Here is a 57,222-nt window from a genome sequence, read left to right on the forward strand (position 1 = left end):
TCCAGTGAACCTGCTCCGCCCGACCATCGACTTCGGCCGAGGCGCCCTCATCGGGACCGTCGAGATCATCCCGGGAGTGAGCGGCGGCACCGTCGCGCTCATCGTGGGGATCTACGACGACCTCATCGAGTCGGCAGGGAGCCTCGTGCGTGGGGTGGTCCGTGGAGCGATCGATGTCACCCAGGGCCGCGGCACAGACCGGGCACGTGCCCACCTGCGGGACGTCCGCTGGAGCATCGTGGTGCCGGCCGGCATCGGGATGCTCCTGGCCATCGTCGTGGCGTCCGCCCTCCTCGGCCCCCTCATCGAGTCCCACCCGGTCGAGACGCGTGCGGTGTTCGCCGGCCTCATCGCTGCGTCGATCATCGTGCCCGCCCGGATGATCGGTGGGCGGTGGGCCGCACGGGACTATGCGGTCGCCGCGCTCGCGGCGCTCGCGGCGTTCCTCCTCACGAGCATCCCCGCGATCAGCCCCATCGAGCCGTCACGCTGGCTCGTCGCCCTCGCCGCGGCCGTCGCCGTGTGCGCGCTCGTGCTGCCCGGCGTGTCCGGGTCGTTCATCCTGCTCACGGTCGGCATGTACGAGCCGACGCTCGCCGCCGTGAACGACCGCGACCTCGCCTACCTCGGCGTGTTCGTGCTCGGCGCCATCGTCGGCCTGAGCATCTTCGTCTCCGGGCTGCAGTGGCTGCTCGAGCACCGGCGGCGCCTCACCCTGACGATCATGACGGGTCTCATGGTCGGTTCCTTGCGCGCGCTGTGGCCGTGGCAGACCGAGGACGGCGGGGTGCAGGCCCCCGACGGTGACGTGCTGCCCGTCGTCCTGCTCTTCCTCGCGGGCGTCGCGGGCGTTGCCGCGCTCATCGTCGTCGAGTCACAGCTCGTGCGGCGGCGCCTCGCGACGGGGGACGACGTCCTTGACCCGGAGGTCGCGCAGGACGACGCGTGACCAGGCGTTCCACGTGGCGGGTCCCCCCGGTACGCTGACCCCCTAACCACATATCGCGCTGCTCGAACCGCGGCGGGAGAGCCCTGACCCCGCTTCCCGCACACGTCAGGCGCCGAAGGAGCAAACCCTCCCCGGGAAACTCTCAGGCCCACGTACCGCCACGGCGAGGCAACTCTGAACAGCAGGCGCGCAGCCCCTCGTGGTCGCTGCGCACCTCACCGAAGGGGCAAGCCCGTGCGCACGAGGCGCGGGCCAAACTCTCAGGTCGACACTGACGAGCGTCACGACCCCTGCCCGGGGTCGCGTCTGAGGACAGAGCGGGGAGGGTCCCACCGCCCGTGGGACGGCTCCGCCGTCCCCGATCCCAGGAGCCCTCGTGACCCAGCCCGCTCAGACCCACCCGGGCGACGTGTTCGTCCACCGGCACATCGGCCCCGGCGACGGTGAGGTCGGCCGCCCGGACGAGGTCGCGACGATGCTCGCGCACCTCGGGTACGACTCGGTCGACGCGCTCATCGACGCGGCGGTCCCCGCGTCCATCCGGCTCGACGGTGCGCTCGACCTCCCGGCCGCGCGCACCGAGGCGGAGGTCCTCGCTGACCTGCGTGGCCTCGCAGCGAAGAACCAGCCCCGCACGCAGATGATCGGACTCGGCTACTACGACACGATCACGCCGGCCGTCATCCGCCGCGGTGTCCTCGAGAACCCCGCCTGGTACACCGCCTACACGCCGTACCAGCCGGAGATCTCGCAGGGTCGCCTCGAGGCGCTCCTCAACTTCCAGACGATGGTGAGCGACCTCACCGGCCTCGAGGTCGCCAACGCCTCCCTGCTCGACGAGGCGACGGCCGTCGCCGAGGCCGTGGCGCTCATGTGGCGCGCGGCCAAGCGCCCGGCCACGGCGGGTCCCGGCGTCGTCGTGCTCGACGCCGACCTCTTTCCCCAGTCCCTCTCGGTGACGAAGGGCCGCGCGGAGGCGATCGGCCTCCCCGTCGTCGTCGCCGACCTCACGGACGGGTTCGAGGCCGGCACGCGCGCCGCGCTCGACGCCGCCGGTCTGGCAGGGGCCGACGTCGTCGGGCTCGTCGTGCAGCAGCTCGGCGCGAGCGGCCGCGCCCGTGACCTCATGACGCTCGTCGCGGACGCGAAGGCGGCGGGCGCTCTCGTCACGGTCGCGACCGACCTGCTCGCCCTCACCCTTCTCACCGCGCCCGGCGACGCGGGTGCGGACATCGCCGTCGGGTCCGCCCAGCGCTTCGGCGTCCCGCTCTTCTACGGTGGCCCGCACGCCGCGTTCATGTCCGTGCGCAAGGGGATCGAGCGCATGCTCCCCGGCCGCCTCGTGGGCGTGAGCGTCGACGCCGACGGCGCCCCCGCCTACCGCCTGGCGCTGCAGACCCGCGAGCAGCACATCCGCCGCGAGAAGGCGACGAGCAACATCTGCACGGCCCAGGCCCTCCTTGCCATCGTCGCCTCGATGTACGCCGTCTACCACGGTCCGGACGGGCTCAAGGCGATCGCCACCCGGGTCCACGCCCACGCCACGGCGGTCGCGCAGGCAGCCGCGGACGCCGGCTACGAGGTGGAGCACGAGGTCTTCTTCGACACCGTCCGCATCCACGCTCCCGGCTCGGCAACGGCCCTGACGGTCGCAGCCGACGACGCCGGCATCAACATCTACGCCCCGGACGACGACCACATCCAGATCGCCTGCGACGAGACGACCACGACGTTCCACGTGGAACAGCTCCGTCAGGTCCTGGTCGCAGCAGCGCGGAGTGCGGGGAGCCCGGCAGGGCTCGGCTCGGGCATCGGCGACGAAGGAGCCGCGGGCGGGCCGGGGTCCCCGCATTCCGCGCCCCGCGCAGACATCCCACCGGCGTTCCTCCGCAGCTCCTCATACATGGAGCACACGGTGTTCCACGTGCACCGCAGCGAGACGCAGATGATGCGGTACCTCCGCGCGCTCAGCGACAAGGACCTCGCGCTCGACCGCACGATGATCCCGCTGGGCTCGTGCACCATGAAGCTCAACGCTGCCGTCCAGATGGAACCCATCTCGTGGCCGGAGTTCGCGGGCCTGCACCCCTTCGTCCCGCGCGAGCAGGCGGCCGGGTACACCGAGCTCATCAGCACCCTCGAGGCGCAGCTCGCGGAGATCACCGGCTACGCCGCGGTGTCCGTGCAGCCCAACGCCGGGTCCCAGGGGGAGTTCGCGGGTCTGCTCGCGATCCGCAACTACCACCGGTCCCGCGGCGACGACGCGCGCACCGTCTGCCTCATCCCCGCCTCCGCGCACGGCACCAACGCCGCCTCGGCAGCGATGGCGGGCATGAGCGTCGTCGTCGTCAGGACGGCCGACGACGGCGAGATCCTGCTCGACGACCTCCGGGCGAAGCTCGAGCAGCACGGCCCGCAGGTCGCGGCGATCATGATCACCTACCCCTCGACGCACGGCGTGTACGAGGAGCACGTCCGCGAGGTGTGCGACCTCGTGCACGCCGCGGGCGGCCAGGTGTACATCGACGGTGCGAACCTCAACGCGCTCGTCGGGCTCGCCAAGCCCGGGCAGTTCGGCGGCGACGTGTCGCACCTCAACCTGCACAAGACGTTCTGCATCCCGCACGGCGGTGGCGGCCCCGGAGTCGGGCCGATCGGGGTCGCTGAGCACCTCGTCCCGTTCCTCCCCGGCGACCCGCGCGACCCCACGGCCGCGACACCCGTCTCGGCCGCGCCCTTCGGGTCCGCGGGCATCCTGCCCATCCCGTACGCCTACGTGTCCCTCATGGGGCCGGACGGTCTGCGCCGGGCCACGGAGATCGCCGTCGTCTCCGCGAACTACCTCGCGGCGCGCCTGCGCGACGCCTTCCCCGTCCTCTACACCGGACCGGGCGGGCTCGTCGCGCACGAGTGCATCCTCGACCTGCGCCCCCTCACGGCGCAGACCGGTGTCACCGCCGAGGACGTGGCCAAGCGCCTCATGGACTACGGGTTCCACGCGCCGACCCTGTCGTTCCCCGTCCCGGGGACGCTCATGGTCGAGCCGACGGAGTCCGAGGACCTCGGGGAGATCGACCGCTTCATCGACGCGATGCTCGCCATCCGGGCGGAGATCGACGCCGTCGCCGACGGCACGTGGTCGCTCGGTGAGTCCCCGCTCCGCAACGCACCCCACACCGCGGTGAGCGTGACGAGCGACTCCTGGGACAAGCCGTACGGGCGGGAGACCGCCGCCTACCCCGTGGCGTCCCTGCGAGCCGGGAAGTACTGGCCGCCCGTCCGCCGCATCGACGGCGCCCGCGGTGACCGCAACCTCGTCTGCTCGTGCCCCCCGATCGAGGCGTACGCGGACGACGTCCCCGCGCCATGGTCCGCACCCGTCGCCGCCGTCGCACCCCAGTCCACCGAGGAGTCCTGATGCAGCCCAACCAGACCCCGGAGCCCGCCGGCCAGGACGCCCCGGCGCCCGACCGCCGCAGCCCCCTGCACGACGAGCACGTCGCGCTCGGGGCGAGCCTCACCGGCTTCGGTGGCTGGCTCATGCCCCTGCGCTACGGCAGCGACATCGCGGAGCACACCGCGGTCCGCACGGCCGCCGGCCTGTTCGACCTCTCCCACATGGGCGAGATCACGGTGACCGGGCCCGAGGCCGGTGCCGCCCTCGACCACGCGCTCGTCGGGTGGCTGAGCGTGCTCGAGGTCGGCCGGGCGCGGTACACGATGCTCTGTGCCGAGGACGGGTCCGTGCTCGACGACCTCGTCGTCTACCGCCTGGCCGACACCGAGTACCTCGTCGTCGCCAACGCGGGGAACGCCGACATCGTCCTCGCGGAGCTCACCGCCCGCGCCGAGGGGTTCGACGCCGACGTCACCTCGACGTCCGACGCCACCGCGCTCGTCGCGGTCCAGGGGCCGCGGGCGCAGGAGATCCTCGTCCGCCTCGTCGGCGCGCAGGACGCGCAGTCCGTCCGATCGTTGAAGTACTACGCGATCACGCCCGCGGTCGTCGCGGGAGCGCCCACCCAGGTGGCCCGGACCGGGTACACGGGCGAGGACGGTTTCGAGATCTTCGTCGACGTCGCTGACGCACCCGGGCTGTGGCGCGCGCTGCTGGAGGCCGGGGCGCCGGACGGGCTCGTGCCCGCGGGCCTCGCCGCGCGCGACAGCCTGCGCCTCGAAGCCGGGATGCCGCTCTACGGCCACGAGCTCGACCGCACGACCACCCCCTACGAGGCCGGCCTCGGACGGGTCGTCCGGCTCGACAAGACGGGCCCGGACGGTGAGCCCGTCGACTTCGTCGGCCGCGCTGCGCTGCAGGCCCGCAAGGGCTCCCCGCCCGCCCGGGTGCTCGTCGGGCTGCGCGTCCTCGGGCGGCGCCCCGCGCGCGCCGGCCACCCGGTGCTCATGGACGCGACGAAGCCGGTCGTCGGGCACGTGACGTCCGGAGCGCCGTCGCCCACGCTCGGGTACCCCGTCGCGCTCGCGTACGTGACCCCCGAGGTCTCGGCCGTCGGGACGCGCCTCGCGGTCGACGTGCGCGGCCGTGCCGAGGAGGCCGAGGTCGTCGCCGTGCCGTTCTACCGCAAGCCCGCCACCGCCTAGTCTGAACGCACGACCCGAGGAGAACCTGCCATGACGAACTTCCCCGCCGACCTCACGTACACCGCCGAGCACGAGTGGCTCACGAGCACCGAGCCCGCGACGATCGGCATCACGTGGACCGCGCAGGACGCCCTGGGCGACATCGTCTACCTCGAGCTCCCAGCCGTGGGCACCGCCGTGGTCGCGGGCGCCGTCGTCGGCGAGATCGAGTCGACGAAGTCGGTCTCGGAGCTGTACTCACCGGTCACCGGCACGGTCGTCGAGGTCAACGAGGCCGCGGTCGCCAGCCCGGAGCTCGTCAACTCCGACCCCTACGGCGAGGGGTGGTTGCTCAAGGTCGCCGTCGAGAGCACGGGGCCCGTGCTCACAGCCGACGAGTATGCGGAACGGTTCGGATCGTAACGGTACGGTCACGACGCGGGTGAATTCCTCATGACCTGGGAGGAGTCTGACGATGAGTCGGGCGTCCCGTTCGAGAGACGCCGACCGCAATGTTCCCTATCCTGAAGTCCGGGACAGGAGGCCGGCAACGGGGCAGGACCTCATGTGCTTTCCACGCAGGACGGAAAAACTGAAAGTTCCGGGTGAACCGGCGTCATAGACGCAGGAGAACCGACTCTCTCCATATAGCAGATGAACCGGTTACGTGATCCAGAGCAACTGGGCCGCCGGGAGAACGTTGGAGGAACCATGACCACGATGGAGTTGTCTGGAGCGGCGAAGGCGTCGAACGGCTCGCTCACCCGACGGGAGCGCGTCGTCCTGTCGAACCTCAGCGAAGAGGTCACCCTGGAGCAGATCGCATCCAAGCTGTTCGTCACCCGCAACACCGTGAAGTCGCAGGTGCGCAGCGTCTACCGCAAGCTGGGCGTCTCCACCCGTGCCGAGGCCGTGGAGTGGGCCCGCGAGGCCGGACTGTACAAGGGCGACAGCTGAGCACAGCCCCGTAGCACGAGCACGATGCACGACCGGCACGTCCGGTCATCCGCAACGACGCGGATGCCGGGACCGTACGACACGTGCGCGACACCTTCACCTGAGACACTTCCGGTATGAAACAACCCGTCCTCGTCGTCGCAGCGGCGATCGTCGACGATCTCCGCACCCCCGGTCGTCTCCTCGCCGCGCGCCGCTCACGCCCGGAGCACCTCGTGGGGCGCTGGGAGTTCCCCGGGGGCAAGGTCGACGCATGCGAGACGCCAGAGGCCGGCCTCCACCGCGAGCTCCGCGAGGAGCTCGGCATCGACGTCGAGCTCGGTGACGAGATCGTCGGCCCCGACGCCGGCGGATGGATCATCACCGACCGCCACGTCATGCGGCTGTGGCTCGCCCGCGTCACCGACGGGGTCCCGCGGCCGCTCGTCGAGCACGACGCCCTGCAGTGGCTCGACCACAGCGAGCTGTTCGACGTGCCGTGGCTCGACGGCGACGTCCGGATCGTCGACCACCTTGCCGGGATCCTCACCCCGCAGCGCGCGACAGGCTGACCAGCCCGGGCGGACGCGCGCGGCGACCGCCTACCAGGCGGAGGGCTGGTAGTCCTTGAGGAAGCAGCCGAACACGTCCTCGCCCAGCTCCCCGCGGACGATCGGGTCGTAGACCCGCGCCGCTCCGTCGACGAGGTCGAGGGGCGCGTGGAACCCCTCCTGCGCGAGGCGCACCTTCGTCGTGTGGGGCCGCTCGTCCGTGATCCACCCCGTGTCGACACTCGTCATGAGGATGTTGTCCGTCTCGAACATCTCCCGTGCGCTCGTCCGCGTGAGCATGTTCACCGCGGCCTTCGCCATGTTCGTGTGCGGGTGGCCCGGACCCTTGTAGCCGCGGCTGAACTGCCCCTCCATCGCGGAGACGTTGACGATGTACCTGCGGGGCGAGGGCGAGGACGCCATCGACGCGCGCAGCCGGCTGATGAGGATGAACGGCGCGGTGCTGTTGCACAGCTGGACCTCGAGGAGCTCGAGAGGGTCGACGTCCTCGACGTTCTGCACCCAGGAGTTCGTGTGGACGAGGTCAGGCACGAGGCCCGCAGCGTCGATCGCGGTCGCGTTCTCGACGCGCTCGAGCGAGGCCGACCCGGCTGTGAGCGCCAGCTTCGTCAACAGGTCCGCCGTCGTCACCGAGGCGTGGGCGTGCGCCGTCGCCTCCGCCGGCACCGTGCCCTCGAGCGAGGCGGGGTGCGTGTCGTGGCTGCGGCCGAAGGTCGTGACCTCCGGCAGGTAACCGGCCGGGAGAGGAGCGTCCTCGGCTGCTGCGAGCGGCGCGTACGCGCCGGGGGAGCGGCGCACCGTCTGCGCGGCGTTGTTGATGAGGATGTCGAGCGGACCCTGCGCGGCCACGTCGTCAGCGAGAGCGACGACCTGGGCCGGGTCGCGCAGGTCGATGCCGATGATGCGCAGGCGGTGGATCCAGTCGGCGCTGTCCTCCATCGCGGTGAAGCGACGGATCGCGTCGTTGGGGAACCGCGTCGTGATGGTCGTGTGCGCGCCGTCGCGCAGGAGACGCAGCGCGATGTACATGCCGATCTTCGCGCGCCCGCCGGTGAGCAGGGCCCGCTTGCCCGTGAGGTCGGTCCGCGCGTCACGCCGGGCACGGTTGAGCGCCGCGCAGTCCGGGCAGAGCTGGTGGTAGAAGACGTCGACGTCGTTGTACTGCTGCTTGCACACGTAGCAGGCCTGCGACTTCAGGAGGCGTCCGGCGCTGGTGCCCTGCGCCGCGGGGACGAGCTCGAGGCCCTGCGTCTCGTCGTCGATCCGCGTCGGGGCGCCCGTCGCGGTCGCGGCGATGACCGCGTTGTCCGCGCTGCGGATCGCGTCCTTCGCGGCATCGCGCCGCTGCTTCTTCACGGTCTTGTAGAGCTTCGCGGTCGCCCGCTGCATCGCGACCTTGTCCGGGTGCTCGGGGTCGAGGTCGTTGACCTGGTCGAGGACGCGCAGGACGGTCGCGAGGTCGGACGGGTCGATCACGGAGGGGGCAGGCTCAGCAGGCACGGGTTCGATTATCCCCCGTCAGGGGGACTGCATCGTCATCATCGGCAACGGGCGCCCGACGAGGGACCCGGCCTCCGCCCCCGGCAGCGCCCGCGCGTACAGCCACCCCTGGGCGTTGTCGCAGCCCATCTCGCGCAGCCGGGTCGCCTGGTCGGGCGTCTCCACGCACTCGGCGACGACGTCGAGCCCGAGCACACGGCCGATCTCGACGATGATCCGCACGAGCTCCGTGGTCTCCTCCACGGACCCGAGCTCGCGGATGAACGACCCGTCGATCTTCAACGCGTCCACCGGGAAGCTCCGCAGCGCGTGCAAGGACGACTGACCGGTGCCGAAGTCGTCGATGTGCAGCAGCAGCCCCATGTCGTGGAGCTCGTCCATGACGGCGCGGGCACGGTCGAGGTCCGTCATGATCACCGACTCGGTGATCTCCAGGACGACGTCCGTGACCGGGACCTGGTGCCGGTCGAGCGCCCCCCGGACGGCGTCGGTGAGACCTTCGGCCCAGAACTCGTGGTGCGAGACGTTCACGGACACGATCGCCTGGTGCAGCAAGGAGGCACGCCACTCGGCGATCTGTCGGCACACCTCGTCGAGCACCCACCGTCCCAGGGCGACGATCGAGCCGTCCTCCTCCATCGCGGGCAGGAACTCCACCGGGCCCAGGAGACCGCGCGTGGGATGCTCCCAGCGGACGAGGGCCTCGAAGTGCACGAGCGGCGTCCCGTCGAGCGGCACGATCGGTTGGTAATGCACGACGAACTGGCGCTCCGCCAGCGCTGTCCGGACCTCCCCGCGGGCGCGCAGCCGTCGGCTCGCCCGGACGTGCATCTCGGCGTCGAACATCGACGCGGAGCCGCGCTCGGCGACCTTCGCCTCGTACATCGCGATGTCGGCGTCCCGCAGCACGTCCTCAGGGTCCGTGTACCCGGACTGCGACGTCGCGATGCCCGCGCTCGCGGTGACCGTGACGTCGTGCCCGGCGAGGAGCACGGGGTCGGCGATGCTCGCCTGGATGCGACGCGTGATGCTCAGGAGCTCGTCCGGCAGCGGGTCGGTGAGCAGCACGGCGAACTCGTCACCGCCGAACCGGGCGGCGGTGTCCACCGGCCGCAGCTGGGCGCGGAGCCGCTCGGCGACCACGACGAGCAGCTCGTCACCCACGAGGTGGCCGAGGGAGTCGTTGACGAGCTTGAACCCGTCGAGGTCGAGGAAGATCACCGCGTACTCGGCACCGGGCCGACGGCTCGGCTGCGCCACCGCGACCGACAGGCGGTCGAGGAACAGGCGCCGGTTGGGCAACCCCGTGACCGTGTCGAAGAGGGCGCCCCTGCGCAGCTGCTCCTCGAGCTCCTTGCGCGGGTGGATGTCCGCGAGCGACCCGACGAGGCGGGTGACGCGACCCAGGGCGTCCGTCGGGCCCAGCCCGCGGCTGAGGACCCAGCGCCACGTGCCGTCGGACCGGCGGACCCGGTACTCGCACTCGATGGGCTCGCCGTCCTGCAGCGCGGTGCCCATCGCGGCCGCGACGCGCTCCCGGTCGTCCGGGTGCACGGCGGCGGTCCAGCGGTCGAGCTCGATCTGCTCCTCGGCGCGGAGCCCGAGCAGCTCACGGCACCGCCCGGAGACGTACATCTCCCGGCTGGCGATGTCGAGCTCCCACAGGCCGTCCCTCGAGGCCTGCGCTGCCATCGCGTAGCGCTCCTCGCTGACCCGCACGCTGCGCTGGAGCTCACGCTCCTCGAACGCCGAGCTCAGCAGGCCCGCCCAGTGCAGGTAGGTCTCGTGGCTCGCGACGGTGTCGATGGGCACGATCACGGCGAGGACGCCCCAGTCCTTCTCCCCGCTGCGCACGGGGACGACGAGGGTGACCTCTCCGGCCCGTCCGGCGGTGGCGTCCACGAAGGCGCGCGGTGGGAAGTCGCGCACGTGCACGGTGCCCCCGGGGCGCATGTCGAGGATCCCGCGCGGGTCATGGACGCCGGTGATCCGCAGGATGCCAGCGGCGGGGCCACGTTCCCACATGCCGAGCGCGGCGCACCGCAGGTCGGAGCGCTCGAGCCAGCCGAGGCGCTCGGGGTGGGTCGCCTGGGAGGTGATGAGGTCGGTGGCGATCCGGTGCTGCTCGAGGACGGTGGCGGCGAGGTGCGCCGTCCGCTCGACGTACGCGCGCATCTGCAGCTGCCACAGGGCCGCGTCCACCCGGGACGCCGAGAGCGCCGAGACCCCGACGGACGCGTCCCCGGCATGCTCGACGAGGCGCTGCACATACTCGCCCAGGGCCGACGCGACCCGGTTCAGGGTGTCCTCGTCCCGCGCGACCCGGCGCAGCATCGCCACGAGGTCGCGGACGTCGGAGAGGGTGAGGTCCTCCGCGGACAGGACGAGCCGCTCGATCTCGACGACCGCCGCGCGGACGTCCGGGGGAGGGCCGCCCGCGCGCTCGTACCGGCTGATGAGCACGCGGAGGATCGACGCGAGCTCCGCGCGCAGGTCCACCCGGACCTCGGTCGCGTTCGTGGAGACCGCCCGGGTGTCCATGAGGTCCACCCGGCACCCGCACGAGCTCCGGACGTTGACGACGGCGGCGCGCGCGACGTGGTGCACGGGTGCGGGCGGGTAGCCCTTGAGCGCGGAGACGACGAGCCTGCCCGCGAGTGCCCCCACCTCGTCGAAGTGCTGCCCGACGCTCGACAGGCTCGGGCCGCCGACGGCACCCTCGATCGTGTTGTCGAACCCCATGACCGCGACGTCGTGCGGCACAGCGACGCCTGCGTCGGTGAGGACACGCATGAGGCCGATGGCGTTGCCGTCGGTGGCTGCCATGACGGCGCTGGGCAGGTCGCCGCGGGCGAGCATCTCCTCGCCCGCGAGGGCACCGGACCGTTCCGAGTAGCTCTCCGCGAGGTAGAACAGCGAGTCGTCGACGGGGAGACCGTGCGCGGTCAGCACCTCCTGGTACGCGGCGTAGCGCTCGCGGAAGTCGAGCTGGTCGAGGTTGCCGACGAACCCGATCCGGCGGTGCCCGTGCGCGACGAGGTGCTCGACCGCGGCGGTGACCCCACCGACGTTGTCCGGCATCGACGTCGCAGCGACGATCCCGTCGACCTCCTGGTCGGCGAGGACGAGGGGCTTGCCGAGGGCCTGGAGCGCGCGCAGGTACGAGGCGCCGACACCGAGAGCGACGACGACGACGCCGTCGATCTGGTCCCAGGCGACAGGGAGGTCGAAGTCGGGGGACGTGACGTTGTCCCAGGTGTCCGTCCCCGGGTCCGCGGTCTGCACGACGATGACCCGTCCACCGGCGTCGCTGATCTCGCGCGTCAGGCCGGCGAGGAGCTCACCGTGGTAGAACCCGCCCGTGTTCCGGCTGAGGGCGAGCACTGTCAGGGGGCGTGGCACTGCGTATGGTCCTTCCGACTCCTGTGACGCACGGTCTCTGCCTGCCTATCGGCACCTCGGGGTGCTACGTGAGTGGTGCGGCGCTGCGCGTCGCACCGAGCGGGGAACCGATGAGCTCGCCGGCCTCCGGGCCCGGCAGGGCCTTGGCGTACAGCCAGCCCTGCGCGTAGGCGCAGTTCATGGCCCGCAGTCCGTCCGCCTGCTCCTGGGTCTCGACGCACTCGGCGATGACGTCGAGGCCGAGGACGCGACCGATCTCGACGATGATCCGCACGAGCTCGGTGGTCTGCCCCACGATCCCGAGCTCCCGGACGAACGAACCGTCGATCTTCAGCGCGTCGACAGGGAACGTGCGCAGCGCGTGCAGGGAGGACTGCCCGGTGCCGAAGTCGTCGATGTGCAACCGCACGCCGAGGGCGTGCAACGCCGTCATGACCTCCGTGGCGGCCGCTGCGTCGAGCATGACGACGGTCTCGGTGATCTCGAGGACGAGCTGGTCGGGCGGGATGCCGTGCGTGGTGAGGGCGTCGCGGACGACGGCGACGAGGTCGGGCGCCCAGAACTCCTGGTGCGAGACGTTCACGGACACGGCCGCGCGGCGGCCCTGGGTGTTCCACTGCGCGATCTGGCGGCACGCCTGCTCGAGGATGCGGCGTCCGAGCGTGATGATGCTCGAGCTGTCCTCCATCGCCGGGAGGAACTCGCCGGGCCCGAGGAGCCCGCGGCGGGGATGCTGCCACCGGACGAGCGCTTCGAAGTGGGCGAGACCGGAACCATCGAGAGGCACGACCGGCTGGTAGTGGAGCACGAACTGCTCCTCGGCCAGGGCGGTCCGGAGCTCGGCCCGCAGCCGGAGGCGCTCCGTGGCGCGTGAGTGCATGCCCGGGTCGAAGACGAGGGCCGAGCCGCGCTCGGCCCGCTTCGCTTCGTACATCGCGATGTCGGCATCCCGGAGCACGTCCTCGGGCTGGGTGTAGCCCGTCGCCGACATCGCGATGCCGACGCTCGCGGTGACCGAGACCTCCTGGTCGCCGAGCACGACGGGCGTCGCGATGCGGTCCTGCAGCCGGCGCACGACCGTGAGCACCTCGGCCGGGGCGGGGTCGCAGAGGAGGACGGCGAACTCGTCACCCCCGAACCGGGCGGCCGTGTCCACCGGACGCAGCTCCGAGCGCAGGCGTTGTGCGACGACGCCGAGGAGCTCGTCCCCCGCGAGGTGCCCAAGGGAGTCGTTGACGAGCTTGAACCCGTCGAGGTCGAGGAAGATCACCGCGAAGCTCGACGAGCGGGCGCGGCCCGTGATGCTGAGCACGGCCCGCAGGTGCTCGAGGAACAGACGCCTGTTGCCCAGGCCGGTGACGGCGTCGTGCAGCGCCCCGCGTCGCAGCTGTTCCTCGAGCTCCTTGCGGGAGCTGATGTCCGAGGCGGACCCGACGAGACGCTCGACGGCACCCGAGGGTCCCGCGACGCCGAGCGCGCGGTTCGCCACCCATGCCCACCCGGCGCCGCGACGGATCCGGAACTCGCTCTCCGTCGGCACCTCCGGTGTGGCCTTGGCGCGGTCGAGCACGGCGCGGGCGGCGGGCAGGTCCGCGGGATGCACGCGCCCGAGCCATGCCTCGACGTCGAGCTCGGTGTCCGCGGGGATGCCGAGGATCTCGCACAGCCGCCCGGAGGCGAACATGTTGCCGGACGCGGTGTCGATCTCCCACAGGCCGTCGTTCGCAGCCCGCGCGGCGTGGGCGTAGCGCTCGTCGCTGATCTGCTTCTCACGTCGGAGCTCGGTCTCGGCGAGCGCGGAGGCGAGGAGGGTCGCCCAGTGCAGGTACATGTCCCGCGAGGACGTCGTGTCGATCTCGCCCACGACGGCCAGCAGGCCCCAGTGCCGGTCGACGTCCTGGACGGGCACGACGAAGCACGCCTCGCGCTGCTCGGGTCGCACGCGGTCGAGGAGCTCTGACGGCGGGAACTGCGTGACGGGGACCGTGCTGGCAGGGCCGGGGGCGTCGCCAGCCGTCGGGTCGTACGCCCCGGCGATGACGAGCTGACCATCGCTCGCCTCGCCCGTCCACAGAGCGAGCACGGCGGCGCGCACGCTGGTCCCCGTGAGCCAGGCGAGGCTGTAAGGGTCGACCGCAGAGGTGTGCAGCAGCCCGGTGGCGACCCGGAACTGCTCGTTCATCATCGTGTCCTGGTGGGTGCTGCGCTTGAGGTACGCGCCGGCGCGCAGCTGCCACAGGCCAGCGTTGAGCTCCGAGATGCGGGTGTCCGGCCCTGCACCGCGGATGTAGTCGAAGATCCTGTCGCCGATGCGGTGGAGGCGCTCGGGCCGGGAGCGGAGCCCGGTGAGGATGGTCAGCAGGGACCGCACCTCGCGCGGCGTCGACTCCGCCGAGCTCGTCAGCCGTGTGAGCACCGCGTCCGCCTCGAGGACCGCGGCCTCGTGGTCGGAGATCTTGCTGGAGTACAGGAGCGTGTCCGCGAGCATCGTTCGAAGCTCGCTCCGCAGCACGGCTGTCTCGGAGGTGTCAGGCACGTCGGCCGGAGCGGAGCGCTCGCCGCCGATCATCCCGTCTGCCGTGCACCCGCAGGAGCCACGCCAGGCCATGACGACGTCACCGTCCGGGCGGTGCACGCACGCCGGCGGGGGGTCGCCTGCGATCGACCGGAGGAGCAGACGGCCGGCCAGCGCTCCGACCTCGCTGAAGGACAGGTCGACGCTCGTCAGCGAGGGGACGGCGAAGGCGCCCGCTTCGGTGTTGTCGAAGCCGATGACCGCGACCTCGTCGGGGACCCCGACGCCCTCGTCGGCGAGCGCTGCCAGCAGCCCGATGGCGTTGCGGTCCGTCGCCGCGACGATCGCGGTGGGCCGCTCCACGGCGCGTGCGACCTCGAGGCCCGCGAGGTATCCGCCCGTCTCGATGGCGTCCTCGGTGGCGAGGAAGAACTCCGAGCGGGGCGCGATGCCGTGCTCGGCGAGCACCTCGACATACATGTCGTACCGTTCGCGACGGTCCGTCTGGCTGAGCTCGCCGACGAACCCGATCTGCCGGTGCCCATGCGCGATGAGGTGCTCCACCGCGGCGCGCGCGCTGGCGAGGTTCCCGGGCAGGACGACGGGTGCGTCGAACCCCTCGACCGCGTGGGTGAGGATCGTCGGCTTGCCGGCGTCGCGCAGCCGCTGCAGGACGGGAGCGTCCGCGGCGAGGACCATCGCGACCGCACCGTCGACGTGGTCGACGGCCAGCGGGAGGTCGAACTCGGGGAGACCGACCATGAAGTCGTCGGAGTCCTCGAGGTCGAGCGTCTGCAGGACGATGAGCCGACCGCCCGACGCCGCGACCTCACGATTGATGCCGGCGAGCATCTCGCCGAAGTAGTGGCCCGTCGTGCTGCGTGCGTAGGTGAGCACGGTGGGATGGACGCACCGCGCGGCGTCCTCGCCCTCGGGTGCGTCAGCGGGACGGGTGGACCCGCTGTCGGCCACTGGCCCCTCCCTGCTGCTGGCTGTCCCTGTCGCTGTCACCATCGGCACGACCGCGGTGTTCATGAGATGTGCGGGCTCCGGCTCACCAGGCGTCGTCGGGTCGGTGGTGCGACGGCGGCACGACGAAGTCGGGGTGCTCTCCGGGCGTGAGGTACGTGCGGGCGAACGCGAGCGACGTCTGGACGTCGGACCGGCGCTCGGCAGCCGTTCGGGCCTTGCGGGTGCCGATCTCGATCGCGACGTCGCCCGTCCACCCGGTCTCGACGAGGTGGCACAGCAGCTCGGCACACGGCTGGTTGCCCCGGCCGGGGACGAGGTGCTCGTCCTTGCCGGAGCCCGACCCGTCGGCCAGGTGCACGTGGCGCAGCCGGTCACCGAAGCCCTTGGCCATCTCGAGGCTGTCCTGGCGTGCGGTGGCGGCGTGCGACAGGTCGAGTGTCACGGCGTCGTACGCGTGCTCCGTGGGGTCCCAGCCCGGCAGGTACGCACCGTAGTCACGGCGCTTGCTGCGCCACGGGTACATGTTCTCGACCGCGATGGTGAGCCCGGACTCCTCGGTGAGGTCCTGCACCTGCTCGACGAACCGGCGCGAGTACTTGCGCTGCCACGAGAACGGGGGGTGCACGACGACGGTGCCCGCGCCGAGGGCGCCGGCCATGTCGACGGCCTTGGCGAGCTTGGGACCGGGCTTGCTGCCCCAGACCTTCTGACTGACGAGGAGCGTGGGGGCGTGGATGCTGCGGATCTCGACGCCGTGGTCGGCGGCGAGCTGCGCGAGCGCGTTGTCGTCCTGCGTCGTGGGGTCGGACCACACCATGACCTCGATGCCGTCGAAGCCGAGCTCGGCGGCGAGCTCGAACGCGTACCCGACCTTGCGCGGGTACACCGACGCGCTGGACAACGTGACCTTGATGTCCTGCCCTGGTCGTCCTCCGGGTGTGGCGTCTCTCGCTGCGTCGCGCATCTTTCCACCCTAGTCCCGCTGTGCCCGACGGTCCTGCAGAGCGTGAGGCGCGCTGTGGAAACGGCATGCGGTCAGCACAGACGCTCACGGACCCCTTCCCGCGGCGGATGTTAAGCGCTAACCTTCCGGCAGGAAAGTTGAGCGCCATATTTCACCCGGTTGAAATCTCGCGGCGCACCAGGACCGACGGAGGTCAGCATGAGCGGATCAGCAGGCGCTGCACACTGGAGCCCGGCATGTTGGCCACGATGAGCCGGTACGACGTCGGGACGGGCGTCGACCTCATCCGGATCGCCGAGCGACCTGAGCTCGTCGAGGTCTGCGCCGCCTGGGGGTTCGGCAACTGGGGCAGCCAGAGCGGCAGCACGCTGCAGCGGGCGCTCAACACCTACACCTTGCCGTTGCACGACGACGCCTACGAGACCGTCGTCGCGGTCAGGCACGGCAAGGCGGTGGGCATGGCGAGCCTGTGGCCGTCCGACTACCCCCGCCGCCCTGATCTCACGCCGTGGCTCTCCGCGTTGTTCGTCCACCCGGAGCACCGCGGTCTCGGCTTGTCCGTCCGGCTGAGTGAGGCCATCGAGGCTGCCGCCGTCGCGCGGGGCCACGAACGTCTGCACCTCATCACCGAGCACCATGAACGGCTCTACACGAAGAGCGGCTGGGTGAGCCTCGAGAACGTGCGCTCGGTGCACGGGCCGGCTGTGCTCATGGCGAAGACGCTCACGGGGGCGGGGCTCTGATGGCCGCCCACGTCCCGTCCCTCGCGCGTCGGGCACCCGTGCGGACGGCCCCCGGGGTGCGTCGTCCGACGGCCCTGGCGGGCCGGGTGCTGCAGCGACAGGGAGTGCTCACGAGCAGCGCGCGACTCGTCAAGGTCACCGCCGCGCAGCCAGTGGTCCGCACAGGGCTTCTCGGCGTGCTGGGGATCGCCTGGCTGCGACGCCGGGCCGGCCGGAGCCAGCCCGACGCCGCGGTGTGGCTCAGCCGAGGCGTGTCCGCACGGTCGCGGCAGCGGCGACGAGGTGCTCGAGGGACGGCGTGGTCTCGGCGTAGCCTCGCGTCTTGAGGCCGCAGTCGGGGTTGACCCACAGCAGGGCCGGGTCCACCGACTTCACGGCGAGCTCGAGCAGCTCGGTGACCTCCTCCAGCGACGGCACGCGCGGGGAATGGATGTCGTAGACGCCCGGCCCCACACCGCGTGCGAACCCGGACGCGGCAAGATCGGGCAGGATCTCCATCCGTGACCGCGCCGCCTCGATCGAGGTGACGTCGGCGTCGAGGGCGTCGATCGCCCCGATGACCTCGCCGAACTCCGAGTAGCACAGGTGCGTGTGGATCTGCGTGTCCGGGCGCACGCCCGCGGTCGCGAGCGTGAACGACCCGACGGACCAGCTGAGGTACTGCGCCTGGTCCACGGTCCGCAGGGGCAGCAGCTCGCGCAGTGCCGGTTCGTCGACCTGGATGATCGCGATGCCGGCGGCTTCGAGGTCCGCGACCTCGTCCCGGAGCGCCAGACCGATCTGGTGGGCCGTCTCCGCCAGCGGCACGTCGTCCCGCACGAACGACCACGCCATGATCGTCACCGGGCCCGTGAGCATGCCCTTGACGGGCTTGCTCGTGAGCGACTGCGCGTACTGCGCCCAGCCGACGGTCATGGGTGCCGGCCGGGAGACGTCGCCCCAGAGGATCGACGGGCGCGTGCAGCGTGACCCGTACGACTGCACCCAGCCGTTGCGGGTCACCGCGAACCCGTCGAGCAGCTCCGCGAAGTACTGGACCATGTCGTTGCGCTCGGCCTCGCCGTGCACGAGGACGTCGAGACCGATGCGCTCCTGGAGGTCGACGACCCGGCGGATCTCGCCGCGCATCTGCTCCTCGTACGCCTCGAGCGAGAGCTCTCCGCGGGCATGAGCGGCGCGGGCGCGGCGGATCTCGGCGGTCTGCGGGAACGACCCGATCGTCGTGGTGGGCAGCAGGGGCAGGGCGAGGCGTCCGGTCTGCGCGACGCGCCGTTCGTGCGCAGGCCCCCGGTGGAAGTCACCGTCCTGCAGGGCTGCGGTGCGTTCCCGCACGGCCGGGACGAGGACGCCGGTCGCCCGCGCCCGCGACGCGAGGGCGTCGGAGGCGGCGAGGAGCTCGGCGTGGATCGCCTCGCGTCCCTCGGCGAGGCCCTCGGCGAGGGTGACGACCTCGGCGACCTTCTGGTCGGCGAACGCGAGCCAGGACGCGAGCGTCGGGTCGAGCGCGGGCTCGTCCTCGACGTCGTGCGGGACGTGTTGGAGGGACGTCGAGGTGCCCACGCTCACGGCGCCCGCCCCGAGTCCTTCGAGGCGTTCGAGCACCTCGAGCCTCGCGGACAGGTCGGCCCGCCAGATGTTGTGACCGTCGACCACTCCGGCGACGAGGGTCTTGGTCTCGAGGCCCTGGACGGGCGCGGTGGGTGCTGCGCCCTTCACGAGGTCGACCGCGAGGGCGTCGATGTCGCTCGCGGCGAGGATCGGCAGCGCGTCCAGGAGGTCCCCGTACGGCGCGGCGACGAGGAGCGCGGGTCGCTCGGGGCGTGCCAGCCCGGTCCCCAGCACCCGGTAGGCCTCGGCGAGGGCACGCTGGGCGTCGACGAGCGGCACGTCGATGGTGTCCGTGACGAGGCCCGGCTCGTCGAGCTGCACCCACTGCGCACCGGCCGCGGCGAGCGCGCGGAGCAGCTCGGCGTAGACCGGGAGCAGGTCAGCGAGCCGCGACAGCGGCCGGAACCCGGCGGGTGCGTCGTCGGCCGCCTTGCTCAGGAGGAGGAACGTCACCGGTCCGACGATCACGGGACGGGTGCTCACGCCGTCGGCGAGAGCCTCGGTGAACTCGGCGACGATCCGGTCGCTGGCGTACCGGAACGTCGTGTCCGGGCCGATCTCGGGGACGAGGTAGTGGTAGTTCGTGTCGAACCACTTCGTCATCTCGAGGGGGGCGTCGTCCCCGGCGCCGCGCGCGACGGTGAAGTAGCCGGCGAGGTCGAGCCGGCCGTCGGCGTCGGCGAGCCCCGCGAACCGCGCGGGGACGGCGCCGACGGTCGTGGCGGCGTCGAGCACCTGGTCGTAGAAGGAGAACGAGCCCGGGACGGCGCCTCCTGCGGCGGGCAGGCCGAGCTCGACGAGGCGGTCCCGGGTCCGCTTGCGCAGGGCCGCGGCGGTCGCCTCGAGGGTGTCGACGTCGGTGCGTCCGGCCCAGAAGGCCTCGACGGCCTTCTTCAGCTCGCGGCGCGGGCCGATCCTCGGGTAGCCGAGGATGGTCGCCGCCGGGAACGGGACGGGAATGGTCGGTTGTGTCCGGCTTGTCGTCCGGTTCTGGGCATGGGTGTGCTCGTGGTGCGTCATGGGGTCATCCCTAGGAGTTCTGCGCGGCGACCGGGGTCGCAGGCGGGTGGAGTGCTGCTATGGATGCGCCGACCCACGGCCCGCTGGCCAGGTCCGAGCCGGCACCGGAGGCGTCTCCGGTGCTGTGCCCGCCGCCGAGGTGTACGCCCTCGAGCAGGTCTAGTGCGGCTTCGTGCTTGTTGAACGTGTAGATGTGCAGGCCCGGGGCTCCGGCTGCGAGGACGGCGTCCGCGAGGTCCACGGTGGCGCGGATGCCGAGAGTGTGGCGGCGTGCCGGGTCGCTGACCTTCTCGAGGTCGCGGACGACGGCTGCCGGGGCGGGGACGCCGGTGAGGGTCTCGACGCGGGCGAGCCGCGCCGGGTCGGTCATGGGCAGGATCCCCGCGAGGATCGGGAGCGTGACGCCCGCGCTGCGGGCGGCGTCCACGAAGTCGATGTACGTGCTCGGCTCGTAGAAGAGCTGGGTCATCGCGAAGTCGGCGCCTGCCCGCTGCTTCTCGAGCAGCCGCTGGACCTCCTGCTCGCGGCTCGTCCCTGCGGCGAGGTTCCCCCCGGGGAACGCCGCGACGGCGATGGTCAGCGGCTGCGCGGCGGACCGCAGCGCGGTGGAGGGGTCCGCAGCGCAGCGTGAGGCCTCGACCTCGCGCAGCAGCGCGACGAGCTCGTCCGAGGAGTTGACGCCGTCGGGGCTGGGGCGCCAGTCGGGCTGGTCGCGCGGGGGGTCTCCCCGCAGCGCGAGGAAGCTGCGCACGCCCTCGGCGAGGAACTCGTCGATGACCTCGGCCACGTTGTCCCGGGACGCCCCCACGCACGTGAGGTGTGCGATGGGCAGCACGGGAGTCTCGCGGATGAGTCGGCTCACCACGGCGCGCGCCGTGGCCCGGTCACCGCCGGCGGCGCCGTAGGTGACGGAGATGAAGTCGGGGCGCGCAGAGACGAGGCGCTCGGCCGTGGTCCAGAACTTCGGTGCCGCGTCGGGGTTGCGCGGGGGCATGAGCTCGAACGACACGGTGGGTCGCTCGACCCGGGGTCGTTCGTGCGGTGCACCGCGGTGCACCGGGGGTACTGCTGCGGAAGCCGTCATGGGTGATCTCCATCGGACCTGGCGTTAGCACCCGCACCCTCAGGAGGCTTCCATTGTGGGGGGTTGCTGCGGCGTCGACGAGCCAGGACTCTCGACCGCTCTGGATGGTTGTCGCCACTGTAGGTCGGCATCCACCAGCTGGTCCAGGACTGTCCATCGGCTGAGACGTCAGGTGGGTCGGTCCTGGGACGCGAGGCGGCGGGACCACCGGGTCCACGGCGGGGCGACCCGCCAGTTCACGGCAAGGGTGCGGAACGCCCAGCGGAAACGCCGTGCCAGGCTCCCGGGGGAGGCGAAGGTCCGCCCCGAGACCCCGACGACGAGGTCGCGGTCGTACCGCACGCGGACAGACGGGTGGAGCTGGAAGCTCAGGTCGGTGTCGTCGTGCACGAGCGGGTCGTCGCGGTGCACCTGGTCGCTCACCTGCGCCCACGTCTGCCGGCGCAGCGCCATGTTGGAGCCCCACAGCGGCACCCCGGCGAGGGCGGCGTGCATGCCCCAGTAGTACCCGCGCATGTAGAACGTCCGCGCTGCGACCCCGCGCAGGCCAGGGAGGTCGTAGAACGTCCCCGCCCCGGTGAGCGCACTGAGCCGCGGGTCGTCGACGAACGCCGCGTGCACCCGCTCCAACCAGTCGACCGGCGGCAGCGTGTCCGCGTCGCACCGGGCGATGACGTCACCGGTCGCGGCGTCGTACCCCGCGGACGCGGCGGCGGGGATCCCGGGGGCGGGCTCGACGACGACGCGAGCGCCTGCAGCCCGTGCCACGTCCGCGCTGTCGTCCGACGACGCGTTGTCGACGACGACGATCTCGTCCGCGAGGTGCGTCTGGCGCGCCAGGGCCTCGAGGCAGCGGGCGAGGAGCTCCGCATCGTCCTTGCACGGGATGACGACGGACAGCCGCAGGCTCACCGGCGGGGCGCCCGTGCGAGCAGGATGCCCGCGAGCAGGGAGCCCAGCCCGCCGGCTGCGAGGTCTCCGAGCGTGTCCTGGTACCCGACGCTGATCGTGTCCTCGACGAAGGTGTGGCCGGCCCACTCGCCGAACTCCCACAGGACGGCGAGCAGCATGCCGATCGCGGTCGTCGTCACGGCGATGCCGAGCCGCGGCCGCCGGAGGACAGTGCTGCCGGGCGGCTGGGCCGGACCCGGCGCCGCCCGGCCCGGCGCCGGCGGTACCGCACCGACCGCGGCGAGCAGCTCGTAGACGAGCACGGCGAGCACGCCGTTCGCGACGAGGTGCACGGCGAGGTCCAGCCAGCCGACCGACGTGTACAGGTCGAAGGCGCTGATCCACCCCGCGGCGAGCAGGACGACGCCGTTCGACAGGTCGAGCGGGCCGGGCAGCCCCACGGCCCGCGGCACGACGAGGCCGAGGAGGACGAGAGCGAAGAGTGCGACCCCGACGAACCCGAGCCACACGCCAGCGACGACGATGCTCACCGCCCCGGCCACCCGGAGCCCGTCCGCGACGAGGATGGTGCTGTTCCGCGGTCTGAGGGCCTCGGCGGTGATCACCGGGCAACACTAGCGACGACCGGGGCGGGCTGCCGCGCTCAGCGCCTCACGCGGCGCGGCTCACCGGGCGGGCGCTCGCCGTCGTCCGTGCCGTCGTCGGCGGCGAAGAGCAGGTCGGCGAGCTGGACGTGGACGCGCTCGATGTTCGGGATGTCGTGGAGCACGACGCCGGCCTTGTCGGTCGCGTCGGAGATGACGAGCGTGCCGCACCCGAGGATGCGGTCGAGCAGCCCCTTCTCGTACGTGACGTCGTTGATGCGGTAGAGCGGGATGTCCCGGCCGGTGCGCGTGAGGATGCCGCTGCGGGTGATGAGGCGACGGTTGGTGAGGGTGTAGCGGGAGGTCACCCACCGCAGGAACGGCACGAGCGCCCAGCCGAGGACGGCGACGAGCGCGAGGACGCCGACGGCGAGCTGGAGCCAGCCCTGCGCGCCGCTGTCCGGGATGAGGAGCAGCGCCGCGAGCACGGCCGCGACGGCGAGCACGAGCACGAGAGCCGGACGGAACAGGGCTTTGGCGTGCGTGCGCAGGTTGAGGACGACGTGCTCGCCCTCGCCGAGCGTCTGGCTGATGGTCATGGCGAGCATCCTGCCACTTGCGGGCTCAGGCCCCGGGGCACGTGCGGACGCGCGCGGCGCCCACGGCCGAGCAGGGCTGGCCGCAGGTCTCAGCTCAGCGCCGCGGCGTACCAGCGTCGGTGGTCCTCGGTGAGCCGGAACGCCTCGGTCGGGGGCGTGCCGACGAGGGACCACACGAGGTCCGCGTCGTACCAGTGGTCCTGCGTGAGCAGGGCGAGCTGGTGGTCGCTGACCTGCTCCGTGGGCAGGACGGCGCGCGCCTCGGCCGCGGTGAGGTTCCGCCCGGGGGCGGGGAGGCCGAGGTCGGCGACGAGGGAGTCGATGATCGACCGCACGGCGACGGGTTCCGGAGCGCTCGCGTGCAGGACCGTGCCCGACGACGAGAGGGCTGCGGCGGCCGCCGTGCTCGTGCTCAAGGTCGCCACGATGCGCGCGAGGTCCTCGACGGCGATCACGGAGATGCGGGCAGCGGCGTCCTCGAGCGTCGCGCCGAGCCGGGCGGTGACGGCAGCGAGGGCGGGCACGAACCACCTGTCCCCGGAGCCGTAGACGAGGTTGGGGCGCAGGACCGTCCCGCCGGCCTCGAGCACGAGCCGCTCCGCCGCGAGCCGGTGCGTGCTCGCGACCGACTCCGGGTGGGCCGCCACCTCGTCCTCGGCGATCCCGCGGTGCGGGCCGGTGCCGTACACGGAGGTCGTCGACACGTAGACGGTGCGCTGCACCCCGCCCTGCCGGGCGGCGGCGAGGAGGGCCGCGGTGCCCGCGACGTTCGTCATCTCGCTCACCGCGGCGTCACGCCCCACGTAGGACGCCGCATGCACGACCACGTCGGCGCCCTCGACCGCAGCGAGGAGGGTGGACGGGTCGGCGAGGTCAGCGAGCACCGTCCGCACCCCGGGCTGCACGGGCGCGCCCGCGCGTCGTGTCGTCGAGGTGACGGCCGCGACGCCGTCCGCAGCGAGCGCGCGGACGATGTGGGACCCGATGAAGCCGGTACCGCCGACGACGACGACGCGGGGTGCACCGCTCATGCGTGCGCGCCGAGCGGCTGCTGCTCCGAGGTCCGGACCCCGTCCCGGGCCCGACCGGTGGCCACGCTCGTCGCGATGGGCGTGCTGCCCTGCAGGAATGTCACGACGACGCGGTGCTCCAGCTCGTCGACAGCGACGCGGAGCTCGAGCGCCGGCTCGAACTCGGGGAACGCAGCGCACGTGAAGTCGACACCCATGATCTCGGAGCCGGGCAGTGCGACCCCGAACATGTGCGTCGTGGAGTGCAGCAGGAGCATGCCGGGCAGGTGGTCGACGGGGTGGTCGAAGAAGAAGGGGTTGGCGTGGCTGTAACCGATGGTGGCCTCGTAGCCGCCGGCCACCGGGCGCAGGTCGCGGACCGGTGCGTCGTCGTAGCGGCGGGGCACGTCCTCAGGCCGCGGTGCTCGGCGCCGGAACGCCTTGTAGTGGACAGGGCTGATGCAGCGGAGCTCGCCCGTGCCGTGCGCGACGGTCTCACCGTCGAGATAGAACTCGATCGTCGCGGACAGGCCGCTGACGACGCCCTTGCGCATGAGCTTGTCCGTCACCGTGACGAGGGCGGTGAGCTCGATCGGCGCGAACTCGGGGAACTGCACCGCTCCGTCCCCCGACCACGCGAATGTCGCTCCCTGGAGGGTGAAAGCCCAGTCCCGGGGGATGCCATACCCCGCGTGGCCCATATAGAGTCCCATCTGCCGGATCGCCTCGACGGAGAGTGTCAGGGGGAGCTCGGTGGCCCGCGGCGGGAGCATGACGTGCCCACGCGGGATCTGGACGTCGAACATCCAGGCATGCGGACCGCGCTGGTCCGCGCCTGTGAGAAAGACTTCCGCAGCGGCGCGTCGGTGCACCATCGCCCGGTCCACCGGGCGGGAAAAGGTAGGCTCGTGCATATTCCGCCCGTATGGATCTTCCTCAGTCATGGGGTGAATGGTACGACCGGCTCGTAATTCGACCAACCCCCGGGGAGCAGTGCGTGTCACGACGAAGCGACCAGCGGGCAGCCACGAGGGCTGCCATCCTCGAGGTGGCCGCGGAGGAGTTCGAGGCGCACGGCTACGTCGGTGCCTCCCTGTCCGTCATCGCGGAGCGCCTGGGACTGACCAAGGGAGCCCTGTACTTCCACTATCAGTCCAAGGGTGACATCGCGAAGTCGATCGTCGACAACTACCACGGCGCCTGGGAGCCGCTCGTCCGCGAGGCGGAGGCGCGCGGACGGGGTTCCCTCGAGGCCATCCGCTGGCTGACGGGCCAGGTGGCGATCGCCTACCGCGACGACATCCACATCCGCGCGGCCGTGCGTCTGGTCCGCGACCGGGCCGCGATCGACGTCGAGCTGCCGCGCCCCTTCATCGCCTGGATCCAGACGTCCCAGATGTTCCTCGAGCGCGCCGCCGAGGCCGGCGAGATCCGCAAGGACCTCGACATCCCGCGTGTGGCCCACCTGTCCGTCGCGGCATGGTTCGGGGTGCAGCAGGTGTCGGAGGACCTCGACGAGCGGCAGAGCCTCGAGAACCTCACCGACGGACTGTGGGACCTGCTCCTCAACGGGATGGCGTAGCAGGGGCCGTCCGTCCCGCGCTCACCTGCTCGCCCAACAGCACGACGGGGCAGGTGACGAGGTGGTCGTCGACGATCCCGCACGCCTGCATCGTCGCGTAGGCCGTCGTCGGGCCGACGAACGCGAAGCCGTGCGACTTGAGCGTCTTCGCCAGCGCCTTCGACCCGGGCGTGGAGGCAGGGACGTCGGAGGGCAGTCGCGGTCGTTCCCGCGCGGTCGCGTCGGGAGCGGCGGACCAGATGATCTCGTCGAGGGTCTGGCCCGCGTCGTGCAGGGCGACGACCGCCCGGGCGTTGCGGACCACGGCGAGGATCTTCGCGCGGTTGCGGATGATTGCGGTGTCCTCGAGGAGCCGTGCGACGTCGGCGTCGGTGAAGCGGGCGACGACCTCCGGGTCGAACCCGGCGAAGCGGTCGCGGAACGCGGGGCGCTTGCGCAGCACCGTGAGCCAGGAGAGCCCGGACTGGAAGCCCTCGAGGGCGAGGCGCTCGAAGAGTTCCGCCTCCCCGTGGACCGGCACGCCCCACTCGGTGTCGTGGTACTCCTCGTAGAGCGGGATGCCGTCGCCGAAGCACCTCCCGGTCGTGCCGGGCGGGAGCTGCGGGGCGGGCTCGTCCACGGAGGTCCGGATCGTTGCGGTGGCGGGAACGTTCATCCCCCTACTGTGCCCGGCGCCACCGATGATGGCTGGTTCGCACGCAGGCGCGGTGGACACGGGCGGTGGTCCACACGTGGGCGGACGGCTGCTCCTCCTGCTCCGCGAGCTCCCGTGGTTGGCTGGGGTCATGGTCCTCACGAGTCCACGGCCCTCCTCGTCCGACGCTCCGGCACACGTGCTGGACACGCTCCGTGCCCTCGAGCCGGCGACCGCGGAGCAGGAGCGGGCGCAGGCCCGGGCGATCGCGCACCTCGTCGAGCACGGGGTCGCCGCCCTCTCGCGGACCATCCCCGAGCACCTCACCGGCAGCACGATCGTCTTCGACGCAGGACTGACGAGCACCCTCCTGTGCTACCACCGCAAAGGACGCTTCTGGGTGCAGCCCGGCGGGCACACCGACCCGGAGGACGACAGCCTCCTCGCTGGTGCGCTCCGGGAGCTGCGGGAGGAGACGGGTCTCGAGCGGTTCGCCGTGCCGTCGCGGGCCCCCGCCGACATCGACCGGCACGCCCTCGGCGGCGGCTTCGGTGCGTGCGCCTGGCACATCGACGTCGGCTTCGTCGTCGTGGCAGACCCGGCTGACCCGGTGGCGGTGAGCCCGGAGAGCACCGACGTGGCGTGGTGGCCGGTGGACGCGTTGCCTGCCGGGTGCGCCGACGGGCTCGACGCGCGGGTCGAGCGTGCCCGCGCGTTCGCCCGCTCCCAGGTGCACGCGGCGGCACAGGACGGGTTGGCGCGATGACCGGGGGGCCGCTCGCGGCGCGCGGGGGCGACCTCGTCCTTCTCGGCGGTGAGGTCCACACGGGCAGCCACGTGCTCGCCGACGGGTGGCTCGCGCTCGTCGGTGGACGTGTCGCGGGCTCGGGCGGCGGCCAGCTGCCGGAGCGGTGGGCGGGGTTGCCGCGGCGGGACGCCCGCGGGCACCGTGTCGTCCCGGGGTTCGTCGACCTGCACTGCCACGGCGGCGCAGGGGGAAGCTTCGCGGACCTCGCCGCCGAGGAGGACGTCCTGCGTGCCGTCCGGCTGCACCGTGCTCACGGCACGACGACGCTCGTCGGCAGCCTCACGACGGCGCCGGTACCCGTGCTGCGCACCGCTGTCGCGGGCCTCGCCGACCTCGTCGCGGACGGCGAGCTGGCGGGGGTGCACCTCGAGGGCCCGTGGCTCAGCCCGCACCACCGTGGTGCGCACGACCCCCGGTTCCTCGTCGACCCGGACCCCACGGACATCGACACCGTGCTGTCCTCCGGCGTCGTGCGGGTGGTGACACTGGCGCCCGAGCTGCCGGGCGGCCTCGACGCGGTGCGTCGCGTCGTGGGGCACGGAGCCGTGGCGGCCGTCGGGCACACGGGTGCCGACGCCACGACGGCGACCGCTGCCGTCGACGCCGGGGCGCGGCTCGCGACGCACCTGTTCAACGCGATGCCGCCCGTCCACCACCGCGCGCCGGGGCCGGTCCTCGCGCTGCTCGAGGACCCGCGCGTCGTCGTCGAGGTCATCGCCGACGGCGTCCACCTGCACCCGCTGACGCTCGCGCACGCCGTGCGCTCGGCCGGTCCCGGGCGGGTCGCGCTCGTCACGGACGCGATCGCCGCGGCGGCGATGCCCGACGGCGAGTACACGCTCGGCGGGCTCGTCGTCGACGTCGTCGACCGGGTGGCGCGGCTGCGGGATGGCGGGGCGATCGCGGGCAGCACCCTGACGCTCGACGCCGCCCTCCGGTACGCGACGGACGTCGCGGGAGTGCCGTTCGGGGACGCGCTCGCTGCGGTGACGAGCACGCCCGCGGCGGTCCTGGGTCTGCCGGACGTCGGGCACCTCCGGGAGGGGGCGCGGGGCGACGTCGTCGTCCTGGGCCCTGACGGTGACGTCGCGGAGGTGTGGCGCGCAGGTGCGCGGGTCGGCACGGAGTGAGGGGTGTCGGCGGGCTCGCGCGCGCATCGGCGCCCGGTGTGCCCTCGGCCGTCGCCTGGACGGTGCCCACGAGGGTCCGGGACTTCGTGTCCCGGAGCATCCGGCTGCACCAGATCTCCCGCCCGTCCGCTCAGTCGGGCGACGTGGAGAGGAGCAGGAGGACCGCGCCGGTGAGGGAGAGCAGGGCGCGGGCGTGGTTCGCCGTCGTCCAGGGGCGGTCGTAGCCGCGCCAGAGGTCCTCCGCGCCTGCGGCGCGTGCCGGCGCGTCCGCACCCGGGGCTGCGGCCAGCCGGGTGTTGAGGGGGACGTTGACGGCCATGGTCAGGGCCCAGCCTGCGAGGTACCCCGCACCTCCCAGCGCCGCCCACGCCGAGAGGCCGCCCGTGAGGGCGAGGACGAGTGCGGTCGCCGAGGCTGCCGCGGTGCCGAAGAACAGGAGCATGAACACCGGTCCGACGGCTCGCTCGTTGATCACCACCATCGTCGCGATCGCGTCCTGCGCGGGCCGACGGCGCAGCGCCGGCATGACGACGGCCGAGAACGCGACGTAGAAGCCGCCGACGGCGGCGGACCCCACGCCGGCGACGAGCGGGAGCCAGGTATCCATCCGGACAGGGTGCCGCACCTCCCCGGTTCCGGGGAACCCCGCGCCCTCCTCAGCCGTGCTGCAGGTGGGCGCGCTCCGCGTCCTGCGTGAGGATCATGAGGAGCTCGACAGGTCCTGCGTGCCCACCGAAGCCGTGCGGGGTCATCGTCGAGAACTCGGCCGCCTGGCCCGCCTCGACGAGGATGAACCGGTCCCCGAGGCGCAGCTCCGCGGTGCCCGAGAGCACGGTGAACCAGTCACGGCCCGGGTGCACGTTGAGCTGGTCCGCCGGGGGTGCGGGGCTCGTGATGCGGACCTTCGCGACCGTCATGTCGTGGGGGTTGCGCTCGCGGGCGAGCGTCCAGACGGTCATGCCGTCACGCTCGCCGCGCTCAGGACGGATGACGACGTCGTCGTCGCCGGGCGACTCGACGAGCTGGTCGAGGGTCGTGTCGAGGGCGCGCGCGATGGGGACGAGCTGGTCGAGCGCGATGCGCCGGTTGCCCGTCTCGATCCGGCTGAGGTTCGAGGGACTGAGGAAGCTCCGCTCCGCGAGGGTGTCCAGGGACCAGCCCTTGGCCGTGCGGAGTGCGCGGATGCGCTGTCGGACGACGGCCTCGAGATCTGCGTCTTGCGTCATACGCAAGAGCCTATGCCACATGCGCACGACGGGTCTACGGTCGAGGCATGACCACGCACGAGCGACCCGTTGCCCCCGACGTCGACGCCCACCACCCGGCGCAGGGCCACGAGCCCGCGCACCACCGCCACCCCGCGCACGCGCAGCACGACGCGCCCGGCGGCAGCGACGCCCACGTCCACGCGCGCGGCCCCGGCCTCGCGCGCATCCTCGACCTCGACGCGATCGTGTACCGCCGCAGCCTCGACGCCACGACCGCCCTCGTCAGCGCAGCGGCTTCCGACCTCGACGTCGGCCGCATCCTCGACGTCGGCGCGGGGTCCGGCACGGGGACGGTGGCGCTCGCCCAGCGGTTCCCGGCCGCGGACCTCGTCGCGATCGACGTCTCCCCGGAGATGCTCGGCCGGGTCCGCGACGCCGCCGAGCGCGCGGGAATCGCGGCCCGGGTGACGACCGAGCAGGTCGACGTGGCCTCCGGGACCGGACCGCTCGGACTGTTCGACGTCGCCTGGGCGGCACTGTCGCTGCACGAGGTCCCCGACCCTGCCCGCGCTCTCGCGAACCTCCTCGCCGGGTTGCGACCGGGCGGTGTGCTCGCGGTCGTCGAGATGGACGAGCCGCCCCGCCTGCTGCCCGAGGCGCTCTCCGGGTTCGAGGAGCGGCTCCGCGCCGCGGTGGCCCGGGCGCAGCCGGGGCACGTCGACCACCCCGACTGGACGGACGCCATCACCGCCGCCGGGTTCACCGGGGTGAGCACCCGGACGGTCGTGTTTGACGAGTCCGCACCCGGCGACGGACCCGCCGGCGAGTACGCCGCCCTCTCCCTCGAGCGCTTCGCGGCATCCGGCCTTCCGTCCCTCGACGCCGCGGACGCGGCTGTCCTGGCGACGCTCCTCGGCGACGGACCCGACGGCGTCCGGAGCCGGACCGACCTCCGGGTGCGCGGCACCCGGAGCGTGTGGATCGCGCGTCGTCCATGAACGCGCCGCCCATGAACACGTCGCCCACCACAGCACCCACCACCACAGCACGAGCGAGCATGAAGGAGCCGGACATGGAGACAGCAGCACACGAGTCGTACGACGTCGTGATCGTCGGGGGAGGTGCCGCCGGCCTCAACGCCGCGGTCGTCCTCGGGCGGGCGCGCCGCTCGGTGGTCGTCATCGACGCCGGGGAGCAGCGCAACCTCCCCGCGGAGGGGGTCCACGGGTTCCTCACCCGCGAGGGCATGCCGCCCGCGGAGCTCGTCCGGGTGGGACGCGCGGAGGCGCAGTCCTACGGCGCGCACGTCCGGCAGGGGCGGGCGACGGGTGCGCGGCGCGACGACGGCGGGTTCGTCGTGACGCTCGACGACGGGTCGGCCGTCCGTGGCCGGCGGCTGCTCGTGACGACGGGCCTCGTCGACGAGCTGCCCGACGTCCCCGGCGTGCGGGAGCGGTGGGGGCGCGACGTGCTCCACTGCCCGTACTGCCACGGCTGGGAGGTGCGGGACCAGGCGCTCGGCGTCCTCGCCACGGGACCGATGGCTGTGCACCAGACGCTGCTGTTCTGCCAGTGGAGCGCGGACATCACGTTGTTCCTGCACACCTCCCCGCCCCCCACCGAGGAGCAGGCGGAGCAGCTCGCCGCCCGCGGCGTCCGGGTCGTCGAGGGACTCGTCGCGTCGCTGCAGGTGGAGGACGACGCGGTCACCGGGGTCGTGCTCGCCGACGGGACCGTCGTGCCGGTGCGGGCAGTCGTCGTCGGGCCGCGCATGGTCGCGCGCAGCGAGATCCTCACCTCCCTCGGCCTGCCCGTCGTCGAGCACCCCATGGGCGGGGAGCACGTCGCGTCCGGGGAGCGCGGCGTCACGGCCGTCGAGGGGGTGTGGGTCGCCGGGAACGTCACGGACCTGTCGAGCCAGGTCGTCACCTCTGCCGCCGGGGGGCTCGCTGCGGCTGCCGCGATCAACGCGGACCTCGTCGCCGAGGAGCTGGCCGCCGCCGTCACGGCGCACCGCGCGCGGGACGCCGCTACCGCCGCGCGCTGACGCCCTCGCTCTCCCGGTCGGGTGCGTGGCGCAGGACCGGGAGCACGGACAGCACCCCGAGGATGCTCGCGACGACGAAGGTGCCGGGCGTGGAGAGCGGTCCGAGGAGGACGCCCAGCACCACAGCCCCCACGGCCTGCCCGACGGCGAGGGCGACGAACAGCACGACGGTGCCGGTCGTCCCGTCGTCGGGCAGCACGCGCACGGCCCAGACGATGAGGACGCCGGACAGCGCGGTGTAGCCCGCCCCGAAGAGTGCCATCGCCGCGTACGCGGCGACGGGCGACCCGGGAGCGATCCCGACGACGACCGTCGCGACCGCGGCCGTCACGGTCGTGAGGATCCACGCGGTGCGCAGGCTGCGCGCCCGGACGATCCGGCCGGCGGTCGCCCCGAGGACGCCGAAGGTGCCGAGCACCATCCATGCGACGACGGAGTAGGCCTCGCCGCCGTCACGGGCTGCGGCCATGGTGGACCGGCCGAAGGTCCACACGGCGGCGCTCGATGCTCCGGCGAGCACGGCGGCGACGACCGGGTGGACGAGCACGAGGAGGTCGCGGCGACGCAGCCTCGGCGCTGGTTCGTCGACCTGCCCGTCGATCCGGACGTGCTCGTCGAGCGGGCCCTGCCGGCGGACCGGGCGGTCGGAGCGCAGGGTGGCGATCGTCGCTAGACCGGCGATCACCGCGACGGTGACCCAGCCGATCCTCCAGTGACCCGCGGTGACCGCCAGCAGCCCGCCCGCGGCGACGATCCCGACGCCGGTGCCGGCGTTGACGACGGTCTGCGCGCTCTCCTGGCGATCCGGCGTGACCGTGCGGCGCACGAGCGCCACGAGTCCCGGGGTGGCGAAGCCGGCGCCAGCTCCCGCGACGACGACGCCCAGCGCGAGGATGCTCGCGCTGGGTGCGACGGCGACGACGAGCGCGCCCACGGCGGCCGTCCCGCCCGCGGCGGCGACCACGGCTCGTGGGCGCCCGCTGCTGCGCGCCGCGAGGACGGCGGCCCCGCAGTAGGACAGGAAGCTGCCAGCCTGGATGGTGCCCGCGAGCCCGCTGCCGAGCCCGAACGTCTCGGTGAGCTGCGGGAGGAAGAGCCCGTAGCCGTAGCGCGCGAGGCCGTAGGTCGCGGCGATGAGCGCCATGCCGCTGAGCACAAGGGCGTGCAGGGGACACCTTCCCCGAGTCGACTGTAACGATCGTTACGCTACCGCTACCCGGTCCGATGCGCAGAACGGTCGTTACAGTGGATCTGTGGCAGCCTCCCGTCCTCCCGCGCGCGCCCGGCTGCTCCACGCGGCCGACGCGGTCCTGTTCGCCCGCGGGATCCGCGCGACCCCCGTCGACGAGGTCCTCCGGCACGCCGAGGTCTCCCCAGCGACGATGTACGCGCACTTCCCCAGCAAGGACGCGCTCGTCGCGGAGGCGCTGCGTCTGCGGCTCGCGGACTGGCGGGCGGCCTGGGACCGGTGCATCGCTGACGCGACCGACGACGCCGGGCGGCTGCTCGCCGTGTTCGATGCCCTCGACTCCTACCGCCACGACCGCCAGCCGACCGCGCGCTGGTGCGCCTTCCTCGCGACCGCGTCGGAGATGCCCGACGCCGGGGGCGAGATCAGCGACCTCCTCGCCGAGGACACGACGCTGCTCGACGAGCGCTTCTTCGCCCTCGCCCGGCCGATCGCCGGGGACAGGGCCCGGGAGCTCGCTGACGCGATGCTCCTTGCCTACTCCGGGACGCTCACGGCGTTCTTGCGCGGGCGTCCCGACGCGCCGATCGAGGTCGGCCGGCGCGTCGCCGCGGCGGCACTGCGGGCACACCGGGCCGACTGAGCCGATCGAGGGCGGGGCAGCCGGTCCGCGCCTGGTGAGCCGCGCGGTGTGCCGCACGGGAGCGTCAGGCTGCGGACGCTTCTGGGGGAGTGGGCGACCGACACCCTCGCCGCAGACCCGGAGCAACCACTTGGCAATCGGTAGCTCCGGGGTGAGACTCAGTATCTAGGCTTTGCCGACGCAAGGAGCAGATCGTCATGCGCCATCCCTCTGACCGCGTGCTCCACGACCTCACGGCCGAGCCCGCGCGCGTGGCCGACTCCGACCGGGATCACGTCTCCGGCTGCTCCCGCTGCCTCGGGCGTCTCGATGCACCGCTCGACGCCACGCGCCTCGACGTGCCGCTCGATGCCGCACGCGCGGCTCGGGCACCCCGCCGCGTGCTGCGCCACCCAGCGGTCGCGGCCGTGCTCGCGGTCGGCGTCGTCGCCGGTGCCGGCGCCGCGGCCGCCAACGACTGGCTGCCGGTCTTCCGCACCGAGCAGGTCGCGCCCGTGGCGCTCGACCCCGCGGACCTCGTGACGCTCCCTGACCTCAGCGCCTTCGGTGACGTCACGGTCGTCGGGGGTGACGAGCCGCGCACCGTGCCCGACGCCGCGACCGCCGCGGCGGAGACGGGCCTCGACGTGCCCACCGTCGCCGCCCTCCCGCAGGGCGTCACGGGGTCGCCGACCTACCTCGTCGGCGACGAGGCCACCGCGACCTTCACGTTCTCGGCGGACCGCGCGGCCGACGCCGCCGCCGCAGCCGGGACGACGCTCCCCGCACCGCCCGCGGGCCTCGACGGCAGCCAGGTGCAGGTGACCGGCGGGCCGGGCGTCGTCCAGACGTGGTCGCAGGAGCAGGGCATGCCGTCGCTCGTCGTCGGGCGGGCCGTCGCGCCCACCGCGTCGTCGTCCGGAGTGGACTTCGCGACCGCCCGCGACTACCTGCTGTCCCTCCCGGGGGTCCCGGAGGACGTCGCCGCGCAGCTGCGCACCTTCAGCGAGGACGGCACCACCCTCCCCTTGCCGGTCCCGGCAGACCGCGTCACCACCTCGAGCGCGACCGTCGGGGACGTGACAGCCACCGTGTTCGAGGTTCCCGAGGCGTCGCTGGCCGCCGTCGTCTGGGTCGAGGACGGCGTCGTCACGGTCGTCGGCGGGCCCCTCAGCACCGACGAGCTCCTCACCGTGGCGCGGACCCTCGGCTGATGGCCGAGGTCGTCGCGAGCCTCCCACCGTCGCCCGCGATCTGGTGCTCCGGGCTGCGCAAGCAGTACGGCAAGCGGCACGCGGTGCACGACGTCTCCCTCGAGGTCGGCCGCGGCCAGATCGTCGGGCTGCTCGGGCCCAACGGGGCCGGCAAGACGACCGTCATCAAGATGCTCCTCGGGCTCGTGCGGCCCGACGGCGGCGACGCCATGCTCCTCGGGCGCCCGACGTCGGAGCCCGCCGCCCGCGCCCGCGTCGGCTACCTGCCCGAGCTCTTCCGCTACCAGCCGTGGCTCACCGCCACCGAGCTCCTCGCGCTCCACGTGCGCCTCGTCGGCCTCGACGTCCCGGTCGCGGAGCAGCAGGCGACGCTCGCGCTCGTCGGGCTCGGGGCGCGCACCGGGGACCGCCTCGGTGGGTTCTCCAAGGGGATGCAGCAGCGACTCGGGCTCGCCGTGGCGCTCGTCGCGCGCCCCGAGCTCGTCATCCTCGACGAGCCGACGAGCGCCCTCGACCCCCTGGGGCGGGCCGACGTGCGGGACATCGTCCTCGAGCTGCGCTCGCGCGGGGTCGCCGTCCTGCTCAACTCCCACCTCATCGGCGAGGTCGAGCGGGTGTGCGACCGGGTCGTCATCCTCGACCAGGGACGCGTCGCCGCGTCCGGCACGCTCGCCGAGCTGCTCGGCCAGCGGGAGGTGCGCCTGCACCTCACCGGCCTCACGTCCGACGCCGAGGCGCGCCTCGCCGCGACCGGCGTCACGGAGCACGCGGGGGAGTGGTGGACCGTCATGCTCGGGCTCGACGATGACGAGGCCGCCGTGCCCGCCCTCGTGCGGGACCTCGTGACGCTCGGCGCCCAGGTGCACGCCGTGGAGCCGGGACGGATCAGCCTCGAGGAACGGCTCCTCGGCATCCTGCGCGCGGGCCACCCGCAGGACGCCGACGCGGGAGGCCACCGATGAGCACCGTCCGCACCGCCCTGACCATCGCGGCCCTCACCGTCCGCGAGGCGTCCCGGCGGAAGGTCATCCTCGCCGTCCTCGGTCTCACCGTTCTGCTCCTGGCACTGAGCGCGTGGGGCTTCTCACGGCTCGCGGCCGAGTCTGGTGGGCTGACGAGCGGGCAGGCGCGGCTCACCGCGTCGATCGTCCTCAACCTCGTGATGTTCGGGTTCAGCCTCATCGCCGCGCTCGGCACCGCGTTCCTCGCGGGCCCCACCCTCGCGGGGGAGACGGAGTCCGGCATCGCGCTCGCGATGCTCGCGCGTCCCGTGCGCCGGCCAGCGGTGCTCCTCGGCAAGTGGCTCGGCCTCGTCGCGTTCGGCACCGTGTTCGCGGTGCTCGCCGGGCTCGCGCAGTGCCTCGTCGTTCTCGCGACCGTCGACTACTGGCCACCCGACCCGGTGGCGGCGCTCGCGCTCCTGGCCGCGCAGACGGTCGTGCTGCTCACGCTCGCCCTGCTGCTCTCGACGCTCATCTCGCCCATGGCGTCCGGGGTCGTGGCCGTCGGGCTGTTCGGTGCGACGTGGATCGCGGGTGTCGTGGGTGGCATCGGTGCATCCCTCGGCAACGAGTCCGTCGAGCGGGTCGGCACAGTGTCCCGGGTGCTCCTGCCGACCGACGGGCTGTGGCGCGGTGCGATGCACGCGTTCCAGGACCCGACGGCGCTCATCGCCTTCGGAGGGCCCGACGCCGTGGCGTTCCCGTTCCTCAGTGCCGACTCCCTCGCCCCCGCCTACCTCGCGTGGGCCGTGCTGTGGGTCGCGGTCGTCCTCGGACTCGCCGCGCTGTCGTTCCAGCGCAAGGACCTCTGACGCACCGTAGGGTCGGACCGCTGCGCCGCGAACGGCGCCACCACCCCACGCGAGGAACCCATGCACCCGACGTCGCTTGCCCAACCCCTCACCCAGCTGCACGCCCAGTCGGTGACGGAGCTCATCTCGGAGATCGCGAACCGTCCGGCCGTCCTGTTCTTCGGGGTGATCGTCCCGCTCGTCGTCGTCGCGGTCCTCGTCTCGGTGCTCGTGCGCAAGCGACGCCGCGAGGCGGCCCGGGTGTGGGCGACGTCCCGCGGCTGGACGTTCGCCGAGAAGGACCCGAGCTACGACTCGCGCTGGGAGGGCCCCCCGTTCGACGAGGACGCGCTCGTCGAACGCGCCGAGGAGGTCCTCACGGGCCAGTGGGACAGCCGTCCGGCCGCCGCGTTCCGGCACATCACCGAGGTGAAGTCGAACCGCAACGACACCTCGACGTCCCGGGAGAACCGCACGACGACCACCCGGCACGTGGTGACCCTCACCGTGCCCGCTGGCCTCGGCGACCTCACGCTCACGCCCGCCGGGCTGGGCGACAAGATCCGCGCCCGCGCGGGCCGGGGCGACATCACCATCGGCAACGCCGCTTTCGACGCCGCCTGGACCGTGTCCTCGCTGAACCCCGCGGACGTGCCGCGGATGCTCTCGTCGTCCGTCGTCGAGCGGCTCATGCGGGACGACGCGCGGTCCATCGGTATCCGCGTCGACCACACGGACCTCGTCGGGTGGGCGAAGGGCGGAGCGAGCCTCACCGAGATCGAGGCCCGGCTCACGGTCCTGGCGGACCTCGCGAAGCTCCTCCCGCAGACGCCGCGGGCGGGCTGGAGCGTCGACTGACGCGACGCCGATGGTGCACGTCGGGTGCTGCCGGAGTCTCGGCGACGCGCACGAGGACTCGACGAGAATGGGGCCATGTACCGGGAGTGGGAGCTGCCGCAGGCCGAGGTCCGGTGCGCCTGGTCGGTCGAGACGACGACGGGCGGCTGGTGGACCCAACCGGCGACGGAGTTCTGGGGGCTCGGGTTCGGCTCGACGGCGGACGGTGTGCGCGTCGAGCTCGTCGGCCCCGCAGCTCACCCCCAGCGCTTCGAGATGCAGGCGGGTGACCGTTTCTGGGGTGTCGAGCTGCAGGCGCACGTGTTCCTGCGCGCTCTCCCGAAGTCCTCGTTCGAGCGGGTGCAGGTTCTTCCGTCGACCTCGCTGACGTTCCGGCTGGGTGAGCGCGATCATCCGATCCCGGACGAGCACCACCTCGGGGAGCTCATCGACGACCTCGTCGCGGGGGGCGTGCTGTCGACAGAACCGGCGGTGGCGCTCGCGCTCGCCGGGAGAGGACCGCGGGGTGGCCGGACGCTCCGCAGGCAGGTGCTCCAGGTCACCGGGCTCAATCGTCAGCAGATCGCCGGCATGGCCCGCGCCCGGGCGGCGTTCACGATGCTCAGCGACGGGACGGGGATCGGTGAGGTCGTGGAGCGGGCCGGGTACAGCGACCAGGCGCACCTCACGCGCTCTCTGCGCGCCCTGGTGGGCCGGACGCCGCGGGAGATCATTTCCGGGCTGTAGGTCCGGGTGGCCACATCGTTCAAGACCGCAGCGGGGGCCACCCGAGACACTGGGGGCACACCGAAGGAGTTCACCGTGTCCCTCTCCCCGTTCCCCATCCACATCGATCCCGCGCGCCTGACTCTCCTCGAGGAGCGCCTGGCGACCACGGTCTGGCCCAACGTCCCCGCCGGTCTCGACGGCCACGGCATCGCCGTCGATCGCGTGCGCGAGCTCGTCACCTACTGGCGCGAGACGTTCCGGTGGAGCGACTTCGCCGAGTCGCTGGATCAGTTCGAGCACCTCGTCCACGACGACGGCGATTACCCGCTGCATCTGGTGCGCGCCCGGGCCGAGCACCCCACGGGACTGCCGATCGTCCTGCTGCACGGATGGCCCGACTCGTTCCTCCGCTACCGCAAGCTCGTCCCTCTGCTCACGCAGGCCGGTCACGACGTCATCGTGCCGTCCTTGCCCGGCTTCGCGTTCTCCGGGCAGCCCCATGAACCCCTGACCGTGGGGACCGCCGCGGAGCGCGTCCGCTCGGCGCTGGTCGAGCTGGGGCTCACCCGCTACGTGCTGCACGGCGGCGACTTCGGCAGCATCGTCGCGGACGAGATCGCGACGTCGCACCCCGACGAGGTCGCCGGCCTCCACCTGACGGACATCCCGTTCCCGAAGCAGTTCCTCGTCGACAGGGACTCGCTCGACGCCGAGGAGCGCGCCTTCTACGAGGCGTCGGACGCGTGGATGGAGAAGGCCGTCTACTTCACGGTCCAGTCCGCCGAACCGCTCACCCTCGCCTACGGGCTCACCGACTCGCCCGTCGGGCTCCTCGCCTGGATCGCCGACAAGTTCGACGCACTCAGCGACGACGTCGACCCCGAGGACGTCGTCGGGCTCACGGCGCTGACCTGGCTGACCGGAACCGCGTGGTCGGGGCTCAGGCTGTACGCCGACGACCAGACCGACTGGGACGACTCCGGGTGGGGCGCGGACGAAGGTGCCACCGACTGGTCCCCGGACGCCCCCGCCGGAGCGGCCGAAGGTGAACACCAGTGGGGAGCTGTGGGGGAGAAGCCCCGCGCCGCGTTCTCGATCTTCCCGAGGGACATCGGCGTGCCACCGCAGGCGCTGGCCCGCCGGTTCTACGACGTCGTGCAGTGGACCACGCACGAGCGGGGCGGTCACTTCGCGGCGACGGAGCTGCCCGAGGCCGTCGCTCATGACCTCCTGCAGGCGGCCTCTCTCTTCGGCCGGGGGTGCGCGGCCCGGTGATGAGATGATCGGGGCATGAACGTGCCGAGCCCGACACGCCCTGTCCTGCGATCCGTCCTGGGAGAGGCCTCCGGCCCGTCGTCCGCCCGCATCGAGCGGGCCCTGGGGCTGCTGCTCGAGGAGCTCGGCATGGAGGTCGCCTTCGTCGGCGAGCTCGACGCGGGGGAGCGCGTCATCACGCACGTCGCGCACGCGCCCGGGGTGACTCCCCTGCCCGTGGGCACGAGCCACCCCGTCGAGCAGACGCTCTGCCACCAGTTCATCACCGGCAGTGCCGGCCCAGTCGTCGCCGACGTGCGGGCGGACGCCGGGCTCGCGGCGCACCCCCACGCGGCGCTGTTCGACGTCGGTGCATACGTCGGCGTGCCGCTGCTCGTCGACGGTGCCGTCGTCGGGACGCTGTGCTGCGCGTCGTCGTCAGCCGTCTCGGTGATCGAGGACAGGGTCGTCGCGACCCTGCAGACCGTCGCCGAGTACGTCAGCGCGCTCCTGCGCCCCGCGTCGACCGAGCTCCAGACGGCGCCGGGCGCGAGCGAGCTCGAGCGCGTCGCCGGTGCCGTCGCGGAGAGCGGGACCCTCGAAGGTCTCACCCGCCCCCTGCTGGAGATGCTGCAGGCTGCGACCGGTCTCGACTCGACGTACCTCACCGCGGTCGACTGGGAGGCGGACGAGCAGCGGATCCTCTACGCGCTGAACACGGCCGAGATGACGATCCCGGAGGAAGCGGCCTTCGACTGGTCGGACACGCTGTGCCGACGTTCCCTGGAGGAGGGCCGGGCGTGCACGACGGACGTCCCGTCGGTCTGGGGCGACTCCGCCGCGGCGGAGTCGCTCGGGATCCGCACCTATGTGAGCGTCCCGGTGATGGATGCGGACTCGACCGTCATCGGCACACTGTGCGGCGCGAGCGGCAGCACCGTGGAGGTCGACCCCCGCAACCTCGCGACGATGCAGATGTTCGCCGTGCTCATCGGTCAGCAGATCGCCGCCCAGGCCAGCGCGGCGGCCGAGCAGCAGCGTGCCGCCGACCTCGAGTCCCGCCTCTCGGAGCTCGACGACCTCGCGTTGCGCGACCCGCTGACGGGGTTGTTCAACCGGCGCGGCATCGAGCGCTGGCTCGTCCTCGCGTCTGCTGACGTGCGCCCGGGCCTCGACCAGATCGCGGTCGGGTTCTGCGACCTCGACGGGTTCAAGCAGGTGAACGACACGCTCGGCCACGCCGCGGGTGACGACGCCCTGCGTCAGTTCGCCGGGGCGCTCCTCATGGTCGGCCGGGTGGGGGACCTGCACGGGCGCCTGGGCGGCGACGAGTTCGTCGTCGCTGCCGTGCTGCCCGCCGGTCCGGCGGCGCTGGCAGTGTGGACCAACCGGCTCCGGCGTGCGGCCCGCACGACGATCGTCGGAGGGTCGGGCACCCACGACGTCCACGCGAGCGTCGGCGTCGTGTCGTTCAGCGGTCCGACGACCCCCGCGGAGGCCCTCGCTGCTGCGGACGCGGCGATGTACGAGGACAAGGCGAGCAGGCGCGCGTCGCGCTGACCGGCGGCGGGTCCCGCGAAGCCTCGCTCGGCGACCACCTCGAACCGCTCTACGCCACCCCGGACACCGTCGTGGACGAGCGCGCGGCGGCTTCGACGCCGCATGGGTGCGAGGGATCGCGGGGGCCGTCGTCTTCCTCGTCGCGGGAATCCTCGCCCCGCTCGGTGAGGGCATCCCGATGCTGCTCGTCCTCGCCGCGACGGCTCGGGCTGACCATGTCCTCTCGACACGCCGGACCGGAGATCATGGCCGGGGGAGTGCTCTGCACCAGACTGACCTCGGCCCGGCCACCGTCCGGCGAGCGCGACGGTGCGCTCGCGGTCGCCGCGCGCGAGAGGTGGTTGTGCAGGCATGGGGCACGTGAGCATCGACGAGAGCGTCGGGACGCCGCACCGGCTGGTCAGGCTCGACGCACCCGCCCGGCAGTGGACGGACGCGCTGCCCGTGGGCAACGGCCGGATCGGCGCGATGGTGTTCGGCCACACCGGCCGTGAGCGCATCCAGGTGAACGACGAGACGTGCTGGACCGGTGGACCGGGCCGCGGTGACGTCGCGCCGCTCGCCGGGCCGGGCGGCGGACCCGGGCGGGTCGCAGCTGCGCGGGCGGCGCTCGCCGCCGGGGACGTCGCCGCCGCGGAGGACCACGTCCGGGCCGTGCAGAGCGGCAACCCCGAGGCGTACCAGCCGCTCGTCGACCTCGTTCTCAGCAGCACGCCGGGCGCGGTCTCCGGCTACGCACGGACGCTCGACCTGCGCGACGGCGTCGCGCACCACGCGTGGGTCTCGGACGACGGCGTGCGCCACGAGCAGGACGTCCTCGTGAGCCACCCCGACGACGTCCTCGTCGTCGAGCGGCGCACGTCGGTCCCGGCGGACCTCACGGTCCGGCTCACATCACCGCACCCATGGGTAGCAGCACCGGCGGCCGCGGACCACGCGGGCGACGTGGTCCTCGCCGTCGTGCAGATGCCCACCCACTCGACGCCGTCGTGGCCCCCGGGCTCGACGCAGCCCGTGCGGTACGAGGGCGCGGGCGTGCTCGCCGTGGTGGGGACGACGGTCGTCAGCGACGGCGACGTCGCCACCGTGGACGGCGAGGTGCGCGTCACCGGAGCGACGAGGACGGTCGTCCTCCTCACGACCGCGACCGACCACACGCGGGGCGTGACGGCGCTCCACGGTGACGTCGGAGTCCTGCAGGACGCGGTGTTCAGCACCCTGCGCTCTGCCGTCCCGGGGGACCCGGGAGACCGCGTGCCGGACGCGGGACGCCTCGTGTGCCATCTGAGGGAACGCCACGTCGCTGACCACCGGGAGCTCATGGACCGGGTCGCGCTGGATCTGGGCGCACCCCGTCAGGGCACCACGCAGGAGCGTCTCGAGGCGGTCGCACGCGGCGAGGACGACCCGGACCTCGCCGCCCTGGCGTTCGACGTCGGGCGCTACTTGCTCGTCGCCTCGTCGCGCCCCGGCGGCCTGCCCTCGAACCTCCAGGGCATCTGGAACGAGCGGCTCGACCCGCCGTGGCACGCGAACTACACGCTGAACATCAACACGGAGATGAACTACTGGCCGGCGCTCGTCACGGGGCTGGCGGAGTGCCACGAGCCGCTCCTGGCGTTCCTGCCGGTCCTCGCGCGCCGCGGCGCCGTGGCGGCCCGCGAGCTCTACGGGCTGCCGGGCTGGACGGCGCACCACAACGCCGACCCCTGGGGCTTCTGCCTGCCGACCGGCGACGGGAACGAGGAACCGTCGTGGTCGTTCTGGCCCATGGCCGGCGCGTGGCTGTCCCAGCACGTCGGGGACCACGTCGACGTCACGGGGGACACCTCGGTCCTGGCGGACGGGTGGCCGGTGGTCGTCGAGGCGGCGAGGTTCGTGCTCGCCTGGCTCGTCGAGCGCGGCGACGGCACCCTCGGCACGTCGCCCTCGACGAGCCCGGAGAACACCTACCTCCTGCCCGACGGCACGCGCGCGGCACTCGACGAGAGCACCACCGCGGACCTCGCGATCGTCCGCGGGCTCCTCGCGCAGGTCCGGGACCTCGCGCCGGTCGCCACCCGGGAGGGTTACGCCCGACCGGGGGACGACGAGGTGGCCGCCGCCGCCGTGGCGGCTCTCGAGCGCCTGCCCGCCGAGCGGGTCGCCCCCGACGGGCGGCTCGCGGAGTGGTCGACGGACGTCGCCGACGCGGAACCCGGGCACCGGCACCAGTCTCACCTCTACGGGGTGTTCCCGGGCACGACGATCGACCCGGACACCGCACCGGAGCTCGCAGTTGCCGCGTCCCGGACGCTCGTCGAGCGCGGCCCGCACTCGACGGGCTGGTCGCTCGCGTGGCGCACCGCGCTGTGGGCACGCCTCCAGGACGCCGACGGTGTCGCTCGGAGCGTCCGGGCGGCCCTCCACCCCGTCGACGCACCGCCCGGGGCACTCGGGGAGTCCGGGCCGGACGCCGTCGCCCCCGGAGAGGTGGGTGGCGCCCACCGGACGATGCTCTGCGCCCACCCGCCGTTCCAGATCGACGGGAACTTCGGTATCACCGCAGCGATCGCCGAGGCGCTCGTGCAGGCCCACCGCGTGGGTCCCGACGGCGTCCGCGAGGTCCACGTCCTCCCGGCGTGCCCGTGGCCTGACGGTTCGGTCAGGGGTTTGCGCGCACGGGGCGGGTTGACCGTGGATGTGGACTGGGCGGCGGGGCGACCAGAACGCGTGACCCTCGGTGCCGTGCGCGACACGATGGTCGACGTGCGGTCGGGCGCCACGACGGTGCGGGTCGCGGTGCCCGCGGGGCGTCAGGTGACGGTGGCGTTCCCCGACGGACGGACCGAGCCGGGGACCGTTCCTCCGAAGATCTCGAACGTCGGGCCCCCGTCCGTGACGACGAGCCGCCCCTGACGTGTGAGACCGAGCGCGTCGTAGAAGAGTGCGGCCCCGGGATCAGCGGTCTCGAGGTGGACGGCGAGCCCGGTGGCCGCAGCGCGAGCGAACCCGGGCGCCAGGACGCTCCTGCCCAGGCCACTGCGCTGACGGTCGGGGTCCACGGCGAGGAGGTTGAGATAGGCGTGGGGCTCGTCCGGCGTGAAGCGGCGAAGGCCCGACAGGGCCTGCCCGACGTGCCGCGCGCGCTCCGTCCCCACGAGCGCGGCGAGCAGGCCGGAGGTGCTCGGGAGCGCTGGGACGGCGACCGGGTCCCCGGGCAGACGCCACGCAGCGGCGGCCGCGAGCTGCCCGTCCGTGCGGAGCACGTCGACGTGATGGTGCTCGAGGTACTCCTCGACGAACAGGCCCAGCCACGCCGACGTCGCATGGGGTCGGAGGTCCGCGTCCGGGAAGATCCATGCCATGAGGGGGTCGTCCTGGTAGGCGCGCGCGAGGAGCGTCCGGACCTCTCGGGCGGTGGCTGGCACCAGTTCACGTTAGACCGTGCGTCGCCGCGGGCGCCAGAGGTGGCCGAAGAGCCGGGGGCGCAGCTGGCAGCGTGGTCACTAGCATCGACGCATGGATCACCTGTCGGTCGCCCGCCGGTTCGTCGAGAAGCAGTACCCGCAGGCCACCACTGTGGTCCTCGCCGGCAGCACGTCGCGCGGCACCCGGACGGCGACGAGCGACATCGACCTGCTCATCGTCGGCCCCGAGACGATGTTCGAGCCGGCGGCCGACAGCCGAGCGGAGACGCACGCGTTCGACGGCGAGGTGTTCGAGGTGTTCGCGTACACGCCCGCGGGGTTCGAGGAGTGGGCGCGGTCCCGCGTCGCGCAGTTCCGTCCCGTCATCGTCCACATGCTCCTCGAGGGCGTCGCGATCCGGGGCGGTACCGAGCTCGACGCGCTGCGCGCCACGTGGCAGCCGGTCATCGACGCCGGTCCCACGCCGGCCGCACACGACCTGGACATGCTGCGGTACGTCGTCACCGACCTGCTCGACGACCTCGTCGACGCCACCGACCCCCTCGAGCAGCGCATCGTCGCTGGCGTCCTCCTCGAGAAGATCACGACCCTGCTGCTGCTCAGCGACCACCGATGGATCGGAGCCGGGAAGTACCAGGCCCGTCGGCTGCGCGAGTGGAATCCCGTGCGGGCCGAGCGGCTCGCGACCGCCTTCCTCGCCGACGACGCCCACGCCTTCGCGGACGCGGTGCGGGCCGAGCTCGAGACGGTCGGAGGCCGCCTGCAGGACGGGTTCGTGCGAGGGTGACCGGCGGCGGCCGACGTCTCTGACGGCTCCGGCGTCAGTGCGATACCGCGGGCGACAACACCGTGCGCCGGGGCGGGACGAGGAGCCACGGCGCCCGACGCAGCACCGTGTCCGCGAGCCGCAGCGGCAGCGCGACGCCGAGGACGGCGAGCGCCGGGACCGTCAGGACGACGACGAACCCGGCGACCGGGTCCGCGAGGAGCCCGTCGGGGGCGAGGTGCACCGCGAGGACGACGAGGTGGATGAGCACCGGGTGGACGAGGTACACGGGCAGGGTCCGGGCGGCGACGTACCGGGCCACCCCGGCGCAGCCGGCGCTGAGGCCGACGCTGAGGACGATCATCGTCACGAGCCCGACGACGGTGAGGACGGGGCGCCAGACGGACCCCGCCGCGTCGCTGCCGAGCAGGAGCGTGCCGCCCACGAAGGCCCAGCCTCCGAGGGTGACGGTCGCCCGCCGGGGGAGCCGAGCGACGCGCTCGACGACCGCACCGCCGAAGCACCCGGCCATGAACCAGAAGGCCGTGAGCGACCAGCGCGCACCGGTCGTCGCCACGGGCCCGGGGAGGTGCCCGTCTCCCCAGGCCGTGAGGAACGGCGCGGCGAGGAGCGCAGCGAGGGTGACGGCGAGGGCCCAGGAGCAGCGCGCGCGCATGAGCCGGGCGGCGACGAAGAACACGACGAGCGCCGGGAGGTACCAGTAGCCGCCGCCGAGCGCGGCGGCGTCCGCGAGGATCGCGAGGAAGCCCGCCCAGGGCCGGGAGGGCTCCCGGGCGAGGGCGACGACGAGAGCGAGCGGGACGCTCCACAGGAGGAACGGCCACAGCAGGTGCGCGACGCGTGGTCGCAGGACCGCGCCCCAGGGGCGGCTGAGCGCACGTGCCGCGAGCAGCCCGGAGACGAGGAAGAACAAGGGCATCCGGACGGGCAGGAGTGCCGAGGAGAACCCGGTGATCACCGTGAGGGCGACGTCGTCGCGGCCGGGCACGAGGTACGCGGTCGTCGCCGTGCACGCGTGGTGGAGCACGACGAGGACGATCGCCAGGGCTTTTGCGACGTCGTACCAGGCGGTGCGGACGACCGCGGGTGGCTCGGCGGCGGGAGGCTCGGCGGGGAGGGGTGCGGCGCCGGCGCTGGAGGGGGCGCTCACGGGGAGGATCTTTGCACAGCGCGCCAGCGGACAGCCCCTGACCGCCCGGGGTGGGAGGCTCGTCCTATGGAGAACGCGCAGCCGTCCGACCTCCTCGTCGTGCCCGACGTCCGTGCGTGGCGCGCCTGGCTCGACGCCCACGAGCACTCGTCGGACGGTGTGAGCCTCGTCCTCGCGAAGAAGGGCGTCACCGAGCCGACGTCGCTCACCTATGCCGAGGCGCTGGAGGAGGCTTTGTGCAGCGGGTGGATCGACGGGCGCCGCAACGCCCGCGATGCCACGACGTTCCTGCAGCGCTTCACGCCCCGCCGGGCGTCGTCCATCTGGTCGCAGCGCAACGTGGGCTTCGTGGCTGAGCTCGTCGAGTCCGGGCGGATGCGTCCCCGCGGGCTCGCGGAGGTCGACCGGGCGAAGGCCGACGGGCGCTGGGACCGGGCGTATCCCGGGCCGGCATCGGCCGAGGCACCGGAGGACCTCCAGCGGGCGCTCGACACGTCTGCTGCTGCGGTCGCGCGGTTTGCCAGCCTCTCCCGGTCGGACAGGTACGCGATCATCCACCGGGTCCTCACCGCACCGAGTGCCACCGCACGCGCCGAGCGTGTGCGGACGGCCGTCGCCCGGCTGGACGCTGACGGGGGTACGGAACCGGCGATGCCGGGAGACCCCGGGGAGCCGTAGGGTCACGAGAACCAGAGCGCGACCGCACAGGACGGAGCGAGACATGACCGCAGAGCAAGACGCGTTGGCCGACCGCGTGCGAGCGGTCCTGCCAGCCGCCCGCACGCTGCGTGAGGTGAAGATGTTCGGCGGGTTGTCGTTCATGGTCGACGACGCGATGGTCGTCGCGGCCGGTCCGTCCGGCGACCTGCTCGTGCGGTGCGACCCGTCCCGGTACGACGAGCTCGTCGTCGTCCCCGGTGCCAGGGCGGCCGTCATGGGGGCCGAGCGACCGATGGGCCGGGGGTGGATCACCGTCTCCCCGGAGGGGGTCGCCGCCGACGACCAGCTGGGCTTCTGGGTGGCGGTCGGCGCGGAGGGCGCTCGACGGCACACCCGCTGACCGTCCCGGAGCCCACGCGGTAGTTCGAGTCGAAAATTGGTCCCTCATCCTTGCCGCAGGTCTGGCTGTAGTGGGAACGTTCGTTGTCCGGGATGCCCGCTGGAGCGTCTTTTCCCCGATTGGCACCGGCGATGCTCCTCGCCGACGTGTAGCTGCATGAAGGGTTCGCCATGTCTTTGACCACGTGTGCTGAACGAGGACGCCGACCGGCGGCCCTCGCCGCGATCGCGCTGAGTTCGACGAGTGGCGCCTGGGCGTATGCGGGCGATGGAACACTGGACGAGCGGTTTGCGCCGGTGCATATGGGTGGTCTCGGTCTTTCCGTGCTGGCGTTGGCTGTGGTCGCGATGGTGCCCCGGGTCTCGGTGCTGGTGATGTCGTGGCTCTTCGGGGTCGCTGGTCTGAGCATCATCGCGGCGATGGGAAGCGGCGTGGGTGACGCGGGACCTCGGGTGCTCGGCTGGATGTCCGCTGTCATCGCCATGGCGATGGTCGCCGTGGCAGCCACTGCGGCTGCTGACGCGGCCCAGAACCGGCCGGTTTCCCGGCTGTGAGCACAAGAGCGGATGCTCTGGACAACGTCCTTAGCCTCTGGGCAGTGCAACGCCTCGCCGCGGTCGCGATGCAGGCGCAGGGCCTGCGACGGCCGAGCGTCGCGCGTCTCGACCGTGCCTGATCCCGAGCGCCCGTGCCACCTCGCTGCACCTCACTGCACTGCGCTCACCCGACGATCGGCGCGCTCTCCGGCAACCGGATGAGCCGCTGCTTGTCCCGCAGGGCGAGGGAGGTGCCGAGTGCCACGGGACCGAGCCGTCCGATGAACATCAGTGCGCAGAGCACCAGCTGCTGCCAGCCGTCCAGGCTGGCGGTGATGCCGGTGGAGAGCCCGACGGTGGCAAAAGCCGACACGACCTCGTAGAGCACCTCGTCCGAGGTGAACGGCGACGTCATCGTGAGGAGGATCGTCGGGAGCGCTACGGCCGCCACCCCCAGGAGCGCCACGGCGAGGGCTTGCCGCTGGGCGGTGGGCGCGATGCGGCGGTCGAAGACCACGGCGTCCGGGTCGCCCCGCAGCTCCGCCCAGATGACGACGAGCAGCACCGTGAAGGTCGTGATCTTGATGCCTCCGGCCGTGCCACCGCTGCCGCCCCCGACGAACATGAGGATGTCCGACCCCAACCACGTGCCGTTGTTCATGGCGGCGATGTCCACGCTGTTGAAGCCCGCCGTGCGCGGCATCGCCCCCTGGAAGAACCCGGCGAGCAGCTTGCCGGGCACGCTCATCGGGCCCAGCGTCCCGGGGTTCGCCCATTCCGCGACGGTGACGAACGCGCCGCCCCCGACGAGGAACACCGCCGTCATCGTCAGGGTGATCTTCGTGTGCAGGCTCCACCGGCGGGGCCGCCGGGGTGTGCGCCAGACCTCGAGCAGGACGGGGAACCCGATGCCGCCGATGACGACGGCGGCGACGATCGGCAGGCTGATCCACGCATCGGTCGCGAAGCCCACGAGGTTGTCCGGGTAGAGGGCGAACCCGGCGTTGTTGAACGCGGAGACGGAGTGGAAGACGCCGAGCCAGACGGCCCTGCCGAGCGGTTCCCCGTACTCGCCAGCAAACCGACCGGTGAGCACGAGGGCTGTCCCCGCCTCGACGACGACGGTCACTGCGCCGATGCCCAGGAGCGCGAACCGGACGTCGCCGAGGCCGACGGTGCGCGTCGCGGAGGCGCTGACGAGCCGGGTGCTGATCCCGAGCCGCCGGGAGATCAGGAGCCCGAGCAGGGACGCGAGCGTCATGATGCCGAACCCGCCCACCTGGATGAGCACGAGGACGACGACCTGCCCGAACGCGCTCCAGTGCGTCGCCGTGTCGACGACGATCAGCCCGGTGACGCACACGGCCGACGTCGCGGTGAACAGGGCCTCGAGCACGGTCGCGCCCCGCTCCGCGCTCGCGACGGGCAGGAGCAGGAAGGCCGTGCCGACGCCGATGGCGGCGAGGAACCCGGCCGCGACGAGCTGCCCGGGCCGACGTCGGCGGCCCGGGTGCGAGCTGCGCGGCGAGGCGACGCGGGCGCTGCCTCTCGGGATCGGCCGGGTGGGCCGCCGCAGCAGCGTGAGTGGTGGCACGAGACCGTGCATGGTGAGCAGGCTCCAGAGGACGTGCCCGCTCCGGCGGAGAGGCGCGTGTCACGCTAGCGCTCGGACGGGGCGCAGGACGGGGATCCGTGGCTCCCCACGCAAACTTTGACGCAACCTTGACGGCGAACCGGCGGCAGCCCCACAGCTCCTCTCCTGGGCGGGCCAGTGCCGCGGCGTCAGAGGTGCGTCAAGGCTGCGGTACCGGCGTCAAGGTCGCGTCAAGAGAGGTCGGCAGGGGCGTGGAGCGGGCATAGAACAGGTCTGCGCCCCGCCCGTGGTGCGCCGGCGTCCACCGACGTCCGACCGACGTTCGAAGGCATCACTCCTATGGCCGACGCGGCCTTCATCGTGTGTACCGTGGCGAGCTTCGCCGCCCTCGCAGCCAGCATGCGGGTCCTCGCCCGCACCGACCGCCGACAGGACCGGTCGTGAGCGGCGAGGACTGGGTGGGGCTCGTCCTCGCCGTCGTCCTGCTCGGCTACCTCCTGCGAGCGCTGCTGCGCCCCGACCGCGGGGGTGACCGATGAGCCCGGTCGCTGCGGCGGTCGCGCAGATCGCCCTGCTCCTCGTCCTGCTCGCCCTCGTCCACCGGCCCCTGGGCGCCTACCTCGCGCACGTCTACACGTCCGGCACGCACCTGCGCGTCGAGCGTCTCGGCTACCGCCTCATGCGGGTGGACCCCGACGCCGAGCAGCGGTCCACCTCGTACGCGTTCTCCCTGCTGGGCTTCTCGCTCGCGTCGCTGCTCGTCCTCTACGGGCTGGGCCGGCTGCAGCACCTGCTGCCCCTCGACCTCGGGATGGCGCCGTTCGACCCCGCCGGGGCCTGGAACACTGCCGTCTCGTTCGTGACGAACACCAACTGGCAGTGGTACTCCGGTGAGAGCGCCGCAGGGCATCTGCTGCAGATGGCCGGCCTGGCCGTGCAGAACTTCGTGTCCGCCGCCGTCGGCATCGCGGTGGCCGTGGCCCTCGTCCGCGGTTTCCAGCGCGCGGGCACCGACGCCAGGATCGGGAACTTCTGGTCCGACCTCACACGGACCTGCGTCCGGGTGCTCCTGCCGCTCGCCTTCCTCGGCGCGCTCGCGCTCGTCGCGACCGGCGTCATCCAGAACCTCGACGGCCACACGGCCGCACAGACACTCACCGGGGGGACGCAGAGCGTCCTCGGTGGACCGGTCGCCTCCCAGGAGGCCATCAAGGAGCTCGGCACCAACGGCGGCGGGTTCTTCAACGCCAACTCGGCGCACCCCCTGGAGAACCCGAGCCCGCTGAGCAACCTCCTGGAGATCTTCCTCATCCTCCTCATCCCCTCCGCGCTGCCGCGGGCGTTCGGCCTCATGGTCCGCGACACCCGCCAGGGCTGGGCCGTCCTCGCCGTGATGTCGACGCTGTGGCTCGGTTCCCTCGCGCTCCTCACGTGGGCCGAGATGAGCGGACCGGGGCTCGCCGCACAGGCGGCGGGCGCCGCGATGGAGGGCAAGGAGGTCCGCTTCGGCACCGCGGGCTCCGCGCTGTTCGGTGCGGCCACGACCGGGACGTCCACCGGTGCGGTCAACGCGATGCACGACTCCTTCACCGCACCCGGTGGCGGGCTCGTCCTGTTCAACATGCTCCTCGGGGAGGTCGCGCCCGGCGGCGTGGGCAGCGGTCTCTACGGGATGCTCGTCCTTGCCATCGTCGCGGTGTTCGTCGCCGGGCTCATGGTCGGGCGGACGCCCGAGTACCTCGGCAAGAAGATCGGGCGCCAGGAGATGACGCTCGTCGCGCTGTACATCCTCACGATGCCGGCGCTCGTCCTCGCCGGGACGGCCCTCGCCGTCGCGCTCCCCGCGGGCCAGGCGGGCATCCAGGAGGCCGGGCCCCACGGGCTGTCCGAGGTGCTCTACGCGCTGGCGTCCGCGAGCAACAACAACGGGTCGGCGTTCGCCGGGCTGACCACGGCGACCCCGTTCTACAACACGCTGCTCGGGGTCGCGATGCTCGCGGGACGCTTCATCCCCATCGTCCTCGTCCTCGCTCTCGCCGGACGCCTGGCCTCCCAGACGAGCGTGCCGCCGACCGCCGGCACGCTCGCGACCCACCAGCCCGTGTTCGTCGGGCTCCTCGCGAGCGTCACGCTCGTCGTCGTGGGTCTCACCTTCATCCCCGTCCTGTCCCTCGGCCCGATCGTGGAGTCCCTGTCATGACCGCATCGACGCTCAACCCTCCCGACGCACCACCGCTGCCGCTGCCGCGGCAGTCCACGAGCACCCTCACGTGGACGAGCCTGCGGGCCGCGCTGCCCGGCGCCGTCCGCAAGCTCGACCCACGGGCGCTCGCTGCCTCCCCCGTCATGCTCGTCGTCGAGGTGGGGGCGGTCCTCACCACGGTGCTCGCCGTCCTCGACCCGTCCGTGTTCGCCGTGTCGATCGTCGTGTGGCTGTGGGCGACCCTGCTGTTCGCGACGCTCGCCGAGTCCGTCGCCGAGAGCAGGGGCCGGGCCCAGGCGTCGAGCCTGCGCGCCACCCAGCAGCAGACCACCGCTCGTCGCGTCTCCGCCGACCAGGCGCACGGGGCGCGGGGTCAGCGGCTCGCTGACCTGCCCTCGGAGGCCGTGCCGTCGTCCGAGCTGCGGGTCGGTGACCTCGTCGTCGTCCGGGCCGGGGAGACCATCCCCGGCGACGGGGACGTCGTCGAGGGAGCGGCCTCCGTGGACGAGTCGGCCATCACGGGCGAGTCCGCGCCGGTCATCCGGGAGTCCGGCGGTGACCGGTGCGCGGTGACCGGTGGCACCACGGTGCTGTCCGACACCATCGTCGTGCGGATCACGGCGCCCGCCGGGTCGACGTTCGTCGACACGATGATCGCGCTCGTCGAGGGGTCCTCCCGCCAGCGCACGCCCAACGAGATCGCGCTGAACATCCTGCTCACGTCCCTGACGGTCGTGTTCCTCCTCGCCGTCGTCACGCTCCAGCCGTTCGCCGTGTACTCCGGCTCGCGCCAGTCGCTCATCGTCCTCACGGCACTCCTCGTGTGCCTCATCCCGACGACCATCGGGGCCCTGCTCTCCGCCATCGGGATCGCCGGCATGGACCGGCTCGTGCAGCGCAACGTGCTGGCGATGTCCGGTCGTGCGGTCGAGGCGGCGGGCGACGTGGACGTGCTGCTGCTCGACAAGACGGGGACCATCACCTACGGCAACCGGCAGGCCACCGACCTCGCCGCCGCACCCGGAGCCAGCACGGACGAGCTCGCCGGGGCGGCCCGCCTGGCGTCGCTCGCCGACGACACCCCCGAGGGACGCAGCATCGTCCTGCTCGTCGACTCCCGCTCGCCCGGGTCGCTCGCCGACGACGGGGCCGTGCCCCGGGGTGAGCTCGTCGCCTTCAGCGCCTCCACCCGGATGAGCGGCATCGACCTCGCGGCCGACGCGGCGGAGCCGAGGACGGTCCGCATCCGCAAGGGCGCCGCGTCCGCGGTGCGCGCCTGGGTCTCCTCCACCGGGGGCACCACGCCGGACGAGGTCCAGGCGCTCGTCGATGCCGTGAGCGCGAGCGGTGGCACCCCGCTCGTCGTCGCCCGCCAGGTCGGTGACGACCCGGCACGCGTCCTCGGGGTGGTCCACCTCAAGGACGTCGTCAAGGAGGGGCTGCGGGAGAGGTTCGACGAGCTGCGTGCCATGGGCATCCGCACGGTCATGGTCACCGGCGACAACGCGATCACCGCCCGGGCGATCGCCGCGGAGGCCGGGATCGACGACGTCCTCGCGGAGGCCACCCCGGAGGACAAGCTCGCGTACATCCGGCGTGAGCAGTCCGGTGGCCGGCTCGTCGCGATGGCCGGGGACGGCACCAACGACGCCCCCGCGCTGGCCCAGGCGGACGTCGGCGTCGCGATGAACACGGGGACCTCGGCCGCCAAGGAGGCCGGGAACATGGTCGACCTCGACTCGGACCCCACGAAGCTCATCGACATCGTCCGGGTGGGCAAGCAGCTGCTCATCACCCGTGGCTCGCTCACGACGTTCTCGATCGCCAATGACGTCGCCAAGTACTTCGCGATCCTGCCGGCGATGTTCATGGTGGTCTTCCCCCAGCTCGGGGTGCTCAACGTCATGGGGCTGGAGAGCCCGGAGTCGGCGATCCTCTCCGCGGTCATCTTCAACGCCCTCATCATCGTCGTGCTCATCCCGCTCGCCCTGCGGGGGGTCGCGTACCGGCCTGTCGCGGCGTCCGTGATGCTCCGGCGCAACCTGCTCGTCTACGGGCTCGGGGGCCTCGTCGCCCCGTTCCTCGGCATCAAGATCATCGACCTGTTCGTCTCACTCATCCCCGGGATCGGCTGACATGACCACCACCTCGACCCGCCCCGACGTCCGCGGGCGCCTCACGGGACTCTCGCTCGTCCGGCAGACCCTCGCCGGCCTGCGCGTGCTGGGCGTCCTCACGGTGCTGCTCGGCCTGGCGTACCCGCTGACCGTCACGGCCGTCGCCCAGCTCGCCCTGCCCTGGCAGGCGAACGGCTCGCTCCTGCGGGCCGACGGTTCGCGGGCCACCTCGCCCGACGAGACCGGCGGCGCCGTGATCGGCTCCGCGCTCCTCGGCCAGTCCTTCGCGGGTGACGAGTGGTTCCACCCCCGCCCCTCGATGGCCGGCGACGGGTACGACACCCTCGCCTCCGCGGGCTCGAACCTCGGCCCGCTCTCCCCGGACCTCGTCGCCATGATCGACGAGCGCCGCGAGGCCGTCGTCGACACCGGCGTCCCGGCGCAGGACGTGCCGCCGGACGCGCTCACCGCCTCCGCCTCCGGCCTCGACCCGCACATCTCGCCGGCGAACGCCGCGACCCAGGTGGCGCGGGTGGCCCGGGCACGCGACCTGCCGGAGGCCGACGTCCGCGAGCTCGTCGCGGCCCACACGAGCGGCCGCGACCTCGGGATCCTCGGGGAGCCGCGTGTCAACGTGCTCGAGCTCAACGTCGCTGTGGGCATGATGGCGCCGTGACGCTGATGCTGCCGTGAGCCGGGACGCTGCTGTGACCATGGGTCCGCTGTGGGGGGTGAACCATGCCTGAGGGGCGCCGGGGACGGCTGACCGTGTACCTGGGCGCCGCGCCCGGTGTCGGCAAGACGTTCGCGATGCTCGACGAGGCGCACCGGCGCCGGGCGCGCGGGACGGACGTCGTCGTCGCCCTCGTCGAGACCCACGGGCGTCCGGCGACCGCCGCGCAGCTGCGGGACCTCGAGGTGGTGCCCCGGGTGAGCGTGGCGTACCGGGGCACCGTCCTGGAGGAGATGGACCTCGCCGCCGTCCTCGCGCGGGCGCCCGAGGTCGCGCTCGTCGACGAGCTGGCGCACACCAACGCGCCGGGTGGCACGCACCCCAAGCGGTGGCAGGACGTCCAGGAGCTGCTCGCGGCCGGCATTGACGTCGTCACCACGGTGAACATCCAGCACCTGGAGTCCCTCAGCGCGGACGTCGAGACCATCACCGGGGTGCGCCAGCGGGAGACCGTCCCGGACCACGTCGTGCGGTCGGCCGCGCAGGTCCAGCTCGTGGACCTCTCCCCGGACGCACTGCGCCGCCGCCTGGCGCACGGGAACGTCTACCGCGCCGAGCAGATCGACGCGTCGCTGTCCTCGTACTTCCGGGTCGGCAACCTCACGGCGCTGCGGGAGCTCGCCCTGCTGTGGGTCGCGGACAGCGTCGACGACGCCCTCACCCGGTACCGCACGGACCACGAGATCGGCGCGACGTGGCCCGCCCGGGAACGGATCGTCGTCGCCGTGACCGGCGGTCCGGAGGGCCAGACCCTCCTGCGGCGCGGTGCCCGCATCGCCCGTCGCGCGGCGGGCTCGGAGCTGCTCGCCGTGCACGTGCTCGCGACGGACGGGCTCCCCAGCGCCGCACCGGCGGCCATCGCGGCGGACCGGGAGCTCGTCGAGGCCCTCGGTGGGACGCTGCACACCGTCGTGGGGGAGGACGTGCCGTCGGCGGTCGTCGACTTCGCGCACGGGGTCAACGCGACCATGATCGTCGTCGGCGTCTCGCGGCACTCACGGCTCCGTGAGGCCGTCCTCGGGTCCACGAGTGCGCAGATCGCGCAGCTCGCCGGCTCGATCGACGTCCACCTCGTCACCCATGAGCGGGCCCGCGCGGGGGTGCGGCTCCGCGGGCGGTGGTCGCCGCTGTCCCGCGCGCGCCACGTCGGCGGATGGCTCCTCGCGCTCCTCGTCCCCCTGGCGCTGACTGCCGCGCTCCGGGTCGCGGACGAGGTCTCGTTCGCGACGGGGCTCATGCTCTTCCTCGTCGGCGCGGTGTCCGTCGCGCTCGTCGGCGGCCTGTGGCCCGCGATGCTCGCCGCGCTCGCGTCCTTCCTGTGCCTCAACTGGTTCTTCACGGCCCCGACCGGGCGGCTCACCGTCGCCGACCCGGAGAACGTCCTCGCGCTCGTCGTGTTCGTCCTCGTCGCCGGAGCGGTCGCGTCCGTCGTCGACCTCGCGGCCCGCCGCACCGCCCAGGCGTACCGCGCCCGGGCGGAGGCGACGACGCTCGCGGGACTCTCCCGCTCGGTGCTCTCGGGCGAGGACACGGCCGAGGCCGTGGTCTCCCGGCTCGCCAAGACGTTCGCGATCCCCGAGGTGCGCCTGGAGGAGCGGGACGACCAGGACGCCAAGGACGCCACGGACGCCCCGTGGCGGCTCGTCGCGCGCAGCGCCCGGGACGTGCGGGCAGGTGCGGGGACTCCTACGGAGACGGTGCTCGCCATCAGCGACACCCGCCGCGTCGTGCTGCTCGGCCGTGTGCTGCCGGCGAGCGACCGGCAGGTGCTCGAGGCGTTCGCCGCGCAGGCAGGAGTGGTGCTGGAGTACCGGCGGCTGCGTGACAAGGCCGCCCAGGCCGCGGTGCTCGAGCAGGCGGAAGCGACCCAGACCGCGCTGCTCGCGGCCGTCTCGCACGACCTGCGGACCCCGCTCGCCTCCATCCGTGCGTCGATCGACGGGCTCGGCTCCCCGCACGCGCGCTTGTCCGACGACGACCGGGCGGCGCTGCAGCAGACCATCGCCGAGTCGACGACCCGGCTCGAGCGCCTCATCGACAACCTCCTCGACCTCTCCCGGATCCAGACGGGCAGCGTGCGGCCGGTCCTCGCGCCGCGGTCGATCGACGAGATCGTGCCCCTCGCCGTCGAGCAGCTCGCCCCGGACGAGGTGGTCCTCGACGTCCCGGACAACCTCCCGCTCGTCCTCACCGACGCCGGCCTGCTGGAGCGGGTCCTCGCGAACCTCACGTCGAACGCGGTGCGCTTCTCGCCGGCCGGGTCACCCGTGCGGATCACGGCCTCGCACCGCGCCGGGGAGGTCGAGCTGCGCGTCGTCGACCGCGGGCCGGGGCTCGCCGCGGGGGACCGCGACCGGGCGTTCGAGCCGTTCCAGCGGCTCGGGGACACCTCCGCGGGCGGTCTGGGGCTGGGTCTCGCCGTCGCCCACGGACTCGCCCGGGCCGTCGGGGCTACTGTGACAGCCGACGACACGCCGGGAGGAGGGCTCACCATGGTGGTCACCATCCCGACCGTCCCTGCCGTCCCGAGCGCCCCGCCGGTGCCCGGTGGCGAGGAGGCCCGATGACGAGCGGCCACGGACAGGGCGCCACGTCGCCGGGCAGCCTGGGCAACCGGGTGCTCGTCGTCGACGACGACGCGGGGCTCGTGCGGGCCCTGACGATCAACCTGCGCGCGCACGGCTGGGACGTGTCGACCGCGTCGGACGGGGTGGCCGCGCTCGACGCCGCAGCCCGGTTCCGCCCCGACGTCGTCGTCCTCGACCTCGGCCTGCCCGACCTCGGCGGACTCGAGGTGATCGCGGGAATCCGGGGGTGGAGCGCCGTGCCGATCGTCGTGCTCTCGGCGCGGCAGCTGGGCGACGACAAGGTGGACGCGCTCGACGCGGGCGCGGACGACTACGTGACGAAGCCGTTCGCGATGAACGAGCTCCTCGCCCGGTTGCGCGCTGCCGTGCGGCGCGCCGCGCCCGTCGACGGTACGACGCCCGCGGAGCCGGTGGTCGAGGCGGGTGACCTGCGCATCGACCTCGCGCGGCGCCGGGTGCAGCGCGAGGGCGGTGACGTGCGCCTGAG

At 72.9% G+C, this 57,222-nt stretch carries 49 protein-coding genes and 2 riboswitches (1 of these 51 only partly in view); of the genes, 31 read left to right on the plus strand and 18 right to left on the minus strand.

Annotated features, from left to right (window positions below; translation table 11 throughout):
* Positions 1-4: 4 nt before the first annotated feature.
* The 6 genes from AC2AXK_RS03500 to AC2AXK_RS03525 all read left to right on the plus strand — a co-directional run bounded on the left by AC2AXK_RS03500 (position 5) and on the right by AC2AXK_RS03525 (position 7,038).
* Positions 5-949 (plus strand): DUF368 domain-containing protein, encoded by a 945-nt coding sequence (locus AC2AXK_RS03500; protein WP_484343945.1) that lies wholly within the window; start codon positions 5-7, stop codon positions 947-949.
* Positions 950-1,012: 63 nt separating this feature from the next.
* Positions 1,013-1,117, plus strand: a riboswitch (glycine riboswitch).
* Positions 1,118-1,325: 208 nt separating this feature from the next.
* Positions 1,326-4,367 (plus strand): aminomethyl-transferring glycine dehydrogenase, encoded by a 3,042-nt coding sequence (gene gcvP / locus AC2AXK_RS03505; protein ID WP_484343946.1) that lies wholly within the window; start codon positions 1,326-1,328, stop codon positions 4,365-4,367.
* Positions 4,367-5,551: a glycine cleavage system aminomethyltransferase GcvT gene (gene gcvT, locus AC2AXK_RS03510; RefSeq protein WP_484343947.1), complete on the plus strand. Its 1,185-nt coding sequence runs from the start codon at positions 4,367-4,369 to the stop codon at positions 5,549-5,551. Before gcvP ends, gcvT begins: the two co-directional genes overlap by 1 nt.
* A gap of 30 nt (positions 5,552-5,581) precedes the next feature.
* Complete coding sequence (gene gcvH, locus AC2AXK_RS03515; protein WP_484343948.1) at positions 5,582-5,953, plus strand: glycine cleavage system protein GcvH; 372 nt, start codon at positions 5,582-5,584, stop codon at positions 5,951-5,953.
* A 288-nt stretch (positions 5,954-6,241) separates the two neighbouring features.
* The gene (locus AC2AXK_RS03520; protein ID WP_484343949.1) at positions 6,242-6,487 is read left to right on the plus strand and encodes a LuxR C-terminal-related transcriptional regulator; all 246 of its coding nucleotides are present in this window, start codon (positions 6,242-6,244) and stop codon (positions 6,485-6,487) included.
* A gap of 116 nt (positions 6,488-6,603) precedes the next feature.
* Positions 6,604-7,038, plus strand: coding sequence for a (deoxy)nucleoside triphosphate pyrophosphohydrolase (locus AC2AXK_RS03525; RefSeq protein ID WP_484343950.1), 435 nt, complete (start codon positions 6,604-6,606; stop codon positions 7,036-7,038).
* Positions 7,039-7,068: 30 nt separating this feature from the next.
* Here AC2AXK_RS03525 and AC2AXK_RS03530 read toward each other — a convergent pair whose 3' ends face one another.
* The 4 genes from AC2AXK_RS03530 to AC2AXK_RS03545 all read right to left on the minus strand — a co-directional run bounded on the left by AC2AXK_RS03530 (position 7,069) and on the right by AC2AXK_RS03545 (position 16,391).
* Positions 7,069-8,538, minus strand: a complete 1,470-nt coding sequence (locus tag AC2AXK_RS03530) for an SDR family NAD(P)-dependent oxidoreductase (protein ID WP_484343951.1) — start codon at positions 8,536-8,538, stop codon at positions 7,069-7,071.
* 18 nt (positions 8,539-8,556) lie between these two features.
* Positions 8,557-11,940: an EAL domain-containing protein gene (locus tag AC2AXK_RS03535; protein WP_484343952.1), complete on the minus strand. Its 3,384-nt coding sequence runs from the start codon at positions 11,938-11,940 to the stop codon at positions 8,557-8,559.
* Between the two features lie 64 nt (positions 11,941-12,004).
* Entirely contained in the window at positions 12,005-15,427 is a 3,423-nt protein-coding gene (locus AC2AXK_RS03540) for an EAL domain-containing protein (RefSeq protein WP_484343953.1), read from the minus strand.
* An 82-nt stretch (positions 15,428-15,509) separates the two neighbouring features.
* Positions 15,510-16,391 (minus strand): sugar phosphate isomerase/epimerase family protein, encoded by an 882-nt coding sequence (locus AC2AXK_RS03545; RefSeq protein WP_484343954.1) that lies wholly within the window; start codon positions 16,389-16,391, stop codon positions 15,510-15,512.
* Between the two features lie 236 nt (positions 16,392-16,627).
* On the opposite strand from AC2AXK_RS03545, the gene AC2AXK_RS03550 reads away from it, so the two are divergent.
* Positions 16,628-17,134, plus strand: a complete 507-nt coding sequence (locus tag AC2AXK_RS03550; protein WP_484343955.1) for a GNAT family N-acetyltransferase — start codon at positions 16,628-16,630, stop codon at positions 17,132-17,134.
* Between the two features lie 240 nt (positions 17,135-17,374).
* On the opposite strand, the gene metE is transcribed toward AC2AXK_RS03550, so the two are convergent.
* From metE to AC2AXK_RS03585, 7 genes are all read right to left on the minus strand, one after another.
* On the minus strand, positions 17,375-19,762 hold the full coding sequence (metE, locus tag AC2AXK_RS03555) for a 5-methyltetrahydropteroyltriglutamate--homocysteine S-methyltransferase (RefSeq protein ID WP_484343956.1): 2,388 nt from the start codon (positions 19,760-19,762) through the stop codon (positions 17,375-17,377).
* 10 nt (positions 19,763-19,772) lie between these two features.
* A complete protein-coding gene (locus AC2AXK_RS03560; RefSeq protein ID WP_484343957.1) occupies positions 19,773-20,846 on the minus strand; it encodes a methylenetetrahydrofolate reductase in 1,074 nt (357 codons plus the stop codon).
* A gap of 6 nt (positions 20,847-20,852) precedes the next feature.
* Positions 20,853-20,957: riboswitch (SAM riboswitch) on the minus strand.
* Positions 20,958-21,014: 57 nt separating this feature from the next.
* Positions 21,015-21,758, minus strand: a complete 744-nt coding sequence (locus AC2AXK_RS03565; protein ID WP_484343958.1) for a glycosyltransferase family 2 protein — start codon at positions 21,756-21,758, stop codon at positions 21,015-21,017.
* Positions 21,755-22,363, minus strand: a complete 609-nt coding sequence (locus tag AC2AXK_RS03570; RefSeq protein ID WP_484343959.1) for a DUF2238 domain-containing protein — start codon at positions 22,361-22,363, stop codon at positions 21,755-21,757. Before AC2AXK_RS03570 ends, AC2AXK_RS03565 begins: the two co-directional genes overlap by 4 nt.
* 38 nt (positions 22,364-22,401) lie before the next feature.
* On the minus strand, positions 22,402-22,941 hold the full coding sequence (locus AC2AXK_RS03575) for a PH domain-containing protein (RefSeq protein WP_484343960.1): 540 nt from the start codon (positions 22,939-22,941) through the stop codon (positions 22,402-22,404).
* An 89-nt stretch (positions 22,942-23,030) separates the two neighbouring features.
* Positions 23,031-23,972, minus strand: a complete 942-nt coding sequence (locus AC2AXK_RS03580) for an NAD-dependent epimerase/dehydratase family protein (RefSeq protein ID WP_484343961.1) — start codon at positions 23,970-23,972, stop codon at positions 23,031-23,033.
* A complete protein-coding gene (locus AC2AXK_RS03585; protein ID WP_484343962.1) occupies positions 23,969-24,895 on the minus strand; it encodes an AfsA-related hotdog domain-containing protein in 927 nt (308 codons plus the stop codon). The genes AC2AXK_RS03580 and AC2AXK_RS03585 overlap by 4 nt, the downstream gene beginning before the upstream one ends.
* A gap of 53 nt (positions 24,896-24,948) precedes the next feature.
* On the opposite strand from AC2AXK_RS03585, the gene AC2AXK_RS03590 reads away from it, so the two are divergent.
* Entirely contained in the window at positions 24,949-25,533 is a 585-nt protein-coding gene (locus tag AC2AXK_RS03590; protein WP_484343963.1) for a ScbR family autoregulator-binding transcription factor, read from the plus strand.
* On the opposite strand, the gene AC2AXK_RS03595 is transcribed toward AC2AXK_RS03590, so the two are convergent.
* Positions 25,517-26,188, minus strand: a complete 672-nt coding sequence (locus tag AC2AXK_RS03595; RefSeq protein WP_484343964.1) for a DNA-3-methyladenine glycosylase I — start codon at positions 26,186-26,188, stop codon at positions 25,517-25,519. The genes AC2AXK_RS03590 and AC2AXK_RS03595 overlap by 17 nt on opposite strands.
* 25 nt (positions 26,189-26,213) lie before the next feature.
* Here AC2AXK_RS03595 and AC2AXK_RS03600 point away from each other — a divergent pair, with 25 nt between their 5' ends.
* Entirely contained in the window at positions 26,214-26,933 is a 720-nt protein-coding gene (locus AC2AXK_RS03600) for an NUDIX hydrolase (RefSeq protein ID WP_484343965.1), read from the plus strand.
* Complete coding sequence (locus AC2AXK_RS03605) at positions 26,930-28,105, plus strand: N-acetylglucosamine-6-phosphate deacetylase (RefSeq protein WP_484343966.1); 1,176 nt, start codon at positions 26,930-26,932, stop codon at positions 28,103-28,105. The genes AC2AXK_RS03600 and AC2AXK_RS03605 overlap by 4 nt, the downstream gene beginning before the upstream one ends.
* A gap of 130 nt (positions 28,106-28,235) precedes the next feature.
* Here AC2AXK_RS03605 and AC2AXK_RS03610 read toward each other — a convergent pair whose 3' ends face one another.
* On the minus strand, positions 28,236-28,712 hold the full coding sequence (locus AC2AXK_RS03610; RefSeq protein WP_484343967.1) for an anthrone oxygenase family protein: 477 nt from the start codon (positions 28,710-28,712) through the stop codon (positions 28,236-28,238).
* A 49-nt stretch (positions 28,713-28,761) separates the two neighbouring features.
* Positions 28,762-29,331 (minus strand): helix-turn-helix domain-containing protein, encoded by a 570-nt coding sequence (locus AC2AXK_RS03615; RefSeq protein ID WP_484343968.1) that lies wholly within the window; start codon positions 29,329-29,331, stop codon positions 28,762-28,764.
* A 47-nt stretch (positions 29,332-29,378) separates the two neighbouring features.
* On the opposite strand from AC2AXK_RS03615, the gene AC2AXK_RS03620 reads away from it, so the two are divergent.
* Together AC2AXK_RS03620 and AC2AXK_RS03625 are read left to right on the plus strand one after the other, a co-directional pair.
* Positions 29,379-30,311 carry a class I SAM-dependent methyltransferase gene (locus tag AC2AXK_RS03620; protein WP_484343969.1) on the plus strand — a complete coding sequence of 311 codons (933 nt, stop codon included), beginning with the start codon at positions 29,379-29,381 and terminating at the stop codon, positions 30,309-30,311.
* Positions 30,312-30,385: 74 nt separating this feature from the next.
* A complete protein-coding gene (locus tag AC2AXK_RS03625) occupies positions 30,386-31,360 on the plus strand; it encodes an NAD(P)/FAD-dependent oxidoreductase (protein ID WP_484343970.1) in 975 nt (324 codons plus the stop codon).
* Here the strand turns inward: AC2AXK_RS03625 and AC2AXK_RS03630 are convergent.
* Positions 31,344-32,504 (minus strand): MFS transporter, encoded by a 1,161-nt coding sequence (locus AC2AXK_RS03630; RefSeq protein ID WP_484343971.1) that lies wholly within the window; start codon positions 32,502-32,504, stop codon positions 31,344-31,346. The genes AC2AXK_RS03625 and AC2AXK_RS03630 overlap by 17 nt on opposite strands.
* Positions 32,505-32,613: 109 nt before the next feature.
* Here AC2AXK_RS03630 and AC2AXK_RS03635 point away from each other — a divergent pair, with 109 nt between their 5' ends.
* From AC2AXK_RS03635 to AC2AXK_RS03675, 9 genes are all read left to right on the plus strand, one after another.
* Positions 32,614-33,192 (plus strand): TetR/AcrR family transcriptional regulator, encoded by a 579-nt coding sequence (locus AC2AXK_RS03635; protein ID WP_484343972.1) that lies wholly within the window; start codon positions 32,614-32,616, stop codon positions 33,190-33,192.
* 197 nt (positions 33,193-33,389) lie between these two features.
* Positions 33,390-34,385: a hypothetical protein gene (locus AC2AXK_RS03640; RefSeq protein ID WP_484343973.1), complete on the plus strand. Its 996-nt coding sequence runs from the start codon at positions 33,390-33,392 to the stop codon at positions 34,383-34,385.
* Positions 34,385-35,347 (plus strand): ABC transporter ATP-binding protein, encoded by a 963-nt coding sequence (locus tag AC2AXK_RS03645; protein WP_484343974.1) that lies wholly within the window; start codon positions 34,385-34,387, stop codon positions 35,345-35,347. The genes AC2AXK_RS03640 and AC2AXK_RS03645 overlap by 1 nt, the downstream gene beginning before the upstream one ends.
* Entirely contained in the window at positions 35,344-36,198 is an 855-nt protein-coding gene (locus AC2AXK_RS03650) for an ABC transporter permease subunit (RefSeq protein WP_484343975.1), read from the plus strand. Before AC2AXK_RS03645 ends, AC2AXK_RS03650 begins: the two co-directional genes overlap by 4 nt.
* 60 nt (positions 36,199-36,258) lie before the next feature.
* On the plus strand, positions 36,259-37,035 hold the full coding sequence (locus AC2AXK_RS03655; RefSeq protein WP_484343976.1) for a hypothetical protein: 777 nt from the start codon (positions 36,259-36,261) through the stop codon (positions 37,033-37,035).
* A gap of 75 nt (positions 37,036-37,110) precedes the next feature.
* Complete coding sequence (locus AC2AXK_RS03660) at positions 37,111-37,761, plus strand: AraC family transcriptional regulator (protein WP_484343977.1); 651 nt, start codon at positions 37,111-37,113, stop codon at positions 37,759-37,761.
* A gap of 75 nt (positions 37,762-37,836) precedes the next feature.
* Positions 37,837-39,018 carry an epoxide hydrolase family protein gene (locus tag AC2AXK_RS03665; RefSeq protein ID WP_484343978.1) on the plus strand — a complete coding sequence of 394 codons (1,182 nt, stop codon included), beginning with the start codon at positions 37,837-37,839 and terminating at the stop codon, positions 39,016-39,018.
* 15 nt (positions 39,019-39,033) lie between these two features.
* Positions 39,034-40,557, plus strand: coding sequence for a sensor domain-containing diguanylate cyclase (locus tag AC2AXK_RS03670; protein ID WP_484343979.1), 1,524 nt, complete (start codon positions 39,034-39,036; stop codon positions 40,555-40,557).
* Between the two features lie 360 nt (positions 40,558-40,917).
* Entirely contained in the window at positions 40,918-43,455 is a 2,538-nt protein-coding gene (locus tag AC2AXK_RS03675; RefSeq protein WP_484343980.1) for a glycosyl hydrolase family 95 catalytic domain-containing protein, read from the plus strand.
* On the opposite strand, the gene AC2AXK_RS03680 is transcribed toward AC2AXK_RS03675, so the two are convergent.
* Positions 43,353-43,967, minus strand: a complete 615-nt coding sequence (locus AC2AXK_RS03680) for a GNAT family N-acetyltransferase (protein WP_484343981.1) — start codon at positions 43,965-43,967, stop codon at positions 43,353-43,355. The genes AC2AXK_RS03675 and AC2AXK_RS03680 overlap by 103 nt on opposite strands.
* 91 nt (positions 43,968-44,058) lie before the next feature.
* Here AC2AXK_RS03680 and AC2AXK_RS03685 point away from each other — a divergent pair, with 91 nt between their 5' ends.
* Complete coding sequence (locus AC2AXK_RS03685; protein ID WP_484343982.1) at positions 44,059-44,754, plus strand: nucleotidyltransferase domain-containing protein; 696 nt, start codon at positions 44,059-44,061, stop codon at positions 44,752-44,754.
* Between the two features lie 34 nt (positions 44,755-44,788).
* Here AC2AXK_RS03685 and AC2AXK_RS03690 read toward each other — a convergent pair whose 3' ends face one another.
* Positions 44,789-45,904, minus strand: coding sequence for an acyltransferase family protein (locus AC2AXK_RS03690; RefSeq protein ID WP_484343983.1), 1,116 nt, complete (start codon positions 45,902-45,904; stop codon positions 44,789-44,791).
* Between the two features lie 66 nt (positions 45,905-45,970).
* Here AC2AXK_RS03690 and AC2AXK_RS03695 point away from each other — a divergent pair, with 66 nt between their 5' ends.
* The 3 genes from AC2AXK_RS03695 to AC2AXK_RS03705 all read left to right on the plus strand — a co-directional run bounded on the left by AC2AXK_RS03695 (position 45,971) and on the right by AC2AXK_RS03705 (position 47,518).
* Positions 45,971-46,582 (plus strand): YdeI/OmpD-associated family protein, encoded by a 612-nt coding sequence (locus tag AC2AXK_RS03695; protein ID WP_484343984.1) that lies wholly within the window; start codon positions 45,971-45,973, stop codon positions 46,580-46,582.
* A 43-nt stretch (positions 46,583-46,625) separates the two neighbouring features.
* A complete protein-coding gene (locus tag AC2AXK_RS03700) occupies positions 46,626-46,964 on the plus strand; it encodes a TfoX/Sxy family protein (RefSeq protein WP_484343985.1) in 339 nt (112 codons plus the stop codon).
* 170 nt (positions 46,965-47,134) lie between these two features.
* Positions 47,135-47,518: a hypothetical protein gene (locus AC2AXK_RS03705; RefSeq protein ID WP_484343986.1), complete on the plus strand. Its 384-nt coding sequence runs from the start codon at positions 47,135-47,137 to the stop codon at positions 47,516-47,518.
* 166 nt (positions 47,519-47,684) lie between these two features.
* On the opposite strand, the gene AC2AXK_RS03710 is transcribed toward AC2AXK_RS03705, so the two are convergent.
* Positions 47,685-49,106, minus strand: coding sequence for a TrkH family potassium uptake protein (locus AC2AXK_RS03710; protein ID WP_484343987.1), 1,422 nt, complete (start codon positions 49,104-49,106; stop codon positions 47,685-47,687).
* A gap of 428 nt (positions 49,107-49,534) precedes the next feature.
* Here AC2AXK_RS03710 and kdpF point away from each other — a divergent pair, with 428 nt between their 5' ends.
* From kdpF to AC2AXK_RS03740, 6 genes are all read left to right on the plus strand, one after another.
* Positions 49,535-49,633: a K(+)-transporting ATPase subunit F gene (kdpF, locus tag AC2AXK_RS03715; RefSeq protein WP_484343988.1), complete on the plus strand. Its 99-nt coding sequence runs from the start codon at positions 49,535-49,537 to the stop codon at positions 49,631-49,633.
* Positions 49,630-51,294 carry a potassium-transporting ATPase subunit KdpA gene (gene kdpA, locus AC2AXK_RS03720; RefSeq protein ID WP_484343989.1) on the plus strand — a complete coding sequence of 555 codons (1,665 nt, stop codon included), beginning with the start codon at positions 49,630-49,632 and terminating at the stop codon, positions 51,292-51,294. Before kdpF ends, kdpA begins: the two co-directional genes overlap by 4 nt.
* Positions 51,291-53,432 (plus strand): potassium-transporting ATPase subunit KdpB, encoded by a 2,142-nt coding sequence (kdpB, locus tag AC2AXK_RS03725; protein WP_484343990.1) that lies wholly within the window; start codon positions 51,291-51,293, stop codon positions 53,430-53,432. Before kdpA ends, kdpB begins: the two co-directional genes overlap by 4 nt.
* Before the next feature lies 1 nt (position 53,433).
* Positions 53,434-54,090 carry a potassium-transporting ATPase subunit KdpC gene (gene kdpC / locus AC2AXK_RS03730; RefSeq protein ID WP_484343991.1) on the plus strand — a complete coding sequence of 219 codons (657 nt, stop codon included), beginning with the start codon at positions 53,434-53,436 and terminating at the stop codon, positions 54,088-54,090.
* 62 nt (positions 54,091-54,152) lie between these two features.
* Positions 54,153-56,714 carry a DUF4118 domain-containing protein gene (locus AC2AXK_RS03735; RefSeq protein WP_484343992.1) on the plus strand — a complete coding sequence of 854 codons (2,562 nt, stop codon included), beginning with the start codon at positions 54,153-54,155 and terminating at the stop codon, positions 56,712-56,714.
* Positions 56,711-57,222, plus strand: partial view of a response regulator gene (locus AC2AXK_RS03740; RefSeq protein ID WP_484343993.1) — the 5' portion only. 220 nt of this gene lie beyond the right edge of the window; 512 of the gene's 732 nt are visible here — the first part of the coding sequence; it begins with the start codon at positions 56,711-56,713; the stop codon falls past the right edge of the window. The genes AC2AXK_RS03735 and AC2AXK_RS03740 overlap by 4 nt, the downstream gene beginning before the upstream one ends.

The organism is Sanguibacter sp. Z6_81 (assembly GCF_057180625.1).

Coding starts and splice junctions, on each gene's coding strand:
- gcvT (WP_484343947.1), top strand. CDS start 4,367: ATGCAGCCCAACCAGACCCCGGAGCCCGCCGGCCAGGACGCCCCGGCG.
- gcvH (WP_484343948.1), top strand. CDS start 5,582: ATGACGAACTTCCCCGCCGACCTCACGTACACCGCCGAGCACGAGTGG.
- AC2AXK_RS03520 (WP_484343949.1), top strand. CDS start 6,242: ATGACCACGATGGAGTTGTCTGGAGCGGCGAAGGCGTCGAACGGCTCG.
- AC2AXK_RS03525 (WP_484343950.1), top strand. CDS start 6,604: ATGAAACAACCCGTCCTCGTCGTCGCAGCGGCGATCGTCGACGATCTC.
- AC2AXK_RS03545 (WP_484343954.1), bottom strand. CDS start 16,391: ATGCGCGACGCAGCGAGAGACGCCACACCCGGAGGACGACCAGGGCAG.
- AC2AXK_RS03550 (WP_484343955.1), top strand. CDS start 16,628: ATGTTGGCCACGATGAGCCGGTACGACGTCGGGACGGGCGTCGACCTC.
- metE (WP_484343956.1), bottom strand. CDS start 19,762: ATGACGCACCACGAGCACACCCATGCCCAGAACCGGACGACAAGCCGG.
- AC2AXK_RS03560 (WP_484343957.1), bottom strand. CDS start 20,846: ATGACGGCTTCCGCAGCAGTACCCCCGGTGCACCGCGGTGCACCGCAC.
- AC2AXK_RS03575 (WP_484343960.1), bottom strand. CDS start 22,941: ATGACCATCAGCCAGACGCTCGGCGAGGGCGAGCACGTCGTCCTCAAC.
- AC2AXK_RS03580 (WP_484343961.1), bottom strand. CDS start 23,972: ATGAGCGGTGCACCCCGCGTCGTCGTCGTCGGCGGTACCGGCTTCATC.
- AC2AXK_RS03585 (WP_484343962.1), bottom strand. CDS start 24,895: ATGACTGAGGAAGATCCATACGGGCGGAATATGCACGAGCCTACCTTT.
- AC2AXK_RS03595 (WP_484343964.1), bottom strand. CDS start 26,188: ATGAACGTTCCCGCCACCGCAACGATCCGGACCTCCGTGGACGAGCCC.
- AC2AXK_RS03600 (WP_484343965.1), top strand. CDS start 26,214: ATGATGGCTGGTTCGCACGCAGGCGCGGTGGACACGGGCGGTGGTCCA.
- AC2AXK_RS03605 (WP_484343966.1), top strand. CDS start 26,930: ATGACCGGGGGGCCGCTCGCGGCGCGCGGGGGCGACCTCGTCCTTCTC.
- AC2AXK_RS03610 (WP_484343967.1), bottom strand. CDS start 28,712: ATGGATACCTGGCTCCCGCTCGTCGCCGGCGTGGGGTCCGCCGCCGTC.
- AC2AXK_RS03615 (WP_484343968.1), bottom strand. CDS start 29,331: ATGACGCAAGACGCAGATCTCGAGGCCGTCGTCCGACAGCGCATCCGC.
- AC2AXK_RS03620 (WP_484343969.1), top strand. CDS start 29,379: ATGACCACGCACGAGCGACCCGTTGCCCCCGACGTCGACGCCCACCAC.
- AC2AXK_RS03625 (WP_484343970.1), top strand. CDS start 30,386: ATGGAGACAGCAGCACACGAGTCGTACGACGTCGTGATCGTCGGGGGA.
- AC2AXK_RS03630 (WP_484343971.1), bottom strand. CDS start 32,504: ATGGCGCTCATCGCCGCGACCTACGGCCTCGCGCGCTACGGCTACGGG.
- AC2AXK_RS03640 (WP_484343973.1), top strand. CDS start 33,390: ATGCGCCATCCCTCTGACCGCGTGCTCCACGACCTCACGGCCGAGCCC.
- AC2AXK_RS03645 (WP_484343974.1), top strand. CDS start 34,385: ATGGCCGAGGTCGTCGCGAGCCTCCCACCGTCGCCCGCGATCTGGTGC.
- AC2AXK_RS03650 (WP_484343975.1), top strand. CDS start 35,344: ATGAGCACCGTCCGCACCGCCCTGACCATCGCGGCCCTCACCGTCCGC.
- AC2AXK_RS03655 (WP_484343976.1), top strand. CDS start 36,259: ATGCACCCGACGTCGCTTGCCCAACCCCTCACCCAGCTGCACGCCCAG.
- AC2AXK_RS03660 (WP_484343977.1), top strand. CDS start 37,111: ATGTACCGGGAGTGGGAGCTGCCGCAGGCCGAGGTCCGGTGCGCCTGG.
- AC2AXK_RS03670 (WP_484343979.1), top strand. CDS start 39,034: ATGAACGTGCCGAGCCCGACACGCCCTGTCCTGCGATCCGTCCTGGGA.
- AC2AXK_RS03685 (WP_484343982.1), top strand. CDS start 44,059: ATGGATCACCTGTCGGTCGCCCGCCGGTTCGTCGAGAAGCAGTACCCG.
- AC2AXK_RS03695 (WP_484343984.1), top strand. CDS start 45,971: ATGGAGAACGCGCAGCCGTCCGACCTCCTCGTCGTGCCCGACGTCCGT.
- AC2AXK_RS03700 (WP_484343985.1), top strand. CDS start 46,626: ATGACCGCAGAGCAAGACGCGTTGGCCGACCGCGTGCGAGCGGTCCTG.
- AC2AXK_RS03705 (WP_484343986.1), top strand. CDS start 47,135: ATGTCTTTGACCACGTGTGCTGAACGAGGACGCCGACCGGCGGCCCTC.
- AC2AXK_RS03710 (WP_484343987.1), bottom strand. CDS start 49,106: ATGCACGGTCTCGTGCCACCACTCACGCTGCTGCGGCGGCCCACCCGG.
- kdpA (WP_484343989.1), top strand. CDS start 49,630: ATGAGCCCGGTCGCTGCGGCGGTCGCGCAGATCGCCCTGCTCCTCGTC.
- kdpB (WP_484343990.1), top strand. CDS start 51,291: ATGACCGCATCGACGCTCAACCCTCCCGACGCACCACCGCTGCCGCTG.
- kdpC (WP_484343991.1), top strand. CDS start 53,434: ATGACCACCACCTCGACCCGCCCCGACGTCCGCGGGCGCCTCACGGGA.
- AC2AXK_RS03735 (WP_484343992.1), top strand. CDS start 54,153: ATGCCTGAGGGGCGCCGGGGACGGCTGACCGTGTACCTGGGCGCCGCG.